A 49,964-nucleotide genomic window follows, 5' to 3' on the forward strand; every position below is an offset into this window, starting at 1 on the left:
AGGACTACTACACCGGCGACCCGGACAACCCGGTCGTCACCTGGGACGTGCACGACAACCAGCGCCGCGACTGGTGGGGCACCCCGGTCGTGCCCTCCTGGTACACCGAGGCCTCCCTCGTGCTCGACCTCGACGGCAACCCGCAGCCGGTCGTCGAGCGCAGCGACTCCAGCGAGATGGCGGTGACCATCGGCGCGGACGGGTTCTCCTACACCCGCAAGGGAGACGAGCCCGACGAGCTGCCCAGCTGGAAGCAGGGCGAGTACAAGCTGGGCCACCAGCTGTGACGGCCCCCGAGATGTGCACGTCCCTGTCCGGAGGTCCCCGTGCTGCCGCCTGAGACCATCACCGCGATCGCCGACGAGCTCGCCGCCGCCGAGCGCGACCGCACGACCGTCCCGCTGCTGACCGCCCGGTACCCCGGCATGGTCGTGGAGGACTCCTACGCCGTGCAGAACGAGTGGCGCCGGCGGGCCATCGCGGCCGGGCGCCGGCCCGTGGGCCGCAAGATCGGGCTGACCTCGAAGGTCATGCAGGCCGCAACCGGGATCGACGAACCCGACTACGGGGCGATCTTCGCGGACATGGTGTTCGAGAACGGATCCGTGATCGAGCACGCCCGGTTCTCCAACGTGCGCATCGAGGTCGAGCTCGCGTTCGTGCTCGCCGAGCCGCTGGAGGGCCCGGCCACCACGGTCTTCGACGTGCTGCGGGCCACGGAGTACGTGGTGCCGGCGCTGGAGATCCTCTCCTCCCGGCTGGAGCTCCAGGGCCGCACCATCGTCGACACGATCAGCGACAACGCCGCCATGGGCGGAATGGTCTACGGCGGCAACCCCGTCAAGCCCGGCGACGTGGACCTCCGGTGGATCTCGGCGCTGCTGTACCGGCAGGAGACGATCGAGGAGTCCGGCGTCGCCGCGGCCGTGCTCAACCACCCGGCCATGGGCGTGGCGTGGCTGGCGAACAAGCTCGCGCAGCACGGCGACCGGCTCGAGGCCGGGGAGATCGTGCTCGCCGGCTCGTTCACCCGCCCCATGTGGGTGCACCCGGGCGACACCGTGCTCGCCGACTTCAAGGAGCTGGGGACGATCTCATGCCGCTTCGTCTGAGCCCGACGTTCCGCGACGCGCTCGCGGCACGGGGGGACGCAGGAGCCGCCCCCCGTCCGCTGGCGGGGATGTGGGTGTGCTCGGGCAGTGCGCTGGTCGCCGAGATCTGCGCGGGCTCCGGCCTGGACTGGGTGCTCATCGACATGGAGCACTCCCCCAACGGCCTGGAGGCCGTGCTCGCGCAGCTGCAGGCGGTGGCCCCCTATCCGGTCACCCCGGTGGTGCGCGTGCCGATCAACGACGGCGTGACCATCAAGCAGGTGCTCGACCTCGGCGCGCAGAACCTGCTGGTGCCGATGGTCTCCTCCGCCGAGGAGGCCCGGGCCGCGGTGGAGGCCGTGCGCTACCCCCCGCGCGGCCGCCGCGGCGTCGGCTCGGCGCTGGCCCGCTCCGCGCGGTGGAACCGGGTGGACGACTACCTGCGGGAGGCCGACGCGCACGTGTCGCTGTTCGTGCAGATCGAGACCGCCCAGGGCGTGGACGCCGCCGCCGAGATCGCCGGGGTGGACGGGATCGACGGGGTATTCGTCGGCCCCTCCGACCTCAGCGCGTCCATGGGGCTGCTCGGGCAGCAGAGCCACCCGGACGTGGTCGCCGCCGTCCACCGCGCCTTCGAAGCCGTCCGCTCGGCGGGCAAGCCGGTGGGCGTCAACGCCTTCGACCCGGCCGTGGCACGGTCCTACCTGGAGGCCGGGGCGTCCTTCGTCCTCGTGGGCGCGGACGTGGCGCTGCTCGCCCGCGGCTCCGAGGCGCTCGCGGACGCCTTCGTGCCCACCACCGGCGAGGGGAAGCGCGCCAGCTACTGACGGCCCATCCCGTCTGCGGCGTGGCCCGCCGCCCCGGTGCCCGGCCCGGTGTTCACCTCGTGACCGTGCCCTCCGGTCGTCCCGCACCATGGTGCGGGACGACCGGAGGGCACGGTCACGTGCGGCACGTCCGGGGAGCGGGGTCAGCCGTTCGCGGGCGCGGTGCCTGCCGGGGCGCCCGCCGGAGCCCCGCCGGGCCCGCCCATGCCGGTGGCCTCCTGCTGGGTCACGGCCCCGGCGTAGTCGTCGGCCGGGTCGCGGTAGATGGTGTGGATGTGCCCCCACCCTGCCGTGGTGTAACCGGTGACGTCGGCGCCGGCCGAGCCCTGCTGATCGGCGAACTCGATGTAGACGTCGGGTCCGGAGATCTGGAAGTAGATGCCGTCGCCGGTGCTCATGTCGTAGGCGGTGGCCCCGGACCAGTTCACGTAGGTCTCGTCCAGGCTGGCCTCGATCGTGGCCAGCTCCTCGGCGGTGGTCTGCTCATCGGCCAGGCCCACCCACTGGGCGATGACGTCGAGCAGCAGCTGCTGCTGCTCCTCGGTCAGCTCCGACCCGGCGATCCCGGTGCCGGTCGGATAGTCGCAGGCGCCCCCGGGGGCGCAGACCAGATTGCCCACCTGCTCGCCCTGGTACAGCGCCGCCTGCTGCTCCTCGGAGAGGCTGTCGTAGAAGGCGAAGGCGGTCTCGTACATCCCGGCCAGAGGCTGCACCTCGTTGCCCTGCCCGTCGGTGTAGACGGCCGGCTGGGAGCCCAGGTGGGTGGGGGCGAAGGTGATCGAGTCCTCGGCGCCGTTCAGGGTGGCGTTGATCCCGAGGTGGTGTCCGCCGAACTGCACCTCCCAGGCGCCGGTGTCGGATGGGTCGCCGAAGAAGGCGATGTAGTACTGGCCCAGCGACTCCTCGGTGCTGCTGCTGTTCTGGGCCAGGAACTGGTCCCCGCCCATGATGTCGGTGACGGTCGCATAGCCCTCCTCGCTCAGCAGCGCCTCCAGCACGCCCAGGGCCGCGGCCTGCTGCTCCTCGGTCAGCTCCGCCAGGTTCAGCCCGGCGCGCTCGACGAAGGTGACCGGGAAGTTCGACCACGACGTGGTCCTGGACTCGTCGTCGTAGGCGTACAGCACCTGCTCGCGCTGCTCGGCCGACAGCGTCGCCAGGAACTCCTGGGCCGCGGCCGCCGTGGCCGTGATCGTCTCCTCCGCGGCCGCCGTGGCCGAGGCGTTCTCCGCGGACGCCGACGACGCGGCCGTGGCACCGGCAGTGATCGACGTCGATGCCGCGGTGGAGGCCTCGGCAGTCAGCGGAGCGCAGGCGGTGATCGACAGGACGCCGATCAGGCTCAGCGCGGCAGCGGCCGTGCGGAAGCGGTGCGTGGCGGTGGTCATGGTTCTCCTCGTGGTGCCGCAGTGGGGGTCGTCGCAGTCCATTGGACGCAACGGCCCTGTGCCGGCCACACGCCGAACCTGTGCCGAGGCTGTCAGAGACGCCGCCCCGCCCGTTTCCGACGGCCGAGCAGCACGGACGAGGAACACCCGAGGACGGCCTCGCACCGCGCGCCGCACCCGGCGCGCGCACGGTGCTCAGGCGACGTCGTGCCCCCTGCCGCGCCCGCCCCGGAGCCTCACCTCGTGCGCCGGCAGGCGGGCTCGCTCGTGTAGGTGAGCACCACCTCGTCGTCCTCGGGGCGTTCCCGGAAGGAGCGGTGGGTGACGGTGGCCATCACCGCGGTGATGACCGCCTCGTCGTCCTCGGGGCGTTCCCGCTCGGGACGCCACCGGCTCGGGGAACGCCTGAGGGTCTCGACCGGTGAGGCACCGGGCCGGGTCCGGCTCCGGGACGCTGGAACGGTGCCGTCGATCTCCGGCGGCGCGGGCGGGATGGATCCGGAGTGGACCCTGGGTGCTGTGGTCATGGCGCTTCCCTACGTCGTTGTAGTGATGTGCTCGGTCGGCCTGCGCCCACGCGGGGCGTGAGGAGTCCGGTGGAGTGCTCGTCTCCCCGGATTCCCGGCTCCGTCGCGGGGCCCGGCGTCACGGCGGCCCGGGTGGATCCGGGCGTGCTGCCGGACGCCGCGAACACCGAGAGGAACGGACGGCGCACTGGTGGGGTCTCCGCGCTCGCCCGCAGGTGAAGCCGACCTTAGTGAACCGGGGCGCGGGCCGGAAACATTGGGTCGAATATGTCGGCGCCCTCGTCGGTCCCCGTGCAGTGCGCCCGGTCAAGGGGAGCCGGTGCGTGCGGGCCGGGCGGCGGTCACGGCTCAGGAGGCCAGGAGCACCCCGACCAGGGCCGTGCCGGCCACGACGACCGTGGAGAGGGCTCCCAGGACCACCGGCCGGACGCCGACGCCCAGCAGTGCCCGCACCCGCACGCCCAGCCCGAGGGCGAACATCGCCGTGGCGAGGACCATGCTCTCGAGAGTCCTCGCACCCTCCAGCACCGGGGCGGGCACCCGTCCCGTCGAGGCCAGCAGCAGCATGGCCACGAAACCGACGACGAACAGCGGCACCAGTGGGGGAAGAGTGCCGGCGTGCCCGTCCGTGGCGCCGGCGGCGCGACGGGTCCGCCAGGCCAGCACGGTCATCACCGGGGCGAGCATCAGCACGCGCGCGAGCTTGGCGACCACGGCGACCGTCAGGGCCCCGGAGCCCAGGGTGCCGCCGATGGCCACGACCTGCGCCACCTCGTGGGTGGCGGCGCCCGCCCACAGTCCCGCCTGGTGCTCGGTCAGGCCGAGCAGCCCGGACGCCGCGGGCACCAGAGGAATCATGAGGGTGCCGAAGAGGACCACCAGACCCACCGCCAGGGCCACGTCCTCCTCCTCGGCGTCGGTCACCCCGTCGACGGCGGCCACGGCCGCGGCCCCGCAGATGGAGAAACCGCAGGCGATGAGCAGCCGCTGGGCCGGTGGCACTCCCAGCCGCGCACCGGCCCAGACCGTGACCAGCAGTCCGATCCCCACGGTCGCCACCACGGTGAGCACCATGGGGAGACCCAGTCCGAGGATGTCCTGCAGGCCGACCTGCAGACCCAGCAGCACGATCCCGATCCGCAGCACCCGCCGGGCGGCCAGGGCGATCCCCGGTGCGAGTCCTGCCGGCACGGGCAGGGTGTTCGCCACCACTGCGCCCAGCACGATCGCCACCATCAGCGGGCTCACCGCCGGCAGCACGGACGCCACCAGCGTGGCCACGGTCATGCCCGCGGTGCAGAACGCCAGGCCGGGGAGCCAGACCGTCCGCGGCCGCTGCCCGACCACGGACGCGGAGGACTCCCCGGACTTCGGCGATGCGGAACTCATGGGTTCCATCGTGCCCGGGGCCCGGTGCGGCCACCAGCCGTTCAAACGGCCTAGGGGTATATCTTCACTGATATGGACTGGCCGGATCTGCACGCCCTGGAGCTGCTCGTCGCCGTGGGCGAGCTGGAGAGCCTCAGCGCGGCCGCCCGCCGCACCGGCACCGCCCAGCCCAACGCCAGCCGGACGGTGGCGCGCCTGGAGCGGCGATGGAGGGTGCGGCTGCTGGAACGCTCTCCCCGAGGAGCGGTGCTCACGCCGGAGGGGCGGCAGCTGGCGGCCTCGGCGGAGCGGGTGCTGGCCCGTTGTCGTGAGCTCCAGGAGGAGGTGGAGCGGGTGCGGGGCACGGCGGCCGGGCACGTCACCGCGGCCGCCTCGATCACGGTGGCCGAATACCTGGCCCCGGCCTGGTTGGCGCAGTTCCGCCTGTCCCACCCCGAGGTCGACGTGCGGCTGCAGGTGTGCAACTCGGCCGAGGTGCTGCGTCGGATGACCGCCGGGGAGGCCGATGTCGGGTTCGTGGAGACTCCCCGGCTGCCCCCGGGGCTCGGCGGAGCCGCCGTGGCCGTGGATCGCCTGCTGCTCGTGGTCACCCCCGACCACCGGTGGGCGGGCCGCTCCGACGGGATCGACGCCGCGGAACTGGCCGCCGAACCGCTCGTGGTGCGCGAGGCCGGTTCCGGCACCCGCTCCACCCTCGACCAGGCACTGGCCGGGCACCCGCTGGTGCCCCCGGCCATGGAACTCAGCAGCAACGCCGCGGTGCTGGGCGCTGCCCGCGCCGGAGCGGGCCCGGCGGTGCTCAGCGAGCTGGTCGTGCGCGCGGAGGTCGATTCCGGGCGGCTGTCCACGGTCCCCGTGCGCGGATGCCGGCTCGAGCGCACGCTGCAGGCGGTGTGGCGACCACCCCTGACGCCCGGACCGGCGACGGACCTGGTCACCATCGCCGTGTCCGGCTCCGCCTGACGGTGCGAGGGCTCCGGGCCGGCAGGTGACGGAACTGTCCCTCGCACACCGGGACCGTCGCCGGACCGGAGGCGGAGACCGCCCCGTCGGTCGAGGAGCTGTTCGTGTCCACCTCGGCACCATGACGTCGATGCCGCTTCCGCCCCACGGCGACCGCCCTCGCGGGCTACCGACCGGAGACCGTGCGGGTCGTCGTGCGGAGCACTTCTCGGACCTCCGGCCACGTCGTCGGCGCCTGCGCGGCTGGGAGCGGGCGGAAGGCCGACTCCCGCAGGCGCGGCCGGTAGCTCCGCATGACGTGGGCGTGCAGCTCGGAGCGGGTGTAGCGGCGCATCGCGTCCTCGTCCGTCCACCGGGACCAGGTCCAGAAGGTCCCGGTCAGCGGTTGGGCGGCGAGCTCGAGCCAGACGGCACCGGGCGCTCGTCGCACCGCACGCCGCAGCCGGAGGGAGACGAGGAGGAACCCCGGCACGTGCCGGGCCGAGCGCAGCCGCAGCCGGGAGACGAGCACGACGTCGGTGGCGGAGGCGTCGGGCGGCTCTGCGGCGGGTCCGTGCGCCCGGGGCAGGACGGCAATGAACTGCCCCAGGGCGTCGCTCAGCACCGCACGGCGCCAGTGCGTGACCACCACCACGGCGGCGGATGCGACGTAGAGCAGCTGCATGGCGGCGCGTGGCAGCAGGGCGGTGGCCGGTTCCCCGCCCAGCGTCAGGCCGGCGGTGGCCGCGTGGACGTTCGCGGGGAACATCAGGACCATCAGGAGGCCGAGTCCGCCGGCTGCCCATGCGGCCGTCCGCGGCACCAGCAGCCCGACCGCGCCGGCGAGCTCCAGGACCCCGGTGACCGTGACGAGCAGCTCGGGGCGGGGCAGGCCGGGCGGCACCATGGCGACGAGGTCCTCGCGCAGCCCGGCGAAGTGGGACAGACCGGTGACGAGGAACATCACGGCGAGACCGACGCGCAGGGCCGCGGGCGCCGCGTCCCGCAGGCGGCGCCGCCCCAGCAGCGCGGCGACGCCGAGCGTCGCCGATGTCGCGGAGAGAAAGATGACCAGGACCGACATGGAGTCCTCCTCGAGAGAGCATCTTGTCACTGACAAGACTGCGCCTGGGGGCAGGACTTGTCAATGCCTAGATCTGGGTTATGGTGCGGGAATGACCTCTCGCGCCTACCACCATGGCAACCTCCGCCGTGCGGTGCTCGACGCGGCCGTGGAGGCCGTGCTCGACGTCGGGCCTTCACAGCTGAGCCTCCGGGACCTTGCCCGCCGAGCAGGGGTGTCCCACGCGGCCCCTGCCTACCACTTCGGCAACAAGGCCGGGCTCCTGACGTCGTTGGCGGAAGAGGGGTTCCGGATGCTCGCGGACCATCTCACCGAGGTCCTGGAGCGCACGGGCAGCTTCCTCGAGGTCGGCGTCGCCTACGTGCACTTCGCGGTGGAGCACCGGGCGCACACCCTGGTGATGTTCCGCCCGGATCTCTACGACTCCTCCCGCGCCGACGTGGTCCAGGTGCGCGCCGCCGCCACCGAGGCGCTCACCCAGGGGATCCTGACGCTGCCCCCCGACGTGGTCGGGCCGGACCCGAGGGTCGCCGCCGTCGCCGCCTGGTCGCTCGTGCACGGCTTCGCGGACCTCTGGCTCGGCGGTGCGCTGGGGGAAGCGGACGGAGGCGATCTCACCGCGTCAGCCCGGGCCGTGGCCCGGTTCCTCTTCGACAGGGGCACGCCGGAGTAGCGTCGGGGCAGAGCCTCTGCACGAGCGCCGATGGAGGTGCGGGCGACCTCGCCGACACACTCGTGGCACGGGCACAGGCCGGCTCCTCGACACGTGCCGGGGCCGGTGATCGTTGCTAGCCTTGACAGCATGGTGCACGTCCAGCGATTTTCCCGCCCCCGGCCGATCAGTGGCCGCGGGGCAGTGAGCGCGCCTTCCTGAGCCGCCTGGTCTCCGCAGGCACGGCCGGGGGAACCTCCGTTCCCGTCCACGGCCCAGCCACCACAGGAGATCCCCATGTCGGCGCTCTCGTACCTGACCCCCGACCAGCTCGCCGGCGCGCTGAAGCTCCGCGACCTCAGCGACCCGGACCAGGGCGCGCACTCGATGCAGCTGCTGCTGGAGGAGCTCGTCACCGCACTGCAGCAGCAGTGGGACAGCTCGGTCCGGTGGGTGCGCAACCCACCTCTCGTCGCCGTCCATGACAACTACGACCGCCTGGGGTACGGCCCCGGCGACGTCACCAGGGCACAGAGGTACACCCGGTACGTCTCACCGACCGTGCTGCTCCGCACCCACACCAGCGCGGAGCTGCCCACGGCCCTGCAGGACTACCGCGGTCGATCCGACGTCGACGAACTGCTCGTGGTCCCGGGCCTCGTCCACCGACGCGACGTGGTCGACCGCACGCACGTGGGGGAACCGCACCAGGTCGACCTGTGGCGGATCCGGTCCACGCCCAGGACGACCGACGAGGACATGCTCGGGATGATCGGCACTCTCGTCGACGCGGTCCTGCCCGGTGCGCGGTGGCAGACCACCCACGTCGAGCACCCCTACACGCTCGGCGGACGACAGGTGGACGTGCACACGGAGGGCCGGTGGCTGGAGCTCGCCGAATGCGGGCGCATCCACCCCGAGGTGCTCCACGGTGCGGGCCTCGACCCGCAGACGTGGTCCGGCCTGGCCCTGGGCCTGGGCCTGGATCGGGCGCTCATGCTGCGGAAGTCGATTCCCGACATCCGCTGTCTGCGCTCCTCGGAGCCGCGCATCGCAGCCCAGATGCTCGACCTGCAGCCCTGGCAGCACGTCTCGTCGCTCCCCGGCACGCGACGGGACATCTCCGTGGTGCTCGATGACAGCGAGGACGACGAGACCATCGGTGACCGGGTCCGGACAGCCCTGGGGAAGGACGCGGACCTCCTCGAAGCCGTCGAGGTCCTGTCGTGGACGCGGTGCGAGGATCTGCCGGCCGCAGCTCGTGACCGCCTCGGCATCACGGCCGGCCGGAGCAACGCGCTGATCCGCCTCCACATCCGCCCGCTCGTGCGGACCCTCACCTCGGCCGAGGCCAACGACCTCCGCAACACGATCTACCTCGCGGTCCACGAGGGCCCCATGCCGAGCTGATCTAGCGGGCAGGACGGTCCTTCCGCCCGAGCGGGGGGCACTTCTTCTCCAGGAGCGGTCTCGGCCACGCCGCGAGCACCGGTGAGCCGGAGGCATGGCCGGAGCTGTGCGCCTCCTGGCTGAGCGCGCTGGGATGGCTGACAGGGCCCACGACGCCCTGAACGGCGGCCACACGTGAGGGCGGCCCGCTCGGACGGTGTGTCCACGCGCGCGCCACCTCCGTCGACTTCCGTCCCTCTCGGAGACGCGTGATGCCGATGGTGTGGGCGGTGGTGAACTCCCGGTGGGACCGCACCCCTGGAAGCGGCCCAGCCCGGAGTGGCGTTCCCCGCCGGAAGCCACGTGGACCTCCTCCTCGGCGCGCAGAGCGGCGACCACCTGCCCGAAGATCTCTTCCCGGGCGAGGCTCGCGGCAACCAGCCCGCCCGCAGTCCTGCTCTCCGGGAGAGGAGTCCGCTGCCTGGTCCTGCGGCTACGCGGTGGCGGGGGCCGGGGCCATAGGCGTGGCTGCGGGCGCGGCCTGCGGTTCGGCTTCACCGGCGAGGGCCGCACGCATCCGGGCGCGGTCGAGCTGCCCCTCCCAGCGGGCGACGACGAAGGTGGCCACGCAGTTGCCCAGCAGGTTCACGACCACCCGCATGGAGTCCATGAGGCGGTCCGCGCCGAGGAGCAGCGCCACCCCGGCCACCGGGAACAGCCCCAGAGCGGCGGCGGTGGCCGACAGGGCCAGGAAGGACGATCCGGGCACGCCGGCCATGCCCTTGGAGGTCAGCAGGAGCACGCCCAGGGCGGCCAGCTGCTGGCCCAGCGTCATGTCGATGCCGAAGGCCTGGGCGAGGAAGACCAGGGAGATGGACAGGTAGATGGCCGCCCCGTCCAGGTTGAAGGAATAGCCGGTGGGTATGACCAGTCCGGTGGTGGCCCGGGAGCAGCCGGCCCGGTCGAGCTTGTCCATGATCCGGGGCATGACGGATTCGGTGGAGGCGGTGCCCAGGGCCAGCAGGAACTCCTCGCGGGTGAAGCGCAGGAAGGCCCCCAGCGGCACACCGGCGACGAACCGGGCGATGAGGAAGAGGATCATGATGAACAGGGCCGCGGCCCCGTAGCAGGCGGCGATGAGCTTGGCGTAGGTGCCCAGGGTCGACAGCCCGTACTGGCCGATGATGAAGGCCATCGCTCCGAAGGCCCCCAGCGGGGACAGGCGCATGATCCAGCCCATGATGCGGAAGAACAGTCCCAGGACCGTCTCGAACAGGCTCAGCACCGGGGCGCACTTCTCGGGGCCGGTCACGATGACCGCCGCCCCGAACAGCAGGGAGAACAGCAGCACCTGCAGCAGCGAATTGGTGGCGAAGGCGTCGATGACGCTGGTGGGAATGATGTTGAGCAGGAACTCGGAGGCGGTGGCCGGCTCCGTGGTCGTCTTCTCGTCCAGAGCGGTGGTGTCCAGGGTCGCCGGGTCGATGTGGAGTCCGGCGCCGGGATCGACGAGATTGCCCACCACCATCCCGAAGACCAGCGCGGAGGTGGAGACGACGAGGAAGTAGACCAGGGCCTTCATTCCCACCCGCCCCACGGCTTTCACGTCGCCGACGTGGGCGATCCCGGTGACCAGCACGAGGAAGATCAACGGGGCGATGACCATCTTGATCAGCCGGATGAAGCCGTCACCCAGCGGTTTCATCGCCTCGCCCACAGCCGGCCAGAAGTGCCCCACCAGCACCCCCAGGACCACCGCCACGGCCAGCTGGACGAACAGCGAGGAGGCGACGACCCTCGGGGACACGCGAAAAGAAGATTTCATGACGCCCAAGCTAGAAGCGTACTGTTTCGTACCTGTTGCTCCCGTGGGTCGGTGAAGAGAACCCGGGACATCATCGGTGCACCCCTGGCTCGTCTCCACCCCGCATCGGCCACATCGAGAGGTCATCCCGATGCGCGCCGTCCGCCCGGAGAAGTCCCGTCCGGACGTCACAGCGCTGTCGTGCCCCGGCCTGGGCAGGGTGTCCTCCGCCCGAGATGCGCAGGGGCCCCGCAGCAGCCTGGTGACCAGTGGGCCACCGTGAAGCGGCGGCGGGGCAGCTTGAACACCGGGAACAGGTCGCACACGCACGTCTCCCCACCCGCGCGGGAGAGCACCCTCGACATCAGCTGCAACCGCATCCGATCGGCGATCAGGTGCGCGCAACCCACAATCCTCGGGGTCGTGAGCACCGGCACGGTCTGCGGTCCTCACGGTCGGCCGAGCCCGGGGCGGCCCGTGTCCGGGGGCGATCGTGGTTCGGTCGGCCGCTCAGAGGTCGACGGCCTCGGCGATCCGGGCGACCAGCACCTCGGTCGTCACGGTCGCGTCCACCACGCTCCAGCCCTTCGCCTGAGCGAGCTCCAGGTAGGCGTTGCGCGCGGTCCGCAGGTGGTCCAGCGTCTCGTCGTCCTCGCCGCGGCGCAGGATCCGCTGCTGCGCGACCTGCGCCGGAACGTCGAGAACGACCACCGAGTCCGGACGGATCCATCGGTCCGCCAACCACGGCAGCACACGGCCCGGCGGCAGGTCCCGGCCCCGGCGCAGCACGAGTTGGCACACCAGGTGACGGTCGAGGACCACCAGACCCGCCCGGCGGCCGGCCCGCACCCGGGACACCAGGACGTTGGCGGTGCGCACCACGGTCTCGAACCGGTCCGCCCACCGCACAGGCAGCTCCAGACCGCACCGTGCCGAGACGCGGGCCAGCCATCGGCGACCGGATCGGTTGCGCAGCGCGATCGCCGGCCGTCCCGACTCCCGCTCCGCCGCCACCAGCGCATCGGCCGTGGTCGTCTTCCCGGCCCCGTCGATGCCCAGTAGCACCACGATTCTCGTGGGGCCTCGGGACGGAGACCTGCCGGGCCCCGGTCCATCTGCCTGAGAACGACGCACCCGACCCACTTCCTCGACTGCTCCTGACACCATTGAACGCAGGATCCCACGCCGTGCGCACACCAGGCGAGCACTCGGCAGCGGCCCTGACACCGGGCCCGAGGTGAGACGCCGCAGCCGGTGCTGCTGCGGCGCAGAGAAATGATGACTGCCACCCGAAGACCGGGCCCGGAACGAGGAATCGCCACCCGGCCGGAGCCGGGTGGCGATTCCTCGTCGACGTCGGAGCGATCAGCCCCGCGCCGGTGATCTCACGGGGAGATCAGAGCGTTGTCACGCAATCACGGTGATGTTCGCGGCCTGGGGGCCCTTGGGGCCGTCCTGGGTCTCGAACTCCACGCGCTGGTTCTCCTCGAGGGAGCGGTACCCGCCGGAGTTGATCGCGGAGAAGTGCGCGAACACGTCCTTGGAGCCGTCCTCGGGGGTGATGAAGCCGAAGCCCTTGTCGGCGTTGAACCACTTCACGGTGCCAGTAGTCATGGGGAACCTGTCTTTCTGGGAAACGGAGCGTCCCCGACGATCGGGGTGCTCGGGCGTTGCGATGCCTGCCAAAACGTCTTCTCAGAAAAACCGCTGCGCCCGGATGCGGGCGAACTGCTTGAAATACGAAAAACGAAACTTCAACAACTGAGCACGACTGTACGCGACGCGGCCCGGATGCGCAGTGACGGATGACACCTCTGATCCCGTGATCACCGCCCAGCCGGTGTGGCTCTCCCCCGGGGTTCCCGGCGACTCCGTCCGGCATCGGAACAGCCAGCATCAGGTGGACACAGGTGAGGACCGCCAGGATCGGGACGACCGGCACGAACGGCACGCGGAACGACCGCGGCAGATCGGGCCGGGTGCGGCGCAGCACGATGACGCCCGGGGACACGACGACGAAGGCGGCGAGGGTGCCGGGGTTGACCAGTTCCGCCAGGGTGGTCAGCGGAACGAACGTGGCGATCACCGCGATGATCCCGCCCACCCAGGGGGCACCCACCGCGGTGAAGACGGTGGCCAGCGGGGCGCCGTCGGCCGGGTCGATGTCGGTGTCAGGACCAGATTCCAGCCGGTGGTCCAGGCGGCACGCTCTGCCAGGGTGGCGAAGGAGAAGGTGTAGGCACTGCCGGCCACCGGAACGGCCGATGCCAGCTCGGCGTAGCACAGGGCCGCCAGGGCGCACGCCACGCCCGCGATCACGAAGGACAGGGCGATGCCCGGCCCGGCGTGGACGGCGGCGGCCTGCCCGGTGAGGACGAGGATGCCGGCCGTGCGGCAGGCGCGGTGGGCGTCGACCGGTCCGGGACCGGGTGCCGGCGCACACGAAGACGTCCGAGAAGCCTTCCGCCTGCCGCGTCCAGCACACGGAGATCCGCGTGACCGGCACGGAGCCGAGCCGTCCCGGCCGGGCGCTTAACGATCCTTCGTGGTGGTGCTTGCCCGGGGCGCAATGGGTACCCTCTGGATCCATAGATGCTCCTCGCCGGTCACCGCCGAGGACCTCCACGCCCCGCCCAGGGCCATTCGAGGCAAGGTCTCCCATGCACGCGAACAATGCCCAGAACACGCGGAACCCGCGGTCCGTCCTGCGCCGGATGCCCGTGGATCTCATCGAGGAGGAGAGCAAGCACGGGGTGCTGAACAAGAGCCTGGGGCTGTGGCAGCTCACGGCGATCGGTGTGGGCGGCATCATCGGGGTGGGCATCTTCTCCCTGGCCGGACTCGTGGCGCACGGCGATGCGGACAATCCCGGCGTCGGCCCCGCGGTGCTAGTCTCGTTCCTGATCGCCGGTATGGCCTCCGCGGCAGCGGCGCTGTCCTACGCCGAGTTCGCCGGGATGATCCCCCGTGCGGGATCGGCCTACACCTACGGGTTCGTGGCCCTGGGGGAGATCATCGGCTGGTTCATCGGCTGGGACCTGCTGCTGGAGTACATCGCCATCGTCGCCGTGGTGGCCATCGGCATCTCCGGCTACGTCGAGGCGTTCCTGGCCGGCTTCGGCCTGGAGCTGCCGGTGTGGATGACCTCCACCGCCGACGAGGGACAGGGCGGGATCATCAATCTCCCGGCGATCCTGATCTGCCTGCTGGTCACCTTCATCCTCAGCCGCGGCACCAAGACCTTCGGACGGTTCGAGCTGATCGCCGTCGGCATCAAGATCCTGCTCATCCTCTTCATCATCGGGCTGGGCGTGTTCTACATCGACACGCAGAACTACAGCCCGTTCATGCCCTCCGGGTTCGGCCCCGTGCTCACCGGGGCGGCCACCGTGTTCTTCGCGGTCTTCGGCTACGACGCCATGAGCACCGCCGCCGAGGAGGCCGAGGACGGCAAGAAGCACATGCCCAAGGCCATCATCCTGTCGCTGATCATCGCGATGATCCTCTACGTGGCCGCGACCCTCGTGCTCACCGGGATGCAGAACTACCAGGACATCGACCCGGAGGCCGGCTTCGCCTCGGCCTTCACCAGCGTGGGCCTGCCCGTGGTGGCCTCCATCATCTCGGTCTTCGCCGTGCTGTCGATCCTCACCGTGATGCTCACCTTCCTGCTCGGGGTCACGCGCGTGTGGTTCTCCATGAGCCGCGACGGGCTGCTGCCGGGCTGGTTCGCGCACACCGACCACAACGGCACCCCGCAGCGGGTGACGTGGATCGCCGGGATCGGCGCGGCCGTGCTCGCCGGCGTCTTCCCCATCCGCGCGGTGGCGGACCTGACCAACATCGGCATCCTCTCCGCCTTCGTCGTCGTGTGCGTGTCGGTGATCCTGTTCCGCTACACCCGTCCCGAGACCCCGCGCAGCTTCCGGCTGCCGCTGATGCCCTTCGTGCCCGCCTTCGGAGTGTTCGCCTCGCTGTTCCTGATGCTCCAGCTGCCCTGGGAGACCTGGGTGCGCTTCGGCGTGTGGCTGCTCATCGGGCTGGCCCTCTACTTCTTCTACGGCCGCCGGCACTCCGTGCTCAACCCGGACAGCCGCAACTACCGCCACGACCTCGCCGTCCGCGACTGAGCGCAGCGCCGTCCCCGGCGAGCGCCCCGGGCAGGAGCCTGGGGCGCTCGCTGCTGCCGGAGCTCTCGGAGGGGGCACGGCCGGGCTCCCCGGGGCATAAAGGATCCGTCAAGAGCGAGAACGCGGGGATGGTCGCGGGGGTACCGTCGCATCCGATTGAGCGGTTGAGGATGTGCGTGAAGGACGAGGACATGACGACCTTGAGCCGGCCCCCCGAGGACCTGTGGGTGCCCAGACCCCCGATGTCGGTGCGGTTGCGCCAGTGGTTGCTGCACGATGTGCCGGAACTCAGCGGACTGCGCCACGGGCCCTACGGGGTGGCCCGCCACCACGAGAAACGGCATCCCTGGTGGCAGGTGATGTGCCTGACCGGGGTGGACTACTTCTCCACCCTGGGCTACCAGCCGGCCATCGCGGCGCTGGCGGTCGGCGTCCTCTCCCCGCTGGCCACGCTGATCCTGGTGCTGGTGACCCTGCTGGGGGCGCTGCCGGTCTATCGACGGGTGGCCGCCGAGAGCCCGCACGGGTCCGGGTCGATCGCGATGCTGGAACGGCTGCTGCCGCACTGGCGTGGGAAGCTCCTCGTGCTGGGGCTGCTGGGGTTCGCGGTCACCGACTTCATGATCACGATGACGCTCTCGGCCGCCGACGCGACCGCGCACCTGGTCGAGAACCCGTTGCTCCCGGAGCAGTGGCAGGGCGAGGAGGTGGGCATCACCCTGGCGCTGCTGGCCGGTCTGGCGGCGGTCTTCCTGCGCGGGTTCCGGGAGGCGATCGGTGTGGCGGTGCTCGTGGTGGCGGTCTATCTGACGCTCAACGCCGTGCTGATCGTCGTGTGTCTGGCCGAGGCGCTGTCCCACCCCGTCTGGGTGGGCAACTGGTGGGAGGCCCTGACGACCTCCCACGGCAACCCCGTGCTGGCGGTGGCGGTGGCGCTGCTGGTCTTTCCCAAGCTGGCCCTGGGACTGTCGGGTTTCGAGACCGGGGTGGCGGTGATGCCGCAGGTGCGCGGTGAGGAGTTCGAGACCGAGGAGAACCTGGCGGGGCGGATCCGGGGCACCCGCCGGCTGCTGACCACCGCGGCGGTGATCATGAGCGTTTTCCTGCTGACCTCGAGCTTCGCCACGGTGGTGCTGATCCCCGGGCACGAGTTCCAGCCCGGCGGCGAGGCCAACGGGCGTGCGCTGGCCTACCTGGCCCACGAGCAGCTGGGCATGGTCTTCGGCTCGGTCTACGACCTCAGCACGATCACGATCCTGTGGTTCGCCGGGGCCTCGGCCATGGCAGGGCTGCTGAACCTGGTGCCGCGCTATCTGCCCCGGTACGGAATGGCCCCGCAGTGGGCCAAGGCCCGGCGGCCGCTGGTGCTGGTGTTCGCCCTGATCGCGTTCGCCGTCACCGTGGCCTTCGACGCCGATGTCGATGCCCAGGGCGGGGCCTATGCCACCGGGGTGCTGGTGCTGATGACCTCGGCGGCCGTGGCGGTGACCCTGTCCGCCCGGGCGCGCGGGCAGTGGCGGGCCATGCTGGGGTTCGGGGTCATCGCCGTGGTCTTCGTCTACACGACCGCGGCGAACATCGTGGAACGGCCGGAGGGCCTCCGCATCGCCTCGCTGTTCATCCTGGGGATCGTGGTGGTCTCCTTGCTCTCCCGGACCCGGCGCTCCTTCGAGCTGCACGCCACCCGTGTGCGTCTCGACGAGGCCGCCCTGGAGTTCGTGGCCGCAGAGGACAGCCGCCCCGTCGAGATCATCGCCCATGAGCCCCACCGCGTGGACGAGACGGCCTACGCCAAGAAGCTCACCGCGGCGCGGGCGGTCAACCACCTGCCGGCGGAGGAGAACGTCGTGTTCCTGGAGGTCGTGGTCGACGACTCCTCCGAGTTCGAGACCGAGCTCGACGTCCGCGGCATCACCCGCCACGGCTACCGGGTTCTCGAGGTCCACGGCCCGGCGGTGCCGAACACCATCGCCTCGGTGCTGCTGCACCTCCGCGACGTCACCGGGCTGATGCCCCACATCTACTTCCGGTGGACCGAGGGCCACCCGTTGGCCAACCTGCTGCGTTTCCTCGTCCTCGGGGAGGGAGAGATCGCCCCGGTCACCCGGGAGGTGCTGCGCCAGGCCGAACCCGTGGTGGCCCGCCGGCCGTGGGTGCACGTCGGCTGAGCCGCACCCGTGGGCATGACCGTCAGGGATCGAAGCGGTAGCCCAGCCCGGGCTCGGTGATCAGGTGCCGGGGCCGGGCCGGGTCCGCCTCCAGCTTCCGGCGCAGCTGAGCCAAATACACCCGCAGGTACTGGGTCTCCTTCACATAGGCCGGCCCCCAGACGTGCTCCAGCACCTGCCGGTGCGGCACCAGACGGCCCGGGGCCCGCACCAGCTCCTCCAGGATCTTCCACTCGGTGGGCGTCAGCCGCACCTCCCGGCCGTCGCGCACCGCACGCCGGGCCGAGAAGTCCAGGGTGAAGCTGTCGGTGTCCACGCGCTCGGTCCCGGGCGCGGGCCGCCCCCGCCGAATGACGGCCCGCAGACGGGCCAGCAGCTCCTCCAGCCCGAACGGCTTGGTGACGTAGTCGTCGGCCCCGGCGTCCAGAGCGGCGACCTTCTGCCCGGAGGCGTGCCGGGCCGAGAGCACCAGGATCGGCGTCCCCGCCGCCGCACGCACCCGCCGGATGAAGAGCTGGCCGTCCATGTCCGGCAACCCGAGGTCCAGCACCACCGCATCCACCGGCGACTCCGCGAGGGAGGCCAGGCCGCTGCTGCCCGTGGGGGCCGTGACCACGGTGTACCCGTGGGCCTCCAGTGCCAGCTGCAGCGCTCGCAGCAGGGGGCGTTCGTCCTCCACCACCAGCACCGTCGTCATCGCCCCGCCTCCTGGACCGGCCCGGAGGGCTGGAGGGCGGCCGTCGGCAGGCGCAGCACCATTGTCAGGCCCCCGCCGGGGGTCCGCTCCGCGTGCAGCGTCCCGCCCATCGCCTCGGCCAGCCCGCGGGCCACTGCCAGGCCCAGGCCGACCCCGGGCAGCCCGCCGGTGTCGTCGAAGCGCTGGAACGGGACGAACAGCTCCTCCAGGTCCTCGGGCACCGGCTGGGAGCCGGTGTCGACCACCCGCAGCTCCCCCATCGACGCCCCGTCCGCCTCGACCGGGTCCCTGGCCACCAGGGTGATCCTCGAGTCCGGGGCGTGCCGGGCGGCGTTCTCGGCGAGGTTCGCGATCACCCGCTCCAGCAGTCCCGCGTCCGCGATCACCGCCGGAGCGGAGGCGGCCACCTCCAGATCCACCGCATCCGCCGGCACCGAGCGCAGGGCTCCCGGCAGCACGTCCTGCCACTGGAGAGGCCCCAGCACCGCGCCCACCGCCTGACCGGTGATCCGGGACATGTCCAGCAGGTTCTCCACCATCACCTCCAGCTGCTCCGCGTAGTCCTGGGTGGTCTCCAGCAGCTCCCGCTGCTGCGCCGGGCCGAAGCGCGCCTGCGGAGACAGGAGACTGCTCACCGCCAGCCTGATCCCGGCCAGCGGGGTCCGCAGATCGTGGCTGACCGCCTGCAGGATCGAGGTGCGCATCTTGTTGTCCTGAGCCAGCACCTGGTTCTCGCGCCTGCTCACGACCAGCTGCTGGCGGTCACGCACCGCGATGATCTGCGCCGTGAACGCCTTCAGCAGCTTCCGTTCTCCGGCGGACAGCTCCCGGCCGCCCAGCACCAGCAGCGTCCGCTCGTCCACCGTCTCCACCTGCCCGTCTCCCGGGGTGGCCGGGGCCTGCCCTGCTGCGCCCCACAGCTCCCAGCGAGGCCCGTCACCGGAGCCGCCCCGCACGGACTCGGAACGGGCGAACAGCGCGACACCGCCCAGGGCGAACACCTCCCGGGCCTGCTCCAGCAGGCTCAGCACCGGGTCCTCGGCCGCCACCACCACCATGGCCAGCCGGTTGAGCACCGCAGCCTCAGCTCCCGCCCGCCGCGCCTGCGCCAGGCGTCGCGCCGAGGCGTCCACCACCACGGCCACCGCCCCCGAGACCACCACGAAGCACACCAGGGACACGACCGTCGCAGCATCGTGGATGAGCAGGGAGCCCGTCGGGTCGACCATGAAGTAGTTCAACAACAGACTGCTCCACAACGCGGCCAGCAGGCCCGGAACGATCCCGCCCACCAGCGCCACCGCCACCGCCCCCGTGAGCTGCACCAGCGAGGCCGTTGCCAGATTCGCCTCCCACACCGCCATCAGCAGACCCTGCACCACCACCGGCAGCACCACGGCGAGCACCGACCCGGCGACCACCCTGCCCCGGCCCAAGCCCCGCAGCTGGATCGCCGCCAGAGCAGGACTGCTGTGCACGAGCTTCGACATGCCACCGTCATACCACCCCGCGCGCACCAGCCGGACCACGCCCTCCCACACCGAGGCCCGCCGGTGGTACCGCCGCACTCACTTCACAGACCCCAGTGCTCCGTCCTTGAGGCGATCGAGGCTCCCGGCCTACGCCGGTGCGTCGTGAAGATGTGCATGCTGTAGAAGTCCCCTACGACCTCCGGGCACACTGGCACTCCGACGTCGATTCCCTCCGGAGGTTCCCGTGCAGGTCCGTATCGCAGAGAGCATTGCTCTGGTCACCATCGGCGACGGTGTCATTGCCGCGCTCTTCCCGGCCCGCCATGCCGCCCGGTGGATGATCGGCCCCGCCCCGGTGCGCCGGGTGGTGGCGATGCTCGTGGAGCATCCCGGGCTGATGCGGGCCGCCGGGGTGGCGCAGGTCGTTGCCGGCATCGCCTGGGTGGCAGCCCTGCCGCCGAAGCCACGGTGACCGGCACCCCGCCCTCGACGACACCCCCGGCGACGGCCTCCCGAGCGCACCCGTGCCCGGCGGATCCGCCCCAGTCTCGCATCCCCGCGGGGACGCGCGAGCGCTCCGTGCCCGCGCTGCGGTGGTGTTCCTCAGGGTTGGGCCGGATCGGTGAAGATCGCCAGCAGTTCTCCCACTTCGTGGGTCGCGGTGGCTGGATGGCGGAAGTGTTGGTGGATGTCCACGGTGTAGTGGCTGCGCCGGCCCACCCTGCGCCGGGTGAGGTAGCCGGCGGACTCGAGGTCCTTGAGGATGGCCAGGGTCGCCCGCGTGGAGATGCCCACCTGCGCGGCGATCTCGGCGACCCGGGCGTCCTGGGACTGGGCCACGGCCAGCAGGACGTGGCCGTGGTTGGTCAGCAGCGTCCAGGCGGGGCGTTCGCTCCCCCTCTGTTCCGGGGCGAGCGGACCGGGGGTCCCGCTGGGAGGAGGTGACGGGATGTCGGAGGCGCCGGTGGTGGAGGTCATGCTGCGATTCTGCCCTTCCGGGGCGCTCTGCTGGCCGCGGTGCATGCCCCCGCAGGTCCGGGCACGACCTTGAACCAGAAGATGAACTGTGCTTCGCTTGTTGTCACAGGGAGGGGAGTATCCCACCGACGCCCCGTCGTCATCCCGACCCCACCAGGGGTCCGGCGGGCGGGCCCCGTGGAGGGTCGGGACAGACCTCCGGTCGCATCGATCGGAGGAGTTGTCATGAGCGCCCCGGCATCCCGGACCCGACGCCCCGCCCAGGAACGTCCGTGGGCTCTGGTCACCATGGTGGCAGGGTTCGTGGTCGCGGCCGTGTGCGTGATCGCCGTCGGCATCGTGTCCCTGGAGCTCAATCCGCTGCTGCAGTAGTTCCGTCCCGGTCACGTCACTGTCCCGGTCACGTCACTGTCCCGGTCACGTCCGGGCAGGAACCGCACCCCGGATTCCGCGTCCCACCTGGTGCAACACGCTGGGGGCGTGGGCTCCGAGGCGGCCACCGGCAACGGATGCCGGGCTCCGGCCGCTGCGGCGTGCCGGGCAGGGCACCGATGACCGCTGACGTGCCCCTGCCCCAGCGCCGGCCCGCATGGTCCGACCGGCGGCGCCAGGGCACAGGCGGTGATGTGGCCGGAGCCCGTGCCGCAGGCCTTCGCGTCCGCGCTGTTCCGGACGGCCCACGAGAGCCGCGCACGGAGGACACCCGCCGGAGGCCACATCCTCCACCGGACCCTCCCCCAGGATCCGCCACCACGTGTCCACGGGATCTGCTGCTGTCGAGGTGGTCGGCCTGCTCGTGCCAGGCCGGAAGGAAGAGGTGAGTTCGCGGTGCCGAACGAGGACGTCTTCGTGCCCTACGGCCCGACGCACTGGGCGGCCCTGGGCGTCTGCGCCCTCGGCGCCGTGGTCGTCGTGGGTCTCGGCCGCCGTCTGCGGGACTCCGGAGCCGAGGTGCTCGTCTCCCGGGTGTTCGCCGCGGTCCTGGGCGCATATGCGGTGGCGATGCTCGTCTACCGGTGGCTGCCGGACAACTTCGACGTGCACATCTCCCTGCCCGTCCATCTTTCCGACGTGGCATGGATGGCAGCTGTCATCGCCCTGTGGACCCGGGCCCACTGGGCGTTCGCGCTCACCTACTACTGGGGGCTGACCCTCAACACGCAGGCCGTCCTCACCCCGGCCCTCGACTCGCCGGACTTCCCGCACATCGACTTCATCGACCTCTGGGTCCAGCACCTCCTCGTGCTCTGGGCCGCGCTGTATCTGACGTGGGGACGCGGCGACCGCGTGGACTGGCGGAGCTACCGCCTGACCCTGACCGTCACGGTCGCGTGGGCGGCAGTGGTCTTCGGGCTCAACAGCCGGCTGGGAACCAATTACGGGTTTCTCAACGGAAAGCCGAACCACCCCTCGATCCTCGACCTGTTCGGGCCCTGGCCGTGGTACCTGCTGGTGGAGTTCCTCATCATCACCGCGGTGTGGGCGCTCATCACCTGGCCGTGGGACGTCCGGCGACCGGGCAGGACCAGGACCCGGGCCGATGCAGCGGGCCGGGACAGCACGGGAGCCGGACCATGAGGCCGGCCCATCGGGGCCTGTCGACGTCGACCGGGTGATCGATCGACCCTGTCGGGGCTCTGGCCGGGATCCGGCGGCAGCGGGGTCGCCTCTCCGGCCCTTCGTGCCGGCTCTCGGGACCCTGCGGGGCAAGAGAACCGTGGGGCCGGTCATGCTGACCTGCCCCACGGTTCCGGAGGATCGAGCTGTGGCGATCAGGACCGGTGGGCGTCGGCGGGCTTGGCGACCTGGTAGATCGCTCCGGTGGAGACATCCTCCTCGAGGGCCTCGAGGGTGCGGTTGCGGGTCTCGGGGACCTGGGTGATGACGAAGATCAGGGCCAGCACGCCGATGGCCGCGAAGAGGAAGAACGTGCCCGAGATGCCGACCGTGCCCACCAGGGTCGGGAAGTACAGGGCGACGAACCCGTTCATGGTCCAGCCGAAGAACACCGAGATGCCGATGCCCAGTCCGCGCATGTGCAGGGGGAAGATCTCCGCCAGCCACACCCAGACGGCGATGTTCAGGAACGTCTGCATCGAGAGCACGAAGGCGACCACGAGGACCAGGATCACGATCGGTCGGGCCGGGTTGCCCTCGGGAAGCAGATTGCCGGCGATCCCGATCAGCAGGTGGCAGGTCGTGGTCAACGACAGTCCGATGACGAACGTGGTGCGGCGGTTGAGCCGGTCCATGTTGTACAGGGCGATGAGTCCGCCGACCACGGCCACGACGCCGAAGGCGATGTTGGCGAGCACGGCCTGCTGCGCCGTCATCCCGGACTCCTCCAGGATGCGGGTGCCGTAGTACATGACGGAGTTGATGCCGGTCAGCTGCTGGGTCATGGACACGCCGATGCCGATCAGGATGATCCGCAGGAGCCACTTGTTCGTCAGGACGGCTTTCAGCCCGACCTGGTGCGCCTCGACCTCTATGGCCGCGATGCGCTCGATCTCCTGCAGCTCCGCCTTCGCGCGCTCGGCCGGGCGGACCGTCTCGAGCACCGCCAGAGCGTCGTCGTACCGGCCCTTCTCGGTCAGCCAGCGCGGGGATTCGGGCATGCGGAGCATGCCGAGGAACAGGCCGATCGCCGGCAGTGCGGAGACGGCGAACATGACGCGCCACACCCCGTCCACGACGTCGCCGAGCGTGACCGCGATGAGTGCGTTCATGACAAAGGCGGCCAGCTGCCCGGAGACGATCGCCAGCTCGTTGCGGCCCGTGATCGACCCGCGGATCTCGTAGGGGGCCAGCTCGGCCAGGTACACCGGCACCACCGTGGAGGCGCCACCGACCGCGAGGCCGATCATGATCCGCCCACAGACCAGGACCGTGAACCCTGTCGGGGAGAACGTCTCCGGCTCCGGGGACGCCGGCGAGAAGACCACCAGCAGCGTGCCGACGAAGAACAGCACCGCCAGCAGGATGATCGTCCTGCGCCGACCCCAGGCATCCGAGACTCGGCCCAGGAGCAGGGCCCCGACGGCGGCCGCGAAGACCAGCGAGCTGATCACCACGCCCAGCTGGAGCAGGCTCAATCCCAGGTCTTGGGCCATGGGCCCCTCGGCGCCATTGGTCACACCCGTGTCGTAGCCGAACAGCAGCCCGCCCAGGCAGGCCACGACCGAGATCAGTCCGAGCCGCTTCCGGTGCGGCCCGTGGGTCAACGGTGGAAGGTCGACCCGGCTGTCGCTCGGAGAGTTGTGGGACATGTGAACTCCTTTGTTGATGACCTGGTGGAGCGTGGGTGGACCCTGTACGGCACCGGTCGGATGGTGGATGGTTCGTGCGTGGGGCTTCGGCCCCGGACGGAGCAGGCAGGACGCCACCCGGGCCGGGATGCGGGCAGGTGGAGCGCGCCGGCACCGTCCCGATGAGCTCGCGGCCGCTCCGGCCTGTTGCCGCAGCCGCACCCGCAGCGCGGGGCGACCGTGACGGAACGCCGGCGGCGACTACTGCGACGCGGAGTGCGCAGGTGGGCGCGCCCACCGGTGGGGAGGGGTGACGTGAGTGCCGACCCGTGGTGTGCGCACCACCAGGCCGGCCTCGACCAGGTGCTGCAGGGCGCTGCGCACGGTGACGCGGGCGATGCGCAGTCGGGAGGCGATCTCGAGCTCGGTGTCCAGCTTCGTGCCCGGCGCCAGGTCCCCACTGTGGATCGCGGCCTCCAGGGCCAGAGCAAGTTGGTGGTAGAGGGGCACCGGGGAGGTCTTGTCGATCGGCAGGGACAAGGTCACGGTCATGACGCGCCTCCGAACGAGAGGGTGGCGGGCTGCCGCCCGGTCGGGAACGAGCCGCCGGCCAGGTCCGGTGCGGGGACGGGTTCCGCCCCCGCGGTCCGCGCTCGCCAGGACGCCCGCCGGCGGCGGTGTGGGCCGGAAACACGCGCTGCAGTCATGAGAGGTCTCCTCTTCCGCCCGGGCCCCGGCGCCTGACCGCGCTGCCGAGAAGGCCCTGGAACAGTTGTGTTGGCGATCACACTAATACGTACTAGTCTTTCTGCCAAGGGTTTGTCAGGACATGTTGAAACACAGGTCCTGGGCATCCCCTGCCGCGTTCCACCCCCTGACTCGAAGGAGAATCCTGTGTCCGAGCCCCGTACCTTGAACATCGGCCTGATCGGCGCCGGCCGGATCGGTTCCAGCCACGCCGAACTGATCACCCGCACCGTGCCCAACGCCCGGCTGGTCGCGATCGCCGATCCGGTGGAGGGTGCTGCGGCGCGCCTGGCCAAGGCGCTGCACGTGCCGGCCGCCTACACCGATCCGGCCCGGATGCTGGCCGACCCGGCGGTGGAGGCGGTGGTGATCACCGCGCCGGCCCGTTTCCACGCGGGGCTGGTGGAGCAGGTCGCCGCCGCGGGCAAGGCGATCTTCTGCGAGAAGCCGGCCGGGATGACCCTGGAGGAGATCGACCGGGTTCACCGCGCCGTGGAGGCGAACGGGGTGCTGTTCCGGATCGGGTTCAACCGCCGCTTCGCCGACGGATTCCCGCAGGCCCGCGCGGCGATCGAGGCCGGGCGGATCGGCACCCCGCAGCTGCTGCGCTCGACCACCCGGGACCCGGGGCTGGCCAACCCGGCGGCGGTGGCGCCGTGGACGATCTTCCTGGAGACCCTGATCCACGACTTCGACACCCTGAACTTCCTCAACCCCGGCGCCCGGGCCGTGCAGGTCCACGCCGCCGCCGATGCCCTGGTGGCCCCGGACTTCCGGGACGCCGGGCTGCTGGACACCGCCGTGGTCACCATCCGCTACGACAACGGCGCGATCGCCACCGCCGAGGCCAGCTTCTCGGCGGCCTACGGCTACGACACCCGGGCGGAGGCCTTCGGCTCGGCCGGCATGGTCACCGCCGGGGACCTGGCGGCCTCGAGCATGCGCTACTACGGGTCCGAGGGCATCGGCATCGACACGGTGCGCGCGGACACCCAGTCGATGCGCGGCGCCTACACCGGTGAGCTGCAGGCCTTCACCGACACCGCCCTCGGGCACCGCGCACCGGGCCCGGGGGTGGGCGCGGCCCGGGACGCGCTGCGGATCGCCCTGGGCTGCATCGAGTCCTGCCGCACCGGCGCCCCCGTCACGCTGGACGCGCTGGACGCCGTGGGGGCGGCCCGGTGAGCGGGTTCACCCTGGCGGCCAACGCCGAGATGCTCTACGGCGACCTGCCGTTCGCCCAGCGGGTGACCCGGCTGCACGAGGCCGGGTTCGAGGTGGAGATCTGGGACTGGACCACCAAGGACCTGCCCGCGCTGGCCGCCACCGGGGCCCGGTTCGGGTCGATGACCGGCTACGTGCGCGGCAGCCTGGTCGACCCGGACGGGGCCGCGGAGCTGCTGCGCACCGCCGAGGACTCCCTGGCCGCGGCGGCGGTCATCGACTGCCCCCGGCTCAACGTCCACGGCACCGGCCTCGACCCCCACGGACTGCCCGTGGTCCCGCAGCAGGTCGTGACCGGGGCCGACTGGCTGGCCGCCGCCCGCACCCTGGAGCGGCTGGCGGCCCTCGGGGAACGCCACGGGCGGGTCTTCACACTGGAGAACCTCAACACCGCCGTCGACCACCCCGGGGTGCCCTTCGCCCGGGCCGAGGACACCCTGGCCCTGGTCGCGGCGGTGGACAGCCCGCACCTGCGGCTGAACCTGGACCTGTACCACGCCCAGATCGGGGAGGGGAACCTGGTGGAGCTGTGCGCCCGCGCCCTTCCGTATATTGGGGAGGTGCAGGTGGCCGATGTGCCCGGGCGCTGCGAGCCGGGCACCGGGGAGATCCACTACCCCAGGGTGGCCGCCGCCCTGGCCGGGTCAGGATACGAAGGAGTGATCGCGATGGAGGCCTTCGCCGCCACTGACCCCGAGGTGGCGCTGCGCCGTTTCCGGGACGCCTTCACCCTCACCTCTGCATGACCGCGGATCGCCCGGATTCCCCCGGCCGCCCGTCCCCGCGCCGCGTCACCATGCGCGACGTCGCCCGGGTGGCCGGGGTGTCCCAGCCGCTGGTCTCGATCGTCTTCCGCGACGCCCCCGGAGCCAGCGAGGAGACCCGGGCCCACGTGCTGGCCGTGGCCGCCGAGCTGGGCTACCGCCGCGACGAACGCGCCCGCCTGCTGCGCCAGGGCCGCTCCCGTCTGCTCGGCATCGCCTTCGAGCCGGTCCAGCCGTTCCACGGGGAGATCCTCGACGGGCTGCACACCGCCGCCCAGGAGCGGGGCTATGACGTGGTGCTCTCCGCCGTCACCCCGCACCGGGCGGAGGACGCCGCGGTGGAGGCCCTGCTGCGCGACCGCTGCGAGGCCCTGGTCCTGCTCGGCAGCGCCCTGCCCCAGGCCCGTCTCGAGGACCTCAGTGCGAGCCTGCCGGTCGTCTCGGTCACCCGGGCCTTCGACACCCAGGCCTTCGACAGTGTGGCGACCGACGACTACCGCGGCGCGGCCCTGGCCGTGGAACACCTGGTCGCGCTCGGGCACCGGCGGATCGTCTACATCGACGCCGACCGCGAGGCCGGCGGGGCGAGACGCCGGACGGGCTACCAGGACACCATGGCCGCCGCCGGCCTGGGCGAGCAGATGCTGATCGAGCGCGGCGGCGCCTCGGAGGCCGAGGGCGCCGCCGCTGTCAGCAGGCTGCTGGCCCAGGACTCCCCGCCGACCGCCGTGCTCGCCTTCAACGACCGCTGCGCCGTCGGGGTGATCAGCCAGGCCCGGGTCCTCGGCCGAAGCGTTCCCGGGAACCTGTCGGTGGTCGGCTTCGACGACTCCGAGCAGGCGTCCCTGCCCTACATCGACCTCACCACCCTGGCCCAGGACCCGCGCCTGCTGGCCGGCACCGCCGTGGACCTCACCGTGCGCCGGCTGGAAGCCGCCGCGACCGACACACCGGTGGGCGGCGAGCATGTCGTGCTCCCCGCTCAGCTCGTCACCCGCACCAGCACCGCGCCGGTCACCGCCGCCCCCTGAGGCGACCCCTCCGGGGCTCCCTCGTCGCGGGCCGGACCGCCCGCGGGATCGGTGGGGCCCCGAGGCATCACCGTCGACGGCGATGCGCCGCGAACCGGCGTCCGGCTGCGGAAGACGATCAGACGTCCGCTCGACCGGTGGAGGGGTCCTCGCCCCGGCGCATCACGGGCACGCGTTCGATCCGGTGGGCGACGGCGCCCAGGCCGCTGCTCACCGAGCGCAGGACCGGTGCGCCGCGTCCGGGCCCGCGGAGCACCGCTGCGTCCACGAGGTCCCGCAACCGGTCGAGCACCGACAGCGGCAGGGCCGCGATCACGTTGCCGGGCGGGCGCCGGGCCACGACGGGGTGGGCGCGGGTGGGGGCGGTGCGGCGGAGCACTTCCCAGGCCAGGCCCAGCCCGCGCAGCTGCCCCGGACCCAGCAGCTGCTGCAGCCTGGGCAGCAGCTCGTCCTCCTCGTCGCGCACGTCCTCCCGCAGCACCTCGACCAGCCGGGCCAGCACCGTCTGCCGCTGCGGGTCCTCGGCGTCCAGTCGCTCGAGAGCGGTGACGAGCTCGTTGACCTCCTGGTGCTCCTGCTCCACCTGCAGCGTCAGCTCGTGCCCGTCGGGCAGGATCCGGCGCATCACCGGCCACAGCACGGACTCCTCGGCGAAGGCGTGCGGGAAGACCAGGCGGTAGATCCGCAGCAGCACCTGTCCCTGGCCGGCGGCATCGGCCCCGTCCAGCTCTCGCAGCAGCCGGTCGAGCTCGATGTGGTCCTTCTGCTGCCGGGTCAGCACGCTCAGCCGCCCGCCGAGCTCGGCAACGGTCTGGTCGGCGATGGATCGCGTCATGACAACCTTTCAGGACGTGCCCGGTCCGGGACTGCCGGGGCGAGGGTCTCGGCGCCGGGAGGGGTGCGGACACCGCCCGGGCGTTCCCGCCGTGGTGGTGGGCCTCCACGGACGGCCCTTGCCTGACATAGTAAGCCTGCTGAGTCAGATGTCACCCTCCGGCGACGGCCTGGTCGAGAACTCACAGGAGAGGAACCCGACGAGCACCGGCCGCAGGTCCGAGAGGGTGCGGGCGGTACTGAGGGTCTGGCCGGCCGTGGCCGGCGAGGCGTGGGCGGCGCCCACGCCGCCACTCACGACCGTCCGGCCGGAACGCTCCAGGGCCGGCCGAACACGACCCGCACGCCCGGGGAGAACAGCACCGACTCCGGCGGGCCCGCCACCGCCAGGCCGGCCGCGTCCAGCAGCCCGTCCTCGAGGTGGAGCAGTTCGGCCGGGTGCAGCGGCCACGGACGGTGGGAGACGGGCAGGAAGAACGTGGTCCCGGCGACGCCGATGTGCGCCCCGTACCGGGCGGTGAGCTGCAGCGAGAGCTCGTCGTCGGCCTGGGTGGCGAGGTCGGGGCGGACGGCGAAGCGGGTACCCGGCTGCCGGCCGCGGCGGGCGACCTCGTACCCGCAGACCGGTGCCGGCCGGCCCGCGCCGGTGGGCCGGCACCGTGACCACACGTAGGGGATGCCGGCCGCGCGGGCGGCCAGGACCACGGGCAGCCGGGGCGCGTCCAGGGACAGGAACACGATCCCCCGGGAGCCGTCGTCCGCGCGGGAGTACAGGCGCACGTTCACTTCCGTGAAGGAGCCCAGGTAGGGCAGCGGCAGGACCGTTCCCAGGCGTGTCCTGCTCATCCGGAACCCGATCAGTCCCACCCAGCTGGACCCGTCGAAGACCTCCGGCACCGTCCCCGGAGGCATGTGGTCGGCGGCGACCCGGACGGGGAGGCGCCAGTGCAGGATCACGGCCTCGGACCACGACTGCTCCATCAGCCACGGCCGCGGCACCATGGGGCCGGCCGGCCAGGGATCGGTTCGCGCCGACGGGTGCCTCCGCATGGGGTCAGCCTAACCACGGTCCAGGGCCTGCCTCCACGAGATGTCCTGACACGTACGGACGGGCTGCAGGTGCTGCTCCGGGAGATCATCAGCCGACTGGCTGGTGATGAGGGGATCGAGTATGGTCCACCTGTGGTCCAGCAGCCGGCCGCGACCCCGTCTGCGCAGAAAGCGGCTGTTGTGCACCACGAACTTCCCGTGACCGTCCAGAGCGACCTGGACGGAACGACCGTGCGGGTCCTCTCCACGGCGACGTCTCCGCCCCTGGCGCTGCACCGCCGCGGCCGGCTCGAACCTTGGGGAGCGGCTGCGTGAACCCGTCCTCCCAGGGCGCCCGCCACCCCGGACCCGGCATCGACCTGCGGCCGGTCCGGGGAACCCCCGCGGTCATGGCCGAGCCGGACGGGACCCCGTCGGCGCCATCGCGGACTCCGCCATCAGGCGGCGCGGCCGGCCCGGGCGCAGAGAGAGCCAGAAGCAGGACGACGGAAGGACACGGTGTTCGGGTGCGCACGTTCGGCGTGGAGGAAGAGCTGCTGCTGGTGGACGGCGAGACCCTCGAGCCGCTGCCGGCCGGGGAGTGGGCCGCGACCCTGCAGGGTCAGGGGGCGGACTCCGAGCACGAGGTGACCGCGGAGCTGCAGCAGGAGCAGATCAAGGTCGTCTCTCCGCCGCAGACCACGCTGGCCGGGCAGTTGGCGGCCATCCGAGCCGGCCGGGCCCTGGCCGACGCGGTCGCCGCCCGCGTGGGCGGGCGCGTGGTCGCTCTGCCCACGGCCCCGCAGGAGACGACCCCGCACCTGGTGCCCGACCCGCGCTACCGCAGGATCCGGGAGCAGTTCGGCCTCACCGCAGAGGAGCAGCTCACCTGTGGTTTCCACGTCCACGTCGGCATCGACTCCCGGGAGGAGGGCGTGGCGGTGCTGGACCGCATCCGCCCCTGGCTGCCGACCCTGCTGGCACTGAGCACCAACTCCCCGTTCTGGAGCGGGGTCGACACCGGCTACGCCTCCTACCGCTACCAGGCCTGGTCCCGGTGGCCCACGGCCGGCCCCACCGACGCCTTCGGCTCACCGGCCGGCTACGACCGCCACCGGACCGCGCTGCTGGGCACCGGCGTGCCGGTGGACGCCGGAATGCTCTACTTCGACGCCCGCCTGTCGGAGCGCCGCCCGACCGTGGAGGTGCGGGTGGCCGACGTGTGCCTGTACCCGGAGCGGGCCGCGGTGATCGCCGCCCTGGTGCGCGCCCTGGTCGAGACCGCCTCCCGCGTCTGGACCGCCGGAACCCCCGCCCCGGAGGTGCCGGCCTCGCTGCTGCGCGTGTGGAGCTGGCAGGCCAGCCGCACCGGGGTCGAGGGGCAGCTCATCGACCCGGCCACCGGAGCCCCGGCACCGGCCGGGGACGTCATCGCCGCGCTGCTGGGGTTCCTCCGCCCCGTACTGGCCGAACACGACGAGGAGACCACGGTCGAAGCCGTGCTCACCGACATCCTGCGCCGCGGCACCGGTGCCCGGCATCAGCGCGAGGCCTACGCGGCCCGCCACGACCTGCGCGACGTCGTGGCGGCCGCCATCGACGTCACCCACCGTGCCCCCACCACCGCGCCGGATGCGCCGGAGCCCCTCATGGCCTGAGCCCGACGACGCACGACAGCGCGACCGTGCACCTGAAGCTCGACGTGATCATGCGTCAGCTCGACGTCCAGGATCCGGGTCTCTACGACGCCGAGCACCGCAGCCAGGAGGAACTCGAGGCCGAGGACGAGCTCATCACTCCCCGATCGCCCCGGCAGTAGGAGCCGGTCCGCGAGAAGAGGGACCCGGGAGCGGGCAGGATCACGGCGGCCCAGGCGCCGTCGGTCGATCTCGAGGACGCCGACACCGCCGAGGGCCTGAATCTTCCCGGCGCCGGCCTCTCGCACGAGGAGTTCACCGGCCCTGGTGCATCGGCAGGCCGACGAGTTCATCTGCGCCTCCTGCTTCCTGGTCCGCCACCGCTCCCAGCCGGCTCGGCAGAAGGACGGTCCGACGTACCGCACGGACTGCGAAGGCTGAGCCCGTCGTCCCTGCCAGAACGACGGCGGCTGCGCGGCAGCGGGAGGTGCCCGCCCGCCCCGCAGGACACGGAACGGACGGGCAGAGCCGGGGGTCGTCCCGATGACGGTGCGGTGAGGCCGGTCGATGTCGAGACGGCGGACTGATCACCGCTGTCGCGCTCCCCTGCCAGGAGCTGATGGTCAGTAGGCCGGCCGGTGGTGTTGCGCGTGGCGCTGCGGTCGTGGGTGTCCCGGCGCAGGAAGGACAGGCCCACCATGGTCACGCCCAACACCAGGTGCAGCCAGTCGTCGGCGGTGTTCACCGGCACGACGTTCGCCGGCGACTCCGGGCCCACGAGCAGGCCGTAGATCCACAGGACCAGATAGACCAGCCCACCCCACAGCAGGAAGCTGCGGGCCCCGGCGGCGGAGCGGGTCAGGGCCAGCCCGGCCACACCGTAGAGCAGGTGGACGATGTTGTGCAGCCAGGAGACCTGGAAGATGCCCAGCAGCATCGCCTCGGACTGGTGGCCGGATGCAGGTCAGTACGGCCACGCCTGGTAGCCGACGTGCTGGGGGCGGGTTTCCTCAGGGGCGGCGGCACTGTTGGGCCAGGACGAGCCGGCGGTGTCCCAGCCCGGTTTCGCGCACCCACACCACCGACAGGTGCCCGATGTATTCCTCCACCCGGGCGTGGTAGCAGAACACTTCCTCGTCCCAGATCTCCACCATGCGCCCGGGGGTCAACGCGTCCCCCGGCAGCGCCAGTGCCGTCGGGCGGGGCTCATCCATGAGCCGACACCGCCGGGGCCGCACCGTGCGGTCCGGCCACCACCGAGCTCATGCCGCGACCCCGACCCGGGGTGCCGAGGGCGGCGCGGACCGGGTCACTGGTCGCAGGGGGCCCGTTGCCGAGGTCGCCGGGGCGGTTCCGGGGTCGGCCAGCAGGAACTCCACCTCGTGCGCCCCCGCGCCCGGGGCCTCGTGCTCGGCCGACCAGCGTAGAAGATCCATCGCCGCCGGCTCCACGGACTCGGCCCTGCGCAGGTCCACCACCACCCGGATGCCCGGCACCAGCCGGCGAGCGCGGCCGATCACCGGGCACAGACCCCGCTGATTGACCTTGGTCACCGCACCGGTGGCCGCGATCCGCACCTGCCGTCCGTCCAGGTCGACCTGCACGACAACAGCGATTTTCGGCTCCATGACAGCACCTGCTTCCCCACAGAAGACGTGCGGCCGCTTCTCAACCGTTCCCCTACCCTAAGCACACTTACCCTGCGCTGACCAGCACCCCGTCCATCAGGCACACCGTCGTGCGACCTCGCCCTGCTGGCAGCGGCCGGCCGCAGGTGCGGCGGTGGAGGCCCCCATGCTGCCTCGCCCGAATCCGGCGGCAGTCCTGCAGTCCCGCCCGAGTGTCTCGGTGCGGTGGTGCTCGCCGGCGCCCGGGGGCGGGGCGGGCCTTACCTGTTGGTGGTGGGCAGAGTGCCGGTGGTGGTCAGCTGCTCGGCCACGTCCCGCAGCTTGAGGTTCGTCCTGGAGCTGGCGGTGGTGAGCAGGAGGAAGGCCTGCTGGGCGGTGATCTTGTACCGCTCCATCAGCACGCCCTTGGCCTGGCCGATCAGATCCCGGGTGGCCAGGGCCTCGTAGAGGTGCTGGATGCGCTGGGCATCGGCGAAGGCCACCGCCGCGTGGGTGGCCGCCAGCAGCCCGACCTCCTCCGATTCGGCGGTGAACACCTCCGGGCCGGTCCCGTAGATGTTCAGCGCCCCGAGCTCTTCGCCGCTGGTGTAGAGCTGGAAGCACAGCATCGATCGGGCCCCGGCCCCCAGGGCGGCCGGGGCGAAGGACGGCCACCGGCGCTCGTCGCCGAAGTCCGGGACGCGCACCACCTTCTCCGCATAGGCCGCGTCCAGGCACGGGCCCTCCCGGTGCTCCTCCTGGAGCCGGTCCACGGTTGCCGGCAGCGGCGAGGAGGGTGCGTGGCACTCGATCGTGCGCCGGGCCCGGGCCACCGAGATCGAGGCGTGCCCCGCTCCCGGGACCAGATCCAGAGCGGCATGGACCATGGTGGCCAAGGTGGCCTCGAAGTCCTGCTCGGCCTGCAGACTCCGGGCCAGCTCGCCCAGCTGCCCGGCCAGATCCTTGGCCCCCGAAGTACCAGACGCTTCCCCGGGGAGATCGCTGGCGTCCTGGGACGTCGTGCTCATCCCCCCAGTCTCCCCCACCGGCAGCTGATGTCGAGGTCCTCCTGCGCGAGGATCATCGACCTCCCGCCCCGCATCGAGCTGCCCTTCTCGGGTCGCTTCGACGCCTGGCCCAAGGACCGGCCCGGTGGCGCCGACTCGCAGCCCCGGGTGTGTCGTGCGAGACCGCGTTCTGCGGACTGCTCACCACCGGCCCCGAGACAGGAACAGTAGACTGATCATCAAGAGGGCGTCGACACGGGGCACTTTCTTCGCTGACGGAGTCGGCAGCGGCCATCGCGCCAGCCCGGCCACCCCTGCCGAACGGCTGTTCCCATGACCCCTGATCCATCATCGGGCGAGCTGGCCACCGTCTTCGCCCAGTTGCACGGCATGCTCCTGAGCCAGGACGACGCCACCACCGCGGTGTCCCGGCTGGCCCACGCGGCCCGGCAGATGGTCCCGGCCGCGGCCGGGGCCGGGGTGTCCCTGCTGGACGAGGCCGGCACCCGGATCTCCACCGCCGCCACCGACCCGGCCGTAGAGGCCGCCGACGCCGCCCAGTACGAGCTCGGGGCGGGCCCGTGCCTGAGCGCCTGGGCCACGCAGGAGCCCCAGCGCATCGCCGACACGACCACCGAGACCCGGTGGGCGGCGTGGGAGGCTGCCGCGTCCGCCGCCGGGATCCGCTCGGTACTCAGCACCCCTCTGGTCCACCGGGGCCAGGCCCTGGGGGCGTTGAAGGTCTACGCCACCACCCCGGCAGCGTTCGGGCCGGACGAAGAACGCCTGCTGGGGCTGTTCGCCGAGGCGGCGGCCACCCTGCTCGGGGCCGCCCAACCGGTGGAGACCCCCACGCGGCTGAACGCGGCGCTGAGAACGGCCCTGGCCACCCGGGAGACCGTCGGCCTGGCCACCGGGGTGCTCATGGCCCGGGACCATCTGCGTCCCGAGGCGGCCCGGACCGCACTGCTGGAGACCGCACGGGCCCAGGGCCGGCGGGTGGCCGAGGTCGCCACCGACCTGCTGGAAACCGCCTAGCACCACCACGAGGACCATCAGGAGGGAGTCCGTCGATGACCACGCCGAGGGGTGCCGACGACGAGGCAGTCGTCCACGAGCAGGCCAGCTGCTTGCGGGCCACCATGCTCGCCGCCGGCATCGACCGGGGGCGGTTGTGGCTGTACTACTTCAGCATCGGCGGAGAGGTGTCCGAGTTCGAGCTCGACGCCTACCTGCACCACTCCCTGGCCCTGCCGCGGCTGCAGCGGGACCTGCTGGCCCAGGCCGCCAACGAGATCCTCGTCGACCTGGCCCCGCCCCGGGCGCCCTACGCCGCGGACCTGACCGACGGCCCCACGACCCCCGCCGGGACCGTGCCCGCCGATCACGGGAGCGCTCCGGTCCAGGACTGCGACGAGATGGACCGCAACGACCCCCGGATCTAGGCGCTGGGCGGCGCCCACCGGGCCCGGACCGGGCAGCCTGGGCATCGCGCCGACCCCGGACGAAAGGCAGACCATGACCGATCACCCGACGGGCAGCTCGCCCCTGGCACTGCTGCAGGAGCTGCTGCTCGAGAGCGAGGACATCACCGGCTTCCTCGACGCCTTCACCGCCTCCATCGCCGAGGCCCTGTCCAGCGACGGGGAGCAGGTGTGGTGCGCGGTCACCCTGCTGCGCCCGAAGCGGTCCACCACCGTGGCCTCCTCCAGCCCGCAGGCCGAGGCTTTGGACGAGATCCAGTTCCACTACGGCGACGGCCCGTGCCTGACCGCGGCCCGGGAGCACCGGACGGTCTACGTGTCCGACACCCGCACCGACCCGCGGTGGCCCGCCTACGGGAGCGCCGCCGCCGAGGCCGGGATCCTCTCGGCTCTGGGCGTGCCCTTCGAGCTGGCCGGGGAGGCCGCAGCGGGTCTGGACGTCTACGCCGACCGCCCGGGGGCCTTCGACGAGGCCGTCCTCGAGGTGGTCCAGGGACAGGTGGCCGCGGCGTCCACCACACTGCGCCTGGCCGTGCGCATGGCCCGCCACCGCGACACCGAGACGGACCTGAGAACGGCCATGGCGTCCCGGACCACCATCGACCTGGCCGTGGGCATCATCATGGGCCAGAACCGCTGCTCCCAGGAGAAGGCCGTCGAGATCCTCCGGGCCGCCTCCAGCCACCGCAACGTGAAGCTGCGCGACCTGGCCGCCGAGCTGGTCGCCACCGTGGGGAGGGGCCCGGCCAGCACCCACTTCGACGCCTGACCGCGGCGGGAAGCACGGTGACAGTCCTCTCGTGCCCCACCTGCGGGGTGAAGGACAGGCCCCGGCGGCTTCCTGTCGCACCCTCCGGTAGCGGGCAGCAGGTTGTTCCTGCGCTGTCAGCGCAATGGGCCCCGATGGGCCTGCCGGGCGGCCGCCAGGCCGGCGACCAGGAAGACGAGGGTCACGCCCAGGACGACCAGCAGGGGACCGACCGTCCTCCAGTGGCCGAACGTCATGGATCTGCGTCTGTGACCTGTCGGCACGGCAGTCCCCTTGTGGCACCGGCATGGCGCGCAAGAGGCCCTGCCGGTTGTCCTGCGGGCGGCAGGAGCGTGCCCCTGGTCCTGCCGATGGTCCTGTCCGCCTCGGTGTCCGATCGCCCCCATCGGCGAGTGACCGACCCCTGGAAGCATCTGCACGCAGGAGTTCAGTGCAGAAGCAGGCTGATCAGCAGAATCACAGGAAACGACAGCAAGGAGCTGAGGAAGATGATGTCCCGCGCCGCGTTGGCCGGCATGCGGAACTGGGAGGAGAAGAGGAAGACGTTCTGGGCCGTGGGAAGGGCGGCCATGACGACGACGCCCAACAGCTCCGTGCCGGCGAGTCCGAAGCCGAGGTGGCCGACGAGCCACGCCACCGCCGGCATCAGCGTCAGCTTGATGAGCGTCCCGGTGACCACGTCCGGCATCAGGGCGCGGTGGCGGAAGGGGCGCTGGCCGTGCAGGCTCATCCCGAACAGCAGCAGCAGCAGGGGCACGGAGGACTCACCCAGCATCTCCAGCGGGATCCAGAGCACCTCGGGCAGCCGGAGCCCGGTGGCCGACAGCAGCGCGCCGGCGGCGGTGCCGATGCTCACGGGGTTGGCCACCGACCGCACGATCGTGCCCGGGGTCGACGGCCTCTGCCGCTCCGACGCTGCCGTCCGGGTCGCCGTCGCCGCCCCTGGCCCGGATCGCCGGGTGGGACGGGTGGCCAGGGAGAAGAGCACCAGGTAGATCGGTGCTATGACCAGCAGCTGGGCCAGCAGCACCGAGACCACGGGGGCGGTGCTGCCCACCGCGTAGAGGGCGATGGGCAGCCCGATGTTCCCGGCGTTGACGTAGGAGGAAGCCATGGCGCCCACGGCGGTGCGGGCAGCGCCGCGCCGCAGCAGCAGGCCGCTGATCAGCGCGAACACCACCCCCGCCACCGCTGCGGTGGCGAGGGCGATCGGGGTGTAGACCCCGAGCACGGCCCCGAGGTCGGTGCCGGCGACGAGCACCAGCATCAGCGCCGGGTTGGTGAGGTAGTAGATGACCGGGGTGAGGCCCGCGCGCATGGCGCGGGCCTCACCGGGCAGCAGCGCGGAGGTGGCGAAGCCGAGCAGCGCGATCACGGCGACCACGCCGAAGCCCAGCAGCACCCCCGTCATCCTGTTCTCGCCCTCCGGCTCACCGGACCAGGCAGGGCCGCTTGGGGTCGAAGCTCCAGCCCTCGATCAGGTACTGCATGGCCGCGGCGTCGTCGCGGGCACCCAGGCCGTGCTCGAGGTAGAGCTCGTGGGCCTCTGCCAGTCGATTTCGGTCCAGCTCCACGCCCAGGCCGGCGGCGGCGGGTACCTGGATCGCGCCGTCGCGGATGCGCAGCGGCTCCTGGGTGAGGCCCTGGCCGTCCTGCCAGATCCAGTGGGTGTCCAGCGCGGTGATCTCACCGGGGGCCGCCGCGCCCACGTGGGTGAACATGGCCAGCGAGATGTCGAAGTGGTTGTTGGAGTGGGAGCCCCACGTCAGGCCGAACTCGTGGCACAGCTGCGCCACCCGCACGGAGCCGGCCATCGTCCAGAAGTGCGGGTCGGCCAGGGGGATGTCCACGGCGTTGCTGCGCACCGCGTGGGACATCTCGCGCCAGTCGGTGGCGATCATGTTCGTGGCCGTCCGCAGCCCCGTGGCCCGCCGGAACTCCGCCATCACCTCGCGGCCCGAGAAGCGGCCCTCGGCCCCGCACGGGTCCTCCGCGTAGGCGACGACGCCCTGCATCCGCCGGCCCAGCCGCACCGCCTCCTCCAGGAGCCAGCCGCCGTTGGGGTCCAGGGTCACCCGTGCCTCGGGGAAGCGCTCCTTGATCGCGGTGACGGCGTCGACCTCCACGTCCCCGGCCTGGACGCCGCCCTTGAGCTTGAAGTCCTTGAAGCCGTAGCGCTCCGTCGAGGCCTCGGCCAGGCGGACCACGGCCTCCGGGGTCATCGCCGCCTCCCGGCGCACCCGCTCCCAGGCGTCTGCTCCGTCCGGCTCGCGCAGGTAGGGCAGGTCCGTGCTGTCCGGGTCGCCCACGAAGAACAGGTATCCCAGCATCGGCACGGCGTCCCGCTGCCGGCCGTCCCCGAGCAGCTCCGCCACCGGAACGCCCAGGAACTGCCCGTGCAGGTCCAGCAGCGCGGACTCGATGCCCGTCACCGCGTGCACGGTGGTGCGCAGGTCGAAGGTCTGCAGCCCCCGGCCGCCGGCGTCGCGGTCGGCGAAGACGGTGGCGATCCGGCGCAGCAGGCTGCGGAACAGGGCCACCGGCTCCCCGGTGATCAGAGTTCCGGCCTCCTCGAGGGTGGCGCGGATCTTCTCCCCGCCGGGCACCTCGCCCAGGCCGGTCCGCCCGTCCGAGTCCGTCACGATCACGACGTTGCGGGTGAAGAAGGGGCCGTGAGCGCCGGAGAGGTTCAGCAGCATGGAGTCGTGCCCGGCGACCGGCACGACCTCCACCCGGGCGATGGTCGGCTGGGCGCTCATGCCTGGTCTCCTTCGGTGGCGGCCAGCTGGATGCGTCCGTCGACGCGCCGGTTGAGGTGCCAGGGGTTGGCGGCCTGCACCGGGGCGGGCAGCAGGGCGTCGGGGATGTTCTGGTAGGCCACCGGGCGCAGGAACCGCTCGATCGCCAGCGTGCCCACGGAGGTGGTCCGGGCGTCGGAGGTCGCCGGGAACGGGCCGCCGTGGACCATGGCGTCCCCGACGTCCACGCCGGTCGGCCAGCCGTTGGCGAGGATCCGCCCGACCTTGCGCTCGAGCACCGGCAGCAGCGGGGCAGCGGTGTCGACGTCCTCCTCCGAGAGGAACAGGCTCGCGGTGAGCTGACCCTCCATCCGGGCCGCCGCCGTCACCAGCTCCTCGGCGGAGCCGTAGCGGATCACCAGGGAGGATGCACCGAAGATCTCCTCCTGCAGCACGGGGTTGGCCAGGAAGGTGGGGACCTGCGCGCCGAAGACCACCGGCGCCGGGGCGTTGGCCGTGGCGCCCTCCCTGCCGCGGGCCACGACCTCGACGCCGTCCTGGGCGGCCAGGGCGTCGATGCCCTCCTGGCAGGAGCGGGCGATGCCGGGGGTGAGCATGGTCGCGCCCTCGGCGCCGGCCAGCGCCCGGTCCACGGCCGCGAGGAAGGCGTCCCCGGCCGCTCCGGCGGGGACGAACAGCAATCCCGGGTTGGTGCACAGCTGCCCGGAGGAGCCGGTCAGGGAGGTGACGTAGGCGCGGGCGAACTCGTCGGCGTCACCGCGCAGCGCGGAGTCGAAGAGGAAGACCGGATTGATGGAGCTCATCTCCGCGTACACCGGGATGGGTTCCGGGCGGGCGGCGGCCGTGGCCATCAGTGACGTGCCGGCACCGCGGGAGCCGGTGAATCCCACGGCCTTGATCGCCGGGTCCTTGACCAGGGCCTGGCCGATGCTCGCGCCGGGGCCGTAGACCAGGGAGAACACGCCGGGGTGCAGTCCGCACTCGGCCACGGCGTCGGTGATGGCGCGGCCGACGAGCTCTCCGGTGCCAGGGTGGGCGTTGTGCGCCTTGAAGACCACCGGGCAGCCGGCGGCCAGCGCCGAGGCGGTGTCCCCGCCGGCGGTGGAGAAGGCGAAGGGGAAGTTGCTGGCGCCGAAGACGGCCACCGGGCCGAGGGGCACCTTGCGCTGGCGCAGGTCCGGGCGCGGCAGCGGGGCCCGCTCCGGCAGGGCCGGCTCGATGCGCACGCCGCGGTGGTCCCCCTGGCGCACGACGGACGCGAACAGCCGCAGCTGCCCGGTGGTGCGGGCCAGCTCGCCCTGCAGGCGCGGCACCGGCAACCCGGTCTCGGTCGAGGCACGCTCGACCAGCTCCGGGCCGACGACCTCGATGTTGGCGGCGATCGTCTCCAGGAAGACTGCGTGGGCCTCGGGGTCGAGGGCGCTGAAGGACGCGACGGCCTCCTCGGCGGCCGCGGTGGCCTCGGCGAGCTGGTCCTCGCTGACCAGCGAGTACTCGGGCTCGAGCTCGGCGTTGGTGGCCGGGTCGATGCCGCGGGTGATGCCGTTGGTGCCGACGACCTGACGGCCGGCGATGATGGAGTGCCCGGAGAGGGCGGTGGTCTGGGTGCTCACGGACATGGGCTTCCTTCGCTGACTGTGGATGCGGTCTGTGGATGCGGTCTGTGGATGCGGTCTGTGGATGCGGTCTGTGAATGCGGTTCCCGCCGGACGGCGGCGGGTCAGGCCCGCTGCAGGGCGTCCGCCGAGGTGCCGGCAGGGAGCGCCTCGATGAGGGCGGTGAGGTCGGCGAGGTCGGTCTCGGTGAGGTCCTGCAGCGGGGGGCGCACCCCGCCGGCGTCGCGGCCCACGGCCTTGAGCCCGCCCTTGATGATCGACACCCCGTAGCCCTTGGCCCGGTCGCGGATCTCCAGGTAGGGCAGCACGAACCGGTTGAGCTTCTCGGTCACCGCCGCCCGGTCCTGGGCCCGCACGTCGCGGTAGAAGGCCAGGGCGAACTCCGGGACGAAGTTGTACATGGCCGAGGAGTAGGTGGACATGCCCAGCTGCAGCAGCGGCAGGGCGAAGGTCTCGGCGGTGGGCAGCCCGCCGAGGTAGAACAGCCGGTCGCCGTTGGCGGCGTAGACCTTGGTGAGGTGCTCGATGTCGCCGATGCCGTCCTTGAACCCGATGAAGTTCTCGTGGCGCTCGGCCAGGGCGGCGACGGTCTGGGCGGAGTAGACGGCGTTGGCCCGGTTGTAGACGATCACGCCCAGATCGGTGGCCGCGCACACCGCCGAGGCGTGGGCGAGCAGCCCGTCCTGGTCGGCCTCGGTGAGGTAGGGCGGCAGCAGCAGCAGGCCCTCGGCCCCGGCGGCGGCCGCGTCGGTGGCGTTGCGGATGGCCTGGGCGGTGTTGCCGGCGGCCGGGGCGAGCACCGGGACGGTGTCCCCGACCTCGTCCACGGCCGCGGCCACCACGGTGGCGGTCTCCTCGGGCGTGAGGGAGAAGCCCTCCCCGGTGCCGCCGGCGGCGAAGAGCCCGGCCACCGGGTAGGAGGCCTGCCAGGCCAGGTGCTGGCGGTAGGTGTGCTCGTCGAAGAGCAGGTCGGCGTCGAACGCGGTCACGGGAAAGGACAGCAGGCCGTCCTTCAGCTGGTCGGCCAGTTCTCGTGGGGTGCGGTGGGCCATGGTCGATGTCCTTTGTCTCGGAGCCGCGGTGCGGTGTCGCGGCAAGTGTCTGATGAAAAGCCTAGAAAGCTTGACGATGACTGTCTAAGCCTTTTTGTGGATGGATCGATGCACTGAGAGTATTGAATGGAGGTGAGACCTTGTGAGCTCTCCTCAGGGGGAGAGCAACGGCACTTCCTCCAAGAACCGCTGCAATGCGGGATTCCTCGCTCCCCGCACCCAGATGGCATGCAGTTGCACGACGTTCGGCGCGTGGCCTTCCAGGGGCAGATAGGACACGCCGGTGATACCGAGCAGCCGGGCCGATGCAGGGACGAACGCCGCGCCCCGGCCGGCGGCGACCAGGGCCACCATCGTGACGATCTGGCCGACGGTGTGGACGACGTTGCGGTGGTCGATCTCGACCGTGCGCACGGCCAGGTCGTAGAAGTATCGGGCTGTGGTCGGGGAGTGCATGATCAGCGGCACGCCCTTGAGGTCCGCCGGTGTGACGGGTCGTTCCAGGGACGCCAGCGCGTGGTCCGACGGGGTGGCCAGGCAGAGCGGCTCGGCCAGCAGCAGGCGGGACTCGAAGACGTTGCGGTCGAAGGGCGGCCGCGCCAGCCCGAGGTCCAGCTCTCCGGCCAGCAGTGCCTGCACCTGCTCGTCGGTGACCATTTCCTGCAGGTCCACGTCCACGTTCGGCAACGCCTGGCCGATCTCGCTGAGCAGCGGGCTGAGGACGCTGAAGCCGGAGGCGGCGGTGAAGCCGATGCGCACCATGCCGGCGCGGCCGGCCGCGATCCGCTGGGCCGTCACCGGAGCTCGTTCAGCGGCCACGACCAGCCGGCGGGCCTCGGCGAGGAAGGCGGTTCCGGCGGCGGTCAGGACGACCCGGCGGTTGTCCCGTTCCAGCAGCTCCACGCCGAGGGTCTTCTCCAGCTTCTGGATCTGGCGGCTCAGCGGCGGCTGGGTCATGTTGAGCCGTTCGGCGGCACGGCCGAAGTGCAGCTCCTCGGCCACGGCGATGAAGCTGCGGGCCTGGTCCAGGGTGAACATGATGCCCTCCGGGTGGTGGGGTGGCGACGGACAACTCATTTCAGCATCGAATCCGTCCGTCCGACGCCGCGCCCTGCCCGCCCGACGCAGCACCGCCTCGCCGGACTCTCGCCTCGCGCCTGCCGGTTAGGCCTTCACCGCCAGGACGGGACAGCTCGCTTCCAGCAGGATGCGCTGAGCATCGCTGCCCAACAGCAGCTTGCCCACCTGGGAGCGCTTGCGGATGCCGATGACGACCATGTCCGCGTCGGCGGTGTGGGAGGCCTCGATCAGGGCGTCGGCCCCGTCCGCGCCGGCGCTGCGCTCCGTGCGGGCGCTCACGCCGGCCTCGCGGGCGCGGGCCACCAGGGCCTCCAGATCCGACTCCGCGGCTAGGTGGGGATCGATGTGGGAGTGGCGGCCGCTGCTGTTCATGATGACCAGATCCTGGCCGAGCTCGGCGGCCAGGGACAAGGCCTTGGCGTAGGCGGCTTCGCCGCGTTCGTTGGGGACGTACCCGAGGAGGATGCTCATGTCGTCTGTTTCCGTTCGGTGTGGGAAGGGGCGGGGACCACGTGCGGTCAGTCCTGGTATGCCTGCGCGTGGGTGTGCAGGGTGTCATCGGTCCTGGCCTGCTGGCGCTTGAGCATCCACGCCATGACCGGGGCCGCGGCGAGGGCGAGGCCGATGGCGACGACGAGGGTGACGGCGATCGGGCTGGCGACGAAGATCGACAGGCTGCCCTCGGACAGGCGGATGGCCTGGCGGAAGGAGGTCTCCAGCAGTCCCCCCAGCACGAAGGCCAGCACCAGGGGTCCGGGCGGAAAGCCGGTCTTCTTCATCAGGTATCCGACGACACCGAAGCCGATGACCAGGAACATGTCGAAGACGCTGTTGCGCACGGTGTAGACGCCGATCATGGTGATCAGCACGGTCAGCGGGTTGAGGATGGTGGCCTTCACCGACAGCAGCCGCACGAAGATGCCGATCAGCGGGATCGAGAGCAGCAACAGGAAGAGGTTGCCGATGTACATCGAGTTGATCACGCCCCAGAACACGTCCGGATGGTCGGTGATCAGCCCTGGCCCCGGGGTGATGCCCTGCAGCAGCAGGGCCCCGAACATGATGGCCATCGTGCCGTTGGCCGGGATGCCCAGGGTCAGCAGCGGAATGAAGGAGCTGGTGGCGGCCGCGTTGTTCGCGGTCTCCGGCCCGGCCACGCCCTCGATGGCGCCGCGGCCGAAGCGCTCCGGCTTCTTGGCGAACTTCTTCTCGGTCGCGTACGCCACCAGGGAGGCGATCGTCGCCCCACCACCGGGGAGGACGCCGAGCACGAAGCCGGAGAGCGAGCCGCGCGTGATGGCTCCGGAGGACTGCTTCAGGTCCGCCCCGGTGGGCAGAGCGCGCGTGAGCCGCGGGGTGCCGGAGGTGGCCGAGGGCGGGGTGGCCATGTTGTACAGGATCTCCCCGACCCCGAACAGGCCCATGGCGATGATCACGAAGTCGATGCCGTCGGCCAGGTTGTCCGAGCCGAAGGTGAACCGGCTCACGCCCGTGACCGGGTCCCGCCCCACGGTGGCCAGAAGCAGGCCGATGGTGGCGGCGATCGCGGCCTTGCGGGCCGAGCCGTTGCCCAGCGAGGACACCAGCAGGATTCCGAGCAGGGCCAGCAGCGTGTACTCGGCGGGGCCGAAGTCCAGGGCGAAGGAGGCCACCAGCGGAGCCAGGAAGGTCAGCCCGACGATGGCGATGGTGCCGCCGATGAAGGACCCCACGGCGGCGATGCCCAGGGCGGCGCCGGCGCGGCCCTGCCGGGCCATCTGATAGCCGTCCAGGGCTGTGACCACGCTCGAGGCCTCCCCCGGCAGCCGGAGGAGCACCGAGGTGATGGTGCCCCCGTACTGGGCCCCGTAGAAGATGCCGGCGAGCAGGATGATGGCGCTGGCGGGCTCCATCGTGTAGGTGATGGGCAACAGGATGGCGATCGTCGCCGCCGGGCCGAGGCCCGGCAGGACGCCGATGAGCATGCCCAGGGTGACGCCGATCAGGCAGAACAGCAGGTTGGCCGGCTGCAGCACCACGTCGAAGCCCCCGAGGGCGTCATTGAGGATATCCATTCCGGGTGTCGCTTCCTAGAAGAGGTGAGGGATGGGCACGGCGAGCAGCAGGACGAAGAGCCCGTAGACCGCCACGGTGGCCACCAGGGACACCACGATGGCGGAGCGCCAGCCCTCCTTGCCGAGAACCTTGATCCAGAAGAACAGGAGCAGGACCGTGGGGATCTCGAAGCCGATCAGCGGCAGCAGCCCCGCGTAGACCAGGAGGCTGACGACGCTGAGTCCCACGGTGAGAATGCCGCGGTCGAACGCCTCGACGTCATCGTCCTGCTTGGCCCGCAGCAGCGCGGTGCCGGCGGCGGCGATCATGCACAGGGAGATGACGAAGGGCCACAGCCCGGCGCCCGGGGCGCTGGGGGAACCGATGCCCAGCCCGAGAGACACCACGAGACCGAACACTCCCAGCGCCAGCGGGACGAGGGCGCCGAGGCGGGCGGTGGTGACCCCGCCCCGGGGCGCCTCCTCCTCGAACTCGAGCTCGTGCTCGGGTCCGGGGTCCTCGAAGGCGACGGCGGACGAGCTCACTGCTCCGCCGCCGTCAGGTCGTACTTCTCCACCAGGCCCGTGTAGGTCTGCAGGTCCTCCTCGACGGTGGTGGTCACGTCGGCCGGCTCCCCGTCCCACTCGCTGATGAGGTTCTGCTCCAGGAAGTCCTGGAACTCCTGGGAGTCCTTGGCGGTCTCCACCGACTCGGTCAGCTTCGACACGGTCTCCTCGGGGGTGTCCTTCGGCACGGCGATCCAGCGGCGCTGGACGACGTCGACGTCGTAGCCGGCCTCCTCGACGGTCGGGATCTCGGGGAAGTACTCGCTGCGCTCGGCCGAGAACACTGCCAGCGGAACGAGCTCGCCGGCGTCGATCTGGGCCTTGACCTCGGCGAGCTGGGTGGCGGTGGCGTCGGCATGGTTGCCCAGCACCGCGGTGACCGCGGCGGACCCGCCGTCGAAGGGCACATCGGTGGCCTTCGTGCCGGCCAGGGAGAACAGGGCCGCCTGTGCGAACTGACCGCCCGTGCCCGCCCCCGAGGTGGCGTAGTTGACGCTGTCCTTCTTCAGCAGGTCCTCGAGCTTCGTGATGCCGGAGTCCTTGTTGACGACCAGGATGTACTCCTCCTGCGACACCGGCGCCACGACGGTCATGTCCTCCATCGTCACGGCATCGGGGTCCTCGACGAACAGCGGGGTGACGGCGAACAGGGACTCGGCGGCCAGCACGGTGCTGTAGCCGTCCGGCTGCGAGTTCAGGACCTCTTTGGTCCCCACGGCCGTGTTGGCGCCGGACTTGTTCTCCACGACGACACTCTGGCCCAGCGGCTCCTCCAGGGAGGAGGCCAGGGCCCGGGAGATCAGGTCGGTGCTGCCGCCGGGGCTGGAGGGGGCGGTGAGATTGACCGACTTGGTCGGGTACTCGGCGGAGCCGGAGGCCGTCTCGACGCCACCGCAGCCGGTGAGGACCAGGGACAGGAGGCCGAGGCCGGTGACGGCGGAGACGGCGTGCTTGGTGGTGTTCATCGTGGAGTTTTCCTCTGCTGGAAGGGGCCGGTCGGTGAAGACGGCCGGCCGAGCGGAACACTGGTTGCCACAGGTATGGCAGCGCCGGGTGCGATGCGGAAGCGATCCTGGCCGGAGCCAAGCTGTTCGTCTACATATGTAGACAGAAGTTCGTGATGAGGCTCATAGTTGTGTATGGAACAGATCACTGTCAAGGGCACGAGGACTCGAATCGAAGGAGCATCGACATGGCGCAGCAGACGGCGGCTGCAGGAGCGGCCGCGGGCAACGGGGTGCGCGGAGTGAAGTCTGCCGCCCGCACCGTGGAGGTCCTCGAGGTGCTGGCCGCCCGGGGCAACGAACCCGTCACCGTGCGAGAGCTGTGCGATGCCATGGAGGCGCCGCGCAGCAGCGTCTACGCCCTGCTGCGCACGCTCACCGAGCTCGGCTGGGTGCGCAGCGATTCCACCCACTCGCTGTACAGCATCGGCATCCGGGCCCTGCTGGCCGGCACCACCTATCTGGACACGGACCCCCTGCTCCAGGTGGTTCAGCCCCATGTGGACCAGGTCAGCCGCCAGCTGGAGGAGACCGTGCACTACGGTCGGCTCGATCGCACGGACATCGTCTACCTCGCCACCCACCAGTCCGCCGCCTACGAACGGGCCCGCAACCGGGTCGGCCGGCGCCTGCCCGCTTACTCCACCTCTCTGGGCAAGGCCGTGCTGGCGCACTTCGACGACCAGGAGCTGGAGGCCCACCTGCCCCCTGTGCTCACCCCTCTCACCCCCACCACCATCACCTCACGGGAGGCCCTGCGGGAGGACCTCGCCGTCACCCGGGAGCGCGGCTACGCGATCGACGACGAGGAGAACACCCCGGGACTGCGCTGCTTCGGCGTCGCGCTGCCGATCCGCTCGGGGATCACGGACGCCCTCAGCTGCTCGGTGCCGCTCGATCGCCTGACCCCGGAGCACGAGCGCGAGATCATCGCCGCGCTGCGGTCCACTGCTGATGTCACTCTGCAGATCGTGCGAGGACTGGGCGGACTGCTCGGCTGATCCGAGGAGGAGATCGCCCGTCGATGCCATTTGTGGATCGCTCGGTGCTTTCTTTGCCTTGTACACGTATTACCTTCCGTGTCTACGCTCGGCGCAGGATCCGGCGGCCCAGCACGGCCCGCCCACACTCCCTTCCACCAGAAAGCGTCTCCCGTGACCCAGCACATCGTTCAGGAAGAACTCCTCGGCCAGGTCTCCATCTCGGGGGTCACCATCACGCCGGTGGCCTTCACGGACCCGCCCCTGCTCAACGCCGTAGGGGTGCACGAACCCTACGCCCTGCGCGCCGTCGTGCAGGTGCACACCGACGCCGGGATCAGCGGACTCGGGGAGACCTACGGCGATGCGGGTCACCTGCAGCGTCTGCAGGTGGCAGCCGAGGCCGTCACCGGCGCCGACGTCTTCAACATCAACCTCCTCCGGCAGCGGGTCGCAGCCGCCCTGGCCCGGGACACTGTTCAGGGCGGGCACGGCATGAGCGGGATGGTGACCGGCTCCTCCACCGCCGACCGCGTGCTGTCCCCCTTCGACGTCGCCGCCCTCGACATCCAGGGCAAGCTACTGGGCCGCCCGGTCAGCGACCTGCTCGGCGGTGCGGTGCGGGAGTCCGTGCCTTTCAGCGGCTACCTCTTCTACAAGTGGGCCGGCCATCCCGGCCATGACGAGGACTCCTGGGGGGCGGCCGTGGACCCGGACGGCGTCGTCCGGCAGGCCCGCCGGATGGTGGACGAGTACGGGTTCAGCGCGCTGAAGCTGAAGGCCGGCGTGTTCCACCCCGACCAGGAGATCGCGGCCATGGAGGCGCTGCGCGAAGAGTTCCCCGACCTGCCGCTGCGGATCGACCCGAACGCCGCCTGGTCCGTGGAGACCTCCATCCGGGTCGGCCACGCACTGGACGGGGTGCTGGAGTACCTCGAGGACCCCACGCCCGGGATCGAAGGCATGGCACAGGTACGCCAGGCCGTGTCGATGCCTCTGGCCACCAACATGTGCGTGGTGAGCTTCGCCGACGTGCCCCCCGCCGTCGCCGCCGGCGCGGTGGACGTGATCCTGTCCGACCACCACTTCTGGGGCGGTCTGCGCCGCTCCCAGGCCCTGGCCGGCATCACCGAGACCTTCGGGTTGGGGCTGTCCATGCACTCCAACTCCCACCTCGGCATCAGCCTGGCCGCCATGGTGCACCTCGCGGCCGCCACCCCGAACCTCGACTACGCCTGCGACACCCACTGGCCGTGGAAGGACCCCGACGAGGACGTGGTCCTGCCCGGAGCCCTGCGCTTCACCGACGGCGCAGTGCCCGTGCCGACCGCCCCGGGCCTGGGCGTCGAGCTGGACCAGGACGGGCTGGAGAAACTGCACCAGCAGTACCTCGAGTGCGGGCTGCGCGGCAGAGACGACACCGGCTACATGCAGCGGATCAACCCGGAGTACGAGTTGAGAAGCCCGCGTTGGTGATAGCGCCCTCGACAATTTCACGTCCTTCCGCCCTGGGCACGGACACCAGCCCCGGTTGAGGCGGTCCGCGACATCCATCAGCCACCACCAGGTTCCGCCCCCTGCGCTTACCTCGTCCGGGGCGCAGGGGGCGGCTCCATCCGGGAATGCCGCACGATCGGTGACGGTGGGTTCTAGCTGTGGTTCCCCGACACGTTGTGGCCGCCGACCGGCTGCGGCAGGTCGGTCTCCCCGGTGAACGAGCCGACACCCAGGCGGGTGCGGCCCTCCGTGAGCGTCGCGGTCACCTGCGGTGCGATCTGCCCAGCGGCCGGGTCGGCGGTGCACCGCTCGGTCGATGCAGTCAGGGCGATGTTGATGGCGTCTCGTGATGACAGTTGACTGATCGAACCATCAGCTCGCTTAATAGGTTCTCGTACTTCTGTGGTCCCCGCCACGAGAAGGCCCACGTCCGAAGCGGCTTCACGGCGCTTCCCCGACAAGGTCTCCCTCAGCTGGGAGGTGTTCTCCGGTGGTGCGCATGCGAAGGATGAGGTCCTCGGCCCCGTGAGCACGGTTGCGGCCGCAGGAGTAGCCCCAGGTGCAGTGCTGCGTCGCTGCGGGAACGAGGTTGAGGTGTTCGACGCCCCGAGTCTGATCTTCGCCGCCGCCGGTCTGGCGGTGTTCGCCGCCGCGCTGCTCCCCCGGTTGCTGATGCGCGCCCCCGTCTCGATGCCCATGGTGTTCCTCGGAGCAGGAGTGGTGATCTTCTCCCTGGCGGAGGGCCTGCCGAGTCCGGACCCGGTGGCCCACGGCGAGATCACCCTGCACCTGAGCGAGATCTGCGTCATCGTCTCCCTGATGGGCGCGGGCCTGGCCCTGGACCGCCCCCTGGGACGCGCGCGGTGGGCCACCACCTGGCGGCTGCTGGGCATCGTCATGCCGCTGTGCCTCGTGGGGCTGACCCTGCTGGGGTTATCGGTGCTGGGGCTGAGCCTGGCCGCCGCCCTGCTCGTGGCCGCGGCCCTGGCCCCCACCGACCCGGTCCTGGCCTCCGAGGTCCAGGTCGCAGCGCCCTCGGAGGCCCAGGAGGACCTCGACGGGGAGGACGAGGTCCGCTTCGGCCTCACCTCCGAGGCCGGGCTCAACGACGGACTGGCCTTCCCCTTCGTCTACCTCGCCATCGCCCTCAGCGTCGTGGGCACCGCGCCCGCGGCGTGGCTGCCGCACTTCACCGCCGTGGACGTGGTCTGGCGGATCGCGATCGGCTGCCTCGCCGGGTTCGCGGTGGGCAAGCTGCTGGGCCGGATCTTCTTCCGCTCCCCGATCGACAGCATCCGCATGGCCTCCCACTCCGAGGGCTTCGTCGCCCTGGCCGCGACCTTCCTCACCTACGGGATCACCGAGATGATCGAGGGCTACGGGTTCATCGCCGTGTTCGTGTGCGCGCTCACCATCCGGGCCGGTGAGCGGACCCACGGCTACCACGGGGTGCTGCACAG

General features: G+C 71.5%; 48 protein-coding genes and 4 pseudogenes. 24 read left to right on the plus strand and 28 right to left on the minus strand.

Annotated features, from left to right (window positions below):
- The 3 genes and pseudogenes from GMA12_RS19050 to GMA12_RS15905 form a co-directional block, all read left to right on the plus strand.
- Nucleotides 1-287: pseudogene (locus GMA12_RS19050) on the plus strand (3,4-dihydroxyphenylacetate 2,3-dioxygenase); the annotation flags it as partial.
- A gap of 39 nt (nucleotides 288-326) precedes the next feature.
- Entirely contained in the window at nucleotides 327-1,112 is a 786-nt protein-coding gene (gene hpaH, locus GMA12_RS15900; protein ID WP_162459959.1) for a 2-oxo-hept-4-ene-1,7-dioate hydratase, read from the plus strand.
- Nucleotides 1,097-1,918 (plus strand): HpcH/HpaI aldolase family protein, encoded by an 822-nt coding sequence (locus GMA12_RS15905; protein WP_156270492.1) that lies wholly within the window; start codon nucleotides 1,097-1,099, stop codon nucleotides 1,916-1,918. Before hpaH ends, GMA12_RS15905 begins: the two co-directional genes overlap by 16 nt.
- 143 nt (nucleotides 1,919-2,061) lie before the next feature.
- On the opposite strand, the gene GMA12_RS15910 is transcribed toward GMA12_RS15905, so the two are convergent.
- The 3 genes from GMA12_RS15910 to GMA12_RS15920 all read right to left on the minus strand — a co-directional run bounded on the left by GMA12_RS15910 (nucleotide 2,062) and on the right by GMA12_RS15920 (nucleotide 5,219).
- Entirely contained in the window at nucleotides 2,062-3,303 is a 1,242-nt protein-coding gene (locus GMA12_RS15910; protein ID WP_156270493.1) for a DUF3500 domain-containing protein, read from the minus strand.
- A gap of 236 nt (nucleotides 3,304-3,539) precedes the next feature.
- Nucleotides 3,540-3,830, minus strand: coding sequence for a hypothetical protein (locus tag GMA12_RS15915; protein ID WP_156270494.1), 291 nt, complete (start codon nucleotides 3,828-3,830; stop codon nucleotides 3,540-3,542).
- A gap of 348 nt (nucleotides 3,831-4,178) precedes the next feature.
- Complete coding sequence (locus tag GMA12_RS15920) at nucleotides 4,179-5,219, minus strand: YeiH family protein (protein ID WP_156270495.1); 1,041 nt, start codon at nucleotides 5,217-5,219, stop codon at nucleotides 4,179-4,181.
- A 72-nt stretch (nucleotides 5,220-5,291) separates the two neighbouring features.
- Here GMA12_RS15920 and GMA12_RS15925 point away from each other — a divergent pair, with 72 nt between their 5' ends.
- Nucleotides 5,292-6,182 carry a LysR family transcriptional regulator gene (locus GMA12_RS15925; protein WP_156270496.1) on the plus strand — a complete coding sequence of 297 codons (891 nt, stop codon included), beginning with the start codon at nucleotides 5,292-5,294 and terminating at the stop codon, nucleotides 6,180-6,182.
- A 166-nt stretch (nucleotides 6,183-6,348) separates the two neighbouring features.
- Here GMA12_RS15925 and GMA12_RS18565 read toward each other — a convergent pair whose 3' ends face one another.
- Entirely contained in the window at nucleotides 6,349-7,245 is an 897-nt protein-coding gene (locus GMA12_RS18565) for a DoxX family protein (protein ID WP_206064717.1), read from the minus strand.
- 91 nt (nucleotides 7,246-7,336) lie between these two features.
- On the opposite strand from GMA12_RS18565, the gene GMA12_RS15935 reads away from it, so the two are divergent.
- Together GMA12_RS15935 and srmL are read left to right on the plus strand one after the other, a co-directional pair.
- Nucleotides 7,337-7,918 (plus strand): TetR/AcrR family transcriptional regulator, encoded by a 582-nt coding sequence (locus GMA12_RS15935; protein ID WP_156270497.1) that lies wholly within the window; start codon nucleotides 7,337-7,339, stop codon nucleotides 7,916-7,918.
- 276 nt (nucleotides 7,919-8,194) lie between these two features.
- A complete protein-coding gene (gene srmL / locus GMA12_RS15940; RefSeq protein WP_156270498.1) occupies nucleotides 8,195-9,307 on the plus strand; it encodes a PheS-related mystery ligase SrmL in 1,113 nt (370 codons plus the stop codon).
- A 472-nt stretch (nucleotides 9,308-9,779) separates the two neighbouring features.
- Here srmL and GMA12_RS15945 read toward each other — a convergent pair whose 3' ends face one another.
- From GMA12_RS15945 to cspE, 3 genes are all read right to left on the minus strand, one after another.
- Nucleotides 9,780-11,111: a cation:dicarboxylate symporter family transporter gene (locus tag GMA12_RS15945; RefSeq protein ID WP_156270499.1), complete on the minus strand. Its 1,332-nt coding sequence runs from the start codon at nucleotides 11,109-11,111 to the stop codon at nucleotides 9,780-9,782.
- A 489-nt stretch (nucleotides 11,112-11,600) separates the two neighbouring features.
- Nucleotides 11,601-12,158: a dTMP kinase gene (locus GMA12_RS15950; RefSeq protein WP_370831836.1), complete on the minus strand. Its 558-nt coding sequence runs from the start codon at nucleotides 12,156-12,158 to the stop codon at nucleotides 11,601-11,603.
- A 339-nt stretch (nucleotides 12,159-12,497) separates the two neighbouring features.
- Nucleotides 12,498-12,704, minus strand: a complete 207-nt coding sequence (cspE, locus tag GMA12_RS15955) for a transcription antiterminator/RNA stability regulator CspE (protein WP_156270501.1) — start codon at nucleotides 12,702-12,704, stop codon at nucleotides 12,498-12,500.
- A 208-nt stretch (nucleotides 12,705-12,912) separates the two neighbouring features.
- On the opposite strand from cspE, the gene GMA12_RS19620 reads away from it, so the two are divergent.
- Nucleotides 12,913-13,329: a hypothetical protein gene (locus GMA12_RS19620; RefSeq protein WP_240898902.1), complete on the plus strand. Its 417-nt coding sequence runs from the start codon at nucleotides 12,913-12,915 to the stop codon at nucleotides 13,327-13,329.
- Here GMA12_RS19620 and GMA12_RS19625 read toward each other — a convergent pair.
- Nucleotides 13,263-13,478: pseudogene (locus GMA12_RS19625) on the minus strand (amino acid permease); the annotation flags it as partial. The gene GMA12_RS19620 and the pseudogene GMA12_RS19625 sit on opposite strands and share 67 nt — an antisense overlap.
- Before the next feature lie 272 nt (nucleotides 13,479-13,750).
- Between GMA12_RS19625 and GMA12_RS15965 the strand changes: the two are divergent.
- On the plus strand, nucleotides 13,751-15,220 hold the full coding sequence (locus GMA12_RS15965) for an amino acid permease (protein ID WP_156270502.1): 1,470 nt from the start codon (nucleotides 13,751-13,753) through the stop codon (nucleotides 15,218-15,220).
- Nucleotides 15,221-15,411: 191 nt separating this feature from the next.
- On the plus strand, nucleotides 15,412-17,388 hold the full coding sequence (locus tag GMA12_RS15970) for an amino acid transporter (RefSeq protein ID WP_156270503.1): 1,977 nt from the start codon (nucleotides 15,412-15,414) through the stop codon (nucleotides 17,386-17,388).
- 22 nt (nucleotides 17,389-17,410) lie between these two features.
- Here the strand turns inward: GMA12_RS15970 and GMA12_RS15975 are convergent, their stop codons facing one another.
- Together GMA12_RS15975 and GMA12_RS15980 are read right to left on the minus strand one after the other, a co-directional pair.
- Entirely contained in the window at nucleotides 17,411-18,085 is a 675-nt protein-coding gene (locus tag GMA12_RS15975) for a response regulator (RefSeq protein WP_156270504.1), read from the minus strand.
- Nucleotides 18,082-19,575: a sensor histidine kinase gene (locus GMA12_RS15980; protein WP_156270505.1), complete on the minus strand. Its 1,494-nt coding sequence runs from the start codon at nucleotides 19,573-19,575 to the stop codon at nucleotides 18,082-18,084. The genes GMA12_RS15975 and GMA12_RS15980 overlap by 4 nt, the downstream gene beginning before the upstream one ends.
- A gap of 226 nt (nucleotides 19,576-19,801) precedes the next feature.
- Here GMA12_RS15980 and GMA12_RS15985 point away from each other — a divergent pair, with 226 nt between their 5' ends.
- Nucleotides 19,802-20,029: a hypothetical protein gene (locus GMA12_RS15985; protein WP_156270506.1), complete on the plus strand. Its 228-nt coding sequence runs from the start codon at nucleotides 19,802-19,804 to the stop codon at nucleotides 20,027-20,029.
- A 131-nt stretch (nucleotides 20,030-20,160) separates the two neighbouring features.
- Here the strand turns inward: GMA12_RS15985 and GMA12_RS15990 are convergent, their stop codons facing one another.
- On the minus strand, nucleotides 20,161-20,535 hold the full coding sequence (locus GMA12_RS15990; protein WP_306438981.1) for a helix-turn-helix transcriptional regulator: 375 nt from the start codon (nucleotides 20,533-20,535) through the stop codon (nucleotides 20,161-20,163).
- A 225-nt stretch (nucleotides 20,536-20,760) separates the two neighbouring features.
- On the opposite strand from GMA12_RS15990, the gene GMA12_RS15995 reads away from it, so the two are divergent.
- The gene (locus GMA12_RS15995) at nucleotides 20,761-20,907 is read left to right on the plus strand and encodes a hypothetical protein (protein WP_156270507.1); all 147 of its coding nucleotides are present in this window, start codon (nucleotides 20,761-20,763) and stop codon (nucleotides 20,905-20,907) included.
- Nucleotides 20,908-21,363: 456 nt separating this feature from the next.
- Nucleotides 21,364-22,113: a YwaF family protein gene (locus GMA12_RS16000; protein WP_162459960.1), complete on the plus strand. Its 750-nt coding sequence runs from the start codon at nucleotides 21,364-21,366 to the stop codon at nucleotides 22,111-22,113.
- Between the two features lie 194 nt (nucleotides 22,114-22,307).
- On the opposite strand, the gene GMA12_RS16005 is transcribed toward GMA12_RS16000, so the two are convergent.
- Both GMA12_RS16005 and GMA12_RS16010 read right to left on the minus strand, forming a co-directional pair.
- On the minus strand, nucleotides 22,308-23,804 hold the full coding sequence (locus tag GMA12_RS16005) for a sugar porter family MFS transporter (RefSeq protein WP_156270508.1): 1,497 nt from the start codon (nucleotides 23,802-23,804) through the stop codon (nucleotides 22,308-22,310).
- A 240-nt stretch (nucleotides 23,805-24,044) separates the two neighbouring features.
- Nucleotides 24,045-24,335 carry a GntR family transcriptional regulator gene (locus GMA12_RS16010; protein WP_156270509.1) on the minus strand — a complete coding sequence of 97 codons (291 nt, stop codon included), beginning with the start codon at nucleotides 24,333-24,335 and terminating at the stop codon, nucleotides 24,045-24,047.
- 342 nt (nucleotides 24,336-24,677) lie between these two features.
- Here GMA12_RS16010 and GMA12_RS16015 point away from each other — a divergent pair, with 342 nt between their 5' ends.
- Genes GMA12_RS16015 through GMA12_RS16025 form a run of 3 tightly spaced genes read left to right on the plus strand, consistent with a single transcriptional unit; the run spans nucleotide 24,678 to nucleotide 27,549 of the window.
- A complete protein-coding gene (locus tag GMA12_RS16015; protein ID WP_162459961.1) occupies nucleotides 24,678-25,715 on the plus strand; it encodes a Gfo/Idh/MocA family oxidoreductase in 1,038 nt (345 codons plus the stop codon).
- Nucleotides 25,712-26,500 carry a TIM barrel protein gene (locus tag GMA12_RS16020; RefSeq protein ID WP_162459962.1) on the plus strand — a complete coding sequence of 263 codons (789 nt, stop codon included), beginning with the start codon at nucleotides 25,712-25,714 and terminating at the stop codon, nucleotides 26,498-26,500. The genes GMA12_RS16015 and GMA12_RS16020 overlap by 4 nt, the downstream gene beginning before the upstream one ends.
- Nucleotides 26,497-27,549, plus strand: a complete 1,053-nt coding sequence (locus tag GMA12_RS16025) for a LacI family DNA-binding transcriptional regulator (protein ID WP_156270510.1) — start codon at nucleotides 26,497-26,499, stop codon at nucleotides 27,547-27,549. Before GMA12_RS16020 ends, GMA12_RS16025 begins: the two co-directional genes overlap by 4 nt.
- Before the next feature lie 118 nt (nucleotides 27,550-27,667).
- On the opposite strand, the gene GMA12_RS16030 is transcribed toward GMA12_RS16025, so the two are convergent.
- Nucleotides 27,668-28,384 carry a hemerythrin domain-containing protein gene (locus GMA12_RS16030; RefSeq protein WP_156270511.1) on the minus strand — a complete coding sequence of 239 codons (717 nt, stop codon included), beginning with the start codon at nucleotides 28,382-28,384 and terminating at the stop codon, nucleotides 27,668-27,670.
- Nucleotides 28,385-28,677: 293 nt separating this feature from the next.
- A complete protein-coding gene (locus GMA12_RS16035; RefSeq protein WP_240898903.1) occupies nucleotides 28,678-29,433 on the minus strand; it encodes a YqjF family protein in 756 nt (251 codons plus the stop codon).
- Between the two features lie 506 nt (nucleotides 29,434-29,939).
- Between GMA12_RS16035 and GMA12_RS16040 the strand changes: the two genes are divergently transcribed.
- From GMA12_RS16040 to GMA12_RS19630, 3 genes and pseudogenes are all read left to right on the plus strand, one after another.
- A complete protein-coding gene (locus GMA12_RS16040) occupies nucleotides 29,940-31,070 on the plus strand; it encodes a glutamate--cysteine ligase 2 (RefSeq protein ID WP_162459963.1) in 1,131 nt (376 codons plus the stop codon).
- 26 nt (nucleotides 31,071-31,096) lie between these two features.
- On the plus strand, nucleotides 31,097-31,231 hold the full coding sequence (locus GMA12_RS19360; RefSeq protein ID WP_276607432.1) for a hypothetical protein: 135 nt from the start codon (nucleotides 31,097-31,099) through the stop codon (nucleotides 31,229-31,231).
- Nucleotides 31,232-31,388: 157 nt separating this feature from the next.
- A pseudogene (locus tag GMA12_RS19630) lies at nucleotides 31,389-31,490 on the plus strand (DUF4193 family protein); the annotation flags it as partial.
- 205 nt (nucleotides 31,491-31,695) lie between these two features.
- On the opposite strand, the pseudogene GMA12_RS19065 reads toward GMA12_RS19630, so the two are convergent.
- From GMA12_RS19065 to GMA12_RS16065, 4 genes and pseudogenes are all read right to left on the minus strand, one after another.
- A pseudogene (locus tag GMA12_RS19065) lies at nucleotides 31,696-32,007 on the minus strand (DUF4383 domain-containing protein); the annotation flags it as partial.
- 52 nt (nucleotides 32,008-32,059) lie between these two features.
- Nucleotides 32,060-32,263 carry a hypothetical protein gene (locus GMA12_RS16055; RefSeq protein ID WP_156270513.1) on the minus strand — a complete coding sequence of 68 codons (204 nt, stop codon included), beginning with the start codon at nucleotides 32,261-32,263 and terminating at the stop codon, nucleotides 32,060-32,062.
- A 48-nt stretch (nucleotides 32,264-32,311) separates the two neighbouring features.
- On the minus strand, nucleotides 32,312-32,677 hold the full coding sequence (locus GMA12_RS16060) for a hypothetical protein (protein WP_156270514.1): 366 nt from the start codon (nucleotides 32,675-32,677) through the stop codon (nucleotides 32,312-32,314).
- 260 nt (nucleotides 32,678-32,937) lie between these two features.
- A complete protein-coding gene (locus tag GMA12_RS16065) occupies nucleotides 32,938-33,684 on the minus strand; it encodes a GAF and ANTAR domain-containing protein (protein ID WP_156270515.1) in 747 nt (248 codons plus the stop codon).
- A gap of 312 nt (nucleotides 33,685-33,996) precedes the next feature.
- Here GMA12_RS16065 and GMA12_RS16070 point away from each other — a divergent pair, with 312 nt between their 5' ends.
- The 3 genes from GMA12_RS16070 (at nucleotide 33,997) to GMA12_RS16080 (ending at nucleotide 35,916) form a co-directional block, all read left to right on the plus strand.
- On the plus strand, nucleotides 33,997-34,701 hold the full coding sequence (locus GMA12_RS16070) for a GAF and ANTAR domain-containing protein (protein ID WP_156270516.1): 705 nt from the start codon (nucleotides 33,997-33,999) through the stop codon (nucleotides 34,699-34,701).
- Between the two features lie 35 nt (nucleotides 34,702-34,736).
- Complete coding sequence (locus GMA12_RS16075; protein WP_206064718.1) at nucleotides 34,737-35,108, plus strand: hypothetical protein; 372 nt, start codon at nucleotides 34,737-34,739, stop codon at nucleotides 35,106-35,108.
- Nucleotides 35,109-35,181: 73 nt separating this feature from the next.
- The gene (locus GMA12_RS16080; protein ID WP_156270517.1) at nucleotides 35,182-35,916 is read left to right on the plus strand and encodes a GAF and ANTAR domain-containing protein; all 735 of its coding nucleotides are present in this window, start codon (nucleotides 35,182-35,184) and stop codon (nucleotides 35,914-35,916) included.
- Nucleotides 35,917-36,343: 427 nt separating this feature from the next.
- On the opposite strand, the gene GMA12_RS16085 is transcribed toward GMA12_RS16080, so the two are convergent.
- The 9 genes from GMA12_RS16085 to GMA12_RS16125 all read right to left on the minus strand — a co-directional run bounded on the left by GMA12_RS16085 (nucleotide 36,344) and on the right by GMA12_RS16125 (nucleotide 45,988).
- Nucleotides 36,344-37,327 (minus strand): AEC family transporter, encoded by a 984-nt coding sequence (locus tag GMA12_RS16085; protein WP_156270518.1) that lies wholly within the window; start codon nucleotides 37,325-37,327, stop codon nucleotides 36,344-36,346.
- A 19-nt stretch (nucleotides 37,328-37,346) separates the two neighbouring features.
- On the minus strand, nucleotides 37,347-38,675 hold the full coding sequence (locus GMA12_RS16090; RefSeq protein WP_156270519.1) for an enolase C-terminal domain-like protein: 1,329 nt from the start codon (nucleotides 38,673-38,675) through the stop codon (nucleotides 37,347-37,349).
- Nucleotides 38,672-40,294 carry an aldehyde dehydrogenase (NADP(+)) gene (locus tag GMA12_RS16095; RefSeq protein WP_156270520.1) on the minus strand — a complete coding sequence of 541 codons (1,623 nt, stop codon included), beginning with the start codon at nucleotides 40,292-40,294 and terminating at the stop codon, nucleotides 38,672-38,674. The genes GMA12_RS16090 and GMA12_RS16095 overlap by 4 nt, the downstream gene beginning before the upstream one ends.
- Nucleotides 40,295-40,395: 101 nt before the next feature.
- Nucleotides 40,396-41,343 (minus strand): 5-dehydro-4-deoxyglucarate dehydratase, encoded by a 948-nt coding sequence (kdgD, locus tag GMA12_RS16100; protein ID WP_156270521.1) that lies wholly within the window; start codon nucleotides 41,341-41,343, stop codon nucleotides 40,396-40,398.
- Between the two features lie 153 nt (nucleotides 41,344-41,496).
- Entirely contained in the window at nucleotides 41,497-42,381 is an 885-nt protein-coding gene (locus GMA12_RS16105; protein ID WP_156270522.1) for a LysR family transcriptional regulator, read from the minus strand.
- 126 nt (nucleotides 42,382-42,507) lie between these two features.
- Nucleotides 42,508-42,894, minus strand: coding sequence for a universal stress protein (locus GMA12_RS16110; RefSeq protein WP_156270523.1), 387 nt, complete (start codon nucleotides 42,892-42,894; stop codon nucleotides 42,508-42,510).
- Nucleotides 42,895-42,941: 47 nt separating this feature from the next.
- On the minus strand, nucleotides 42,942-44,477 hold the full coding sequence (locus tag GMA12_RS16115; protein WP_156270524.1) for a tripartite tricarboxylate transporter permease: 1,536 nt from the start codon (nucleotides 44,475-44,477) through the stop codon (nucleotides 42,942-42,944).
- A gap of 15 nt (nucleotides 44,478-44,492) precedes the next feature.
- Nucleotides 44,493-45,002: a tripartite tricarboxylate transporter TctB family protein gene (locus tag GMA12_RS16120; protein ID WP_156270525.1), complete on the minus strand. Its 510-nt coding sequence runs from the start codon at nucleotides 45,000-45,002 to the stop codon at nucleotides 44,493-44,495.
- Nucleotides 44,999-45,988, minus strand: a complete 990-nt coding sequence (locus tag GMA12_RS16125) for a tripartite tricarboxylate transporter substrate binding protein (RefSeq protein ID WP_156270526.1) — start codon at nucleotides 45,986-45,988, stop codon at nucleotides 44,999-45,001. Before GMA12_RS16125 ends, GMA12_RS16120 begins: the two co-directional genes overlap by 4 nt.
- A gap of 227 nt (nucleotides 45,989-46,215) precedes the next feature.
- On the opposite strand from GMA12_RS16125, the gene GMA12_RS16130 reads away from it, so the two are divergent.
- The 3 genes from GMA12_RS16130 to GMA12_RS16140 form a co-directional block, all read left to right on the plus strand.
- On the plus strand, nucleotides 46,216-47,028 hold the full coding sequence (locus GMA12_RS16130; RefSeq protein WP_156270527.1) for an IclR family transcriptional regulator: 813 nt from the start codon (nucleotides 46,216-46,218) through the stop codon (nucleotides 47,026-47,028).
- Between the two features lie 153 nt (nucleotides 47,029-47,181).
- Nucleotides 47,182-48,483 (plus strand): glucarate dehydratase family protein, encoded by a 1,302-nt coding sequence (locus tag GMA12_RS16135; protein WP_370831863.1) that lies wholly within the window; start codon nucleotides 47,182-47,184, stop codon nucleotides 48,481-48,483.
- A 615-nt stretch (nucleotides 48,484-49,098) separates the two neighbouring features.
- Nucleotides 49,099-49,964 (plus strand): cation:proton antiporter domain-containing protein (locus tag GMA12_RS16140; RefSeq protein WP_162459964.1); only part of this gene is annotated, 866 nt, incomplete at its 3' end.

The sequence above is a fragment of the Kocuria sediminis genome, assembly GCF_009735315.1.
GTDB lineage: Bacteria > Actinomycetota > Actinomycetes > Actinomycetales > Micrococcaceae > Kocuria > Kocuria turfanensis.

Bases quoted from the DNA above. Each gene is read 5' to 3' on its own strand.
- GMA12_RS15945 (WP_156270499.1), bottom strand. From the start codon at position 11,111: ATGAAATCTTCTTTTCGCGTGTCCCCGAGGGTCGTCGCCTCCTCGCTG.
- GMA12_RS15995 (WP_156270507.1), top strand. From the start codon at position 20,761: ATGAGCGCCCCGGCATCCCGGACCCGACGCCCCGCCCAGGAACGTCCG.
- GMA12_RS15965 (WP_156270502.1), top strand. From the start codon at position 13,751: ATGCACGCGAACAATGCCCAGAACACGCGGAACCCGCGGTCCGTCCTG.
- srmL (WP_156270498.1), top strand. From the start codon at position 8,195: ATGTCGGCGCTCTCGTACCTGACCCCCGACCAGCTCGCCGGCGCGCTG.
- GMA12_RS16030 (WP_156270511.1), bottom strand. From the start codon at position 28,384: ATGACGCGATCCATCGCCGACCAGACCGTTGCCGAGCTCGGCGGGCGG.
- GMA12_RS16105 (WP_156270522.1), bottom strand. From the start codon at position 42,381: ATGTTCACCCTGGACCAGGCCCGCAGCTTCATCGCCGTGGCCGAGGAG.
- GMA12_RS15990 (WP_306438981.1), bottom strand. From the start codon at position 20,535: ATGACCTCCACCACCGGCGCCTCCGACATCCCGTCACCTCCTCCCAGC.
- GMA12_RS15925 (WP_156270496.1), top strand. From the start codon at position 5,292: ATGGACTGGCCGGATCTGCACGCCCTGGAGCTGCTCGTCGCCGTGGGC.
- GMA12_RS18565 (WP_206064717.1), bottom strand. From the start codon at position 7,245: ATGTCGGTCCTGGTCATCTTTCTCTCCGCGACATCGGCGACGCTCGGC.
- GMA12_RS16025 (WP_156270510.1), top strand. From the start codon at position 26,497: ATGACCGCGGATCGCCCGGATTCCCCCGGCCGCCCGTCCCCGCGCCGC.
- GMA12_RS16075 (WP_206064718.1), top strand. From the start codon at position 34,737: ATGACCACGCCGAGGGGTGCCGACGACGAGGCAGTCGTCCACGAGCAG.
- GMA12_RS16055 (WP_156270513.1), bottom strand. From the start codon at position 32,263: ATGGATGAGCCCCGCCCGACGGCACTGGCGCTGCCGGGGGACGCGTTG.
- GMA12_RS16010 (WP_156270509.1), bottom strand. From the start codon at position 24,335: ATGACCGTGACCTTGTCCCTGCCGATCGACAAGACCTCCCCGGTGCCC.
- GMA12_RS15970 (WP_156270503.1), top strand. From the start codon at position 15,412: ATGACGACCTTGAGCCGGCCCCCCGAGGACCTGTGGGTGCCCAGACCC.
- GMA12_RS16070 (WP_156270516.1), top strand. From the start codon at position 33,997: ATGACCCCTGATCCATCATCGGGCGAGCTGGCCACCGTCTTCGCCCAG.
- GMA12_RS15915 (WP_156270494.1), bottom strand. From the start codon at position 3,830: ATGACCACAGCACCCAGGGTCCACTCCGGATCCATCCCGCCCGCGCCG.
- kdgD (WP_156270521.1), bottom strand. From the start codon at position 41,343: ATGGCCCACCGCACCCCACGAGAACTGGCCGACCAGCTGAAGGACGGC.
- GMA12_RS16080 (WP_156270517.1), top strand. From the start codon at position 35,182: ATGACCGATCACCCGACGGGCAGCTCGCCCCTGGCACTGCTGCAGGAG.
- GMA12_RS16085 (WP_156270518.1), bottom strand. From the start codon at position 37,327: ATGACGGGGGTGCTGCTGGGCTTCGGCGTGGTCGCCGTGATCGCGCTG.
- GMA12_RS15920 (WP_156270495.1), bottom strand. From the start codon at position 5,219: ATGAGTTCCGCATCGCCGAAGTCCGGGGAGTCCTCCGCGTCCGTGGTC.
- GMA12_RS16005 (WP_156270508.1), bottom strand. From the start codon at position 23,804: ATGTCCCACAACTCTCCGAGCGACAGCCGGGTCGACCTTCCACCGTTG.
- GMA12_RS16115 (WP_156270524.1), bottom strand. From the start codon at position 44,477: ATGGATATCCTCAATGACGCCCTCGGGGGCTTCGACGTGGTGCTGCAG.
- GMA12_RS16110 (WP_156270523.1), bottom strand. From the start codon at position 42,894: ATGAGCATCCTCCTCGGGTACGTCCCCAACGAACGCGGCGAAGCCGCC.
- GMA12_RS15975 (WP_156270504.1), bottom strand. From the start codon at position 18,085: ATGACGACGGTGCTGGTGGTGGAGGACGAACGCCCCCTGCTGCGAGCG.
- GMA12_RS16060 (WP_156270514.1), bottom strand. From the start codon at position 32,677: ATGGAGCCGAAAATCGCTGTTGTCGTGCAGGTCGACCTGGACGGACGG.
- GMA12_RS16095 (WP_156270520.1), bottom strand. From the start codon at position 40,294: ATGTCCGTGAGCACCCAGACCACCGCCCTCTCCGGGCACTCCATCATC.
- GMA12_RS16125 (WP_156270526.1), bottom strand. From the start codon at position 45,988: ATGAACACCACCAAGCACGCCGTCTCCGCCGTCACCGGCCTCGGCCTC.
- GMA12_RS16065 (WP_156270515.1), bottom strand. From the start codon at position 33,684: ATGAGCACGACGTCCCAGGACGCCAGCGATCTCCCCGGGGAAGCGTCT.
- GMA12_RS16035 (WP_240898903.1), bottom strand. From the start codon at position 29,433: ATGCGGAGGCACCCGTCGGCGCGAACCGATCCCTGGCCGGCCGGCCCC.
- cspE (WP_156270501.1), bottom strand. From the start codon at position 12,704: ATGACTACTGGCACCGTGAAGTGGTTCAACGCCGACAAGGGCTTCGGC.
- GMA12_RS15980 (WP_156270505.1), bottom strand. From the start codon at position 19,575: ATGTCGAAGCTCGTGCACAGCAGTCCTGCTCTGGCGGCGATCCAGCTG.
- GMA12_RS16130 (WP_156270527.1), top strand. From the start codon at position 46,216: ATGGCGCAGCAGACGGCGGCTGCAGGAGCGGCCGCGGGCAACGGGGTG.
- GMA12_RS15910 (WP_156270493.1), bottom strand. From the start codon at position 3,303: ATGACCACCGCCACGCACCGCTTCCGCACGGCCGCTGCCGCGCTGAGC.
- GMA12_RS15905 (WP_156270492.1), top strand. From the start codon at position 1,097: ATGCCGCTTCGTCTGAGCCCGACGTTCCGCGACGCGCTCGCGGCACGG.
- GMA12_RS15935 (WP_156270497.1), top strand. From the start codon at position 7,337: ATGACCTCTCGCGCCTACCACCATGGCAACCTCCGCCGTGCGGTGCTC.
- GMA12_RS16090 (WP_156270519.1), bottom strand. From the start codon at position 38,675: ATGAGCGCCCAGCCGACCATCGCCCGGGTGGAGGTCGTGCCGGTCGCC.